We start from the raw sequence: 57,671 nt of genomic DNA on the forward strand, positions 1-57,671 counted from the left end.
AAAGAGACACTTCAATTGGCTGAAATCCTCATGAACAAGCCCCATGACCTTATACACAAAGCCACGGGGTGGATGATAAGGGAAGTTGGGAACAGGGATTTTGATGTCGCTTTGTCATTTATCAAGCAATTCCGGATAGAAATGCCTCGAACCATGCTAAGGTATGCCATTGAAAAATTTGATCCCCAAATCAAGAAAGAACTGATGGGCAAAAGTAAATAAACAGACTAATTTATACCGTCAAGTTCACTCAATTCCAACCACCTCAATTCCATAGCCTCAAGCCGTTCACTTATTCGTTTGATTTCATTGGACCAAGCCAACAGTTCTTCATGGTTTTCTGATCCCACTCCGATCTGACCTACCAACTTTGATTTCTCTGCCTCAAGGGCCTCAATTTCCTTACTGATGTTTTCGAATTCCTTTTTTTCTTTGAAGGTCGCCTTGTTTTTTGGAGCAACCGGAGTTGACTCAGTCAGAGGAACACTGTTTTTTGTGGGCTTATCGACCTGATCTGCCTTTTTTTGAACTTTCTGTTCCTTTTCCCAATCTCTAAATTCAGTATAATTTCCGGGAAAGTCTTTGATTTTTCCTTCTCCCTCAAACACGAAAATGTGCTCTACCAGCCTATCCATAAAATACCGGTCATGGGATACGATGATCAGGCATCCTGGAAAATTGTCCAAAAAAGCTTCCAGCGTGTTGAGGGTCATAAGGTCCAGATCATTCGTGGGCTCATCCAAAATAAGGAAATTTGGACTTTTAATCAGTACCATTAGCAACTGCAGCCGACGTCTTTCCCCTCCACTGAGTTTGGCTATGGGGGTATGCTGTTGTTTGGGAAGAAAGCCAAATTGGGTCAGGAACTGGGACACGGTGATGGTGACCCCTCCAGCAATGGTCACTACTTCGGCTACCTCTTTCACGATGTCTATCAGTCTCATTTCTTCATCAAATGCATCCTCTTCCTGACGGTAATATCCTATGGCAGTGGTTTGTCCGGTGACTACTTTTCCACTGTCTGGAGTGAGCGCCCCAGTGAGCATGTTCAGAAATGTGGTCTTTCCGGCTCCATTGGGACCCACAATACCGATCTTGTCACCCTTTTTGAAAGTATAACTGAAATCCTTGATCAGCACTTTGTCGTCAAAGGATTTATGCAGTTTCTCGATCTCTATGATTTTATTGCCGAGGCGCTGCGAGGTGACGGATAGGGAAATATCCCTTTCTTCCCGCTTTTGAAATGCCTTTTCTTTGGTTTCCTCAAAGGCATCCACCCGGTACTTGGCCTTGGTACTCCTTGCCTTGGGCTGCCTGCGGATCCAGTCGAGTTCTTTTTTATATAGGCTCTTGGCTTTTTCCTGTTCAGTGGCTTCTACTTCTCTCCGCTCTGCCTTCTTTTCCAAAAAGTAGCCGTAATTGCCCATGTATCTATAGATATTGCCTTGGTCCAGTTCCAAAATCTGATTGGTGACCTTTTCCAGAAAATACCTGTCGTGGGTAACCATAAATAAAGACAGGTTGGCTTTTGCAAGGTATTCCTCCAACCATTCAATGGTCTCTAGGTCTAGGTGATTGGTGGGCTCATCGAGCAACAATAGATCGGGCTTTTCCAAAATGGCCTTGGCAAGGGCCACTCGCTTGCGCTGTCCCCCGCTCAGACTGCCTACCGGGATTTCTGTATCATGCAATCCAAGTTTACCCAAAACTTCCTTTACCTGATATTCAAAGTCCCAGGCTTCCAACCTGTCCATCTTTTCAAAAATGGTTTGTAACTGGTCTGCATTGTCTTTTCCCTGTTCAGCTTCCAACATTGCCTTGTGGTATTGCTCGATTACTTTCAGCGTTTCATTGTTGCTGTCATCAAAAATGGTTTTGAAGATACTTAATTCTCCAGAAAAGACAGGGTTTTGGTGCACATAGGCGATTTTAACTTGTTGATTGAGCGCCACACTACCAGTATCAGGAACCTCAAGTTCCATGATGATTTTCATCAGAGTCGATTTGCCGGCACCGTTGATACCCACTAGGGCCACCTTTTGTCCTTGATCTATCCCAAATGAGATGTTTTGAAAAAGTTTGCGCTCTCCAAAAGATTTGCTGAGGTTTTCTACTGATAGGTAATTCATGGCGCAAAATTAGCCAAAAAAATAGGCCAAAGCAATTTGCCTTCGGTATTCTCCAAGGACCCAATATAAAGAACTGATTCCAGGTCAAGGAATAAATAGCAGAGGATGGGATTATTTTTTCCCTATCAAAGCTTGAATGGCTTTACCCAATTGTTTGAAGCCGTTTTTAAAATGTTTTTTGGACTTTTTTAGTTGGGGTTCTATATCCTTTTGTTTCTTCTTGAAGGATTTTTCAAATTGGGCTTTTCCTTTTTTGAATTCCTCTTCCAAGCCGGCGTTTTTAGCTCTCAGCTCTGCAATTTTCTTTTCGATTTCCTCTTTGGCCTCACCGGTTGCCTCTGCGCCTTTTTCGATAAGTTCCTCTATTTTTGTCCCGATTTCTTGAAGCATTTTTTCTACCTCATCAAAACTGTTCTTTTTTGTTGCCATGGATGTTTTTTTTAAATAATTCTATTGCTTCTGAAATGAACCTTAAGTACAGCATAAAGTTGAACAAAATCTGCCTTAAAACAAAAAAAGCCCCAAAAGGGGCTTAAAGTTAAACAAAGAATCGCTATTCAAACATGGAATCATCCAAATCCACATTAATTTTTACTTCGGTAACTTTCCCAATCATGGTTGCTGGAACCATGGGGTTATTGATGGTCATGGTCATAGGCATCAATATACCCTCGACCTCCTGATAATCACTGTAGGTAACCTCCCCTAAGACTTCGCCATAGGTTTTGATTTTCAGTCCGGACGCCACGCTATAATAATCATTGGTTTCCTGACCTCCATCTGTTTTGACTACGATTTTGTGGGCTTCCTCACCGTTCACCTGTTCTGTTCCTCCATAACTGGATGAATAACCTAAAGATTCATAATGCTGCTCAGGGAAAACATACGTCTGGGGCCTCAACAATTTAACTTGCTCGGCACTGAGGTTTTGTGGGTTACCCATGGCGATAACCTTTCCATTGTCACCATTTAAAATGGTTTGGGAAATGGTGTTGCCATCCATGGTGGTTTCTTGAATCATCCTTCCATTTTCACTGTCGCTTATGGTTCGGATTTCAAGTTGCATGCCCTGGATCTCGGTGGTCATGAGCAAGCTTACATTTTTCACAGCGTCTACTTTGGATTTTCCGCCAATAGACTCTATGTATTTTTCTATCACCGCATCTACCTCTGGATCTCCGGCTAGGGTTACTTCATCCTGTGGATGATTTGATACCATCGCATCTACTCCTGAAAAGATCAGAAAGGCAGAAAACAAGCATATTAAATGTAATTTCATAAATTTTTGGTTTAAGGTAAACAAATTAGGTACAACCTGGCAAACAATACCAAAATAAGACCTTGGAATAAAGATAATTTTTTTTATTCAAAATCCGCTTCGGTCAAAGATACATTTACATCCAAAGAATTAACTTTAGCTTGTAGTGGCATGGGAATCATAGGAGAGACTACCGTCATTTCAATAGGATATTTTACCCCTGAAAAGGTATCATACTTGTTGTAAAAGGTATCTCCTGATTGGGCATTTTCGTTTTTCACTTTCAATCCGCTCTCTACACTGTAGTAATTGACTGTTTTCCCCCCAACAGGATTTGTGACGATCACTTTGTAGGCATCCTCGCCTTCCACATCCCTGATGCCATCCAGTTCCATCTCATAGGCCAAATCCTTGTAGTGAAGTTCAGGTATCAGAAACATATTCATTTTTGCTGCCTGGAACTGTTCTTCAGGAAGGGCCTGAGTTTGGCCCTGCATAGTCATTACCGCTTTTCCGTCCGCAATGGTCACATTGCTGAGGGTGTTGCCCATCATGCTGACTTTTTGGTTGAATTTTTCATTGTCCACATCAAAGGTGAAATCCTGGGTAAGCACCTGCCCTTGGATGTCAGCAGTCAAATTCACCTTAGCCGTTTTGATTGCTTTTGCGGCATCCCAGCCACCTATGGCATTGATGTAATTTTCAATGACTTGTTCCGCTGAAAGATCCGCATCTACCTCTGCCAATTCCCTGGCCGGATCGCCTTGGTTATCATAAAATGCAACAGGACCAAACGAATCCAGTTTACCTTTCAGCCCAGAGCCATCCCCTACCACTGTGATGTGCATGTTTTCAGGTTTGAGGTACTTTTTAGCTACAGCATTGATGTCTTCGACCGACAGATCACTTAATCTTTGAAGATAAGTGGCGTAAAAATCTTTAGGGAGTTGATACCTTTCTGTATTGATGGCAAAATTCGCAATAGTGGAAGGGTTTTCCAAAGATCGTCCAAAACTACCGCTTAAATTTGCCTTGGCCGCTTCTAATTCCTGCTCTGTCACGCCTTCTTTGACCATTTTGTCTATTTCATAAATAAATTCGTGAAGAGCCGAATCAGTAACTTCTGTTCTCACTGATGCATTGGCTGAAAAAGAGGTGACTAATTTATCTGAGCCTATTGATGAATAAGCGCCATACGTATACCCCTTGCCCTCTCTTAGATTCATAAACAATCTTGAAGAAGATCCTCCACCCAAAATATAGTTGAGCACGCGGGTGGACAGGTAGTCTTCATTGGCCAGGCTCATTTCCATGGGATAAGTCAGGTTGATGACAGACTGAACTGAAGATGCACGGTCTACCACAGCCACCTTGTTGCCTTCTGGAGGCGTAGGCATTTCATAAGATTTGGAAGGGACTTGCCCTTTTTCCCACTTAGTGAAATATTTTTTGACCAGTTTTTCCGCTTCCTTTTTATCAATATCACCCACGATGGCCAAATAAGCAATATTTGGCTTGAAATAGGTTTCATAATAATTCTTTATGTCCTCGACGGTCACATTATTGACAGTAGCTTCGGTTTCCAACTCACCATAAGGATGATTTCTCCCAAAGTTCAAGCTGGACACCAATCTATTGGAAATGGCGTCAGGATTGTCCTTACTAGCGGCTAAACCTGTAATGGTTTGCTTTTTCAGTTTATCCAATTCCGAATCAGGGAATATGGGATTGTATAACACATCTGTCATCAGCTCAAGAATTTTTTCCTGATGCTTTTTCAATGATGAACCATAAATAGAGGTCGATCCTGCATTTAAGGAAGCTCCTATGAAATCCACCTCTTCATCCAAAGCTTCCTTAGAACGATTTTTGGTCCCAGCAGTGAGCATTTCTCCCACAAAGCCTGTCATACCAGCCTTTTCCCCTTCAAGGATAGGGTCCCTTTCTAATACCAAGGAAAAAGCCACCCTGGGTAGTTTGTTGTTTTGTACCACAAAGACTTTGAGTCCATTGTCCAGAGTAAAGGTAGCGGCATCGCCCAATTTGATTTCAGGGGCAGGACCTGGCTCTGGCAGTTTTGACCTGTCTACCTGAGCTGTTGCCAAGGTCGAAAGGACCAGGCAGATCATAAGAATTGCTATATTTTTCATGTTAATCATGGTGCTCGCTTTTTAAATTAATTTTGTACTTGGGGTTTGGGGAGGTAGTAGAGTACCACTCTACCATCAAGGGTCATGTATTCATTGGCCACCCGCTTCAAATCCTCCTTTTTCACTTTTCGATACTGTTCCAATTCCTGATTGATGTAATTGGTATTGCCATAGAATACTTTTGCTTCTGCAAGGTTTTGTGCTATACCTGCCATTGACGCATTTTTGCTAACCAAATCATTTTCGATGATGTTTTGAAGTTTTTGAAATTCCGTATCTGATATGCCTTCTTCTTGCACTTTTCCAACTAAAACATCTATTTCTTTTTCAAGGTCCTCTGGATCCACACCCATATTGGTGATGCCATACATCAGAAAAATTCCTCCATCCTCCAAATCCAAAGGAATTGCAGCAACAGCTAACGCTTTTTGTTGGTTATCCACAAGTTCTTTGGTCATTAAGGAAGATTTTCCTCCTGTTAGGTAAGTGGATAACATGGACAGTGCATATGAATCGGGATGATTTTTGGGAGGAAGATTATAGGACTGGATGACGGCAGGGATCTGAATGTTGTCATATATGATGTCTCTGATCTCTGCGGTTTTTTTAGGTTCTTTGACATTGGGGCGGTAGATTTCTCCTTTACCCTTAGGTATTTCTTCAAAGTATTTTCTCACCCAGGCTTCAGTCTGTGCATAATCAAGGTCACCTGCAATGGTAAGGGTAGCATTGTTGGGCACATAAAAATCATTGTAGAACTGCATGAATTCCTCTAAAGTAGCGGCATTCAAGTGGTCCAAGGAGCCAATAGGTGCCCATTGATACGGATGTTCGGAGTAGGCTCTAAGAAGCGTTTCCTGCAAAATAGACCCATAGGGTTGGTTGTCAATTCGCTGCCTTTTTTCCTCTTTCACCACCTCTCTTTGGGTTTCCACGCCTACTTCGTCAATTTTGGCATGAAGCATTCGCTCACTTTCCATGTAAAGTGCCAATTCCAATTGATTGCTAGGCAGCAGCTCATAATAGTAGGTGATGTCATTAGAGGTGAAAGCATTCAATTCCCCACCCGCTGATTGGATGATTTCCATGTATTCACCTCTGCCGATGTTCTCACTTCCTTCAAAAAGCAGGTGTTCAAAAAAATGGGCAAAGCCTGTTCTTTCGGGATCCTCGTTTTTAGAACCTACATGGTACAATACGGAGGTAATGACGATGGGCGTGGTGTTGTCTTTGTGCATGATCACATGCAAGCCATTATCCAAAGTAAATTCCTTGAATTCTATCTTGTTCTGAGCCATTACTGTCAAAGTGACTAGGGCACTGAACAGTATCAAAAGCGTAATTTTTCTCATATGTTTGTGTTTATTCGGGTAAGAATTAGGTGCTTTACAATAATCGATCCACAGGTCATTTTGTTAATCAGAAAAAACATTTTGTAACTCCTTTCTACAGACTTGGCAAAAATCGCTTTGAAAAATATTATTTATAATCAAAAGAAACAAATTTAAATCTTAAAAATGTAGTCTGATTTACATTTTTTTTCCTTCAGATTCATAGGGTGTAACTCACCGAAACTACCTTGATCGTTTTTCTTTCAAATGTAGAAATTAAATGACAAAGTTTGAAAGCCTGTCTAGACCAATGCAGGTTATCGTTGATGAAAGAATTTTTTTGGCATGTTTTAGATGAAATTTTATGTCCACTTTTCACTCAAATGACTTACATCCCTCAAATGGTTTTTTTTATTAACCATTTAAGGAAATAAAAATTTGTGGCTTTAAAAATCTCTATTGGTGAAATGAAAATAGGTGACTGATTTTTTGGAAGCATCACAATTTGAGTGAATATTTGTTTGGGCTCAATAACTTGTTTCTTTGATAATTCCCCTTTTCTATGAAAAACTGCTTTATAATACTGGTTTTCTTATCTTCTATTTTTGCCTGCAAAGCTCCTGAAGTCCAGGAAGATTCTCGTCAAAAAAAAGAGATTCCAATTGAACAAGCCATACTCAACGACCCCCAAAGCTTCTATTTCATTGATTTCAATAGTTATCCACAATTGGATCCATCCCTGCCTATCGGTGTATTTGATTCAGGTACAGGTGGGCTCACTGTTTTGGATGCCATATTGAAATTTGATGAATACGACAATGCACTTGGAAAGAAAGGGCAAGACGGACTTGCTGACTTCAGTAACGAAAGCTTTATTTACCTTGCCGACCAAGCCAATATGCCTTATGGCAATTATGCGTCAGAGGAAAACAGTGAACTGCTGATCGAACACATCCTCAAAGACACGCAGTTTTTACTTTCAGACAAGTATTACGATTCCCGTGAGTCGCCCCTTCCCAATATCGGCAAACCTCGGGTAAAAACTTTAGTGATAGCCTGCAATACAGCAACCGCCTATGGCAAAGAGTTTATTGAAGATTTCTTGGCCAAGACCGGGATAGAGATGAAGGTAATTGGGGTGATTGATGCCGGGTCAAGGGGTGCCTTGGAAAATTTTGGCCTTGAGGAAGACGGGACTATAGGTGTGATGGCTACGGTTGGTACCATTACATCTAAAGGCTATGAAAACACCCTGATCAGATTAATTGAAGAAGGCGGTTATTCAGGTGACATCCAGATTTATAATCAGGGTGGGCATGGCATTGCAGAAGCGGTGGATGAGGAACCTGATTACTTGGCCAGAAATCTTTCTGCCCCTAGATCGGATTACAGAGGCCCAGGACTGAACCATCCTGAATTCAAAATAGACAAAACCCTACTGGACATCTACAATTTTGACATGGACCAAAACAAGATTTTATGTGATGTGGATAACTTAAACGAATGCAATATCCTTCAATTGAATGACCCTGAGAATTATGTCCGGTACCATTTGGTCTCTTTGATGGAACAAATGAGAAGCATTCCGAATGCCCAACCTTTAAAAGCCTTGATTCTAGGTTGTACACATTACCCCTATCTGATCAAAGAGGTGAAAGATATTTTGGCCGAGCTGTATGATTATCCAGAGGGAGACGGCTTTCGATACAGGCACCTGATGGCAAAAGAAATTGATATTGTGGACCCTTCTGTGAATACCGCGAGAGAATTGTATGTCTATATGAAAGAAAATCAACTGTTTAATTCCACAGGCAGCATGGAGGACTCTCAGTTCTACATTTCAGTACCCAATGTGGATAACTCAAAAGCTGAATTAGATGCCCATGGCAGATTCACCTATGCTTACAAATATGGAAGGAAGCCTGGAGAGATTCAGGAGTATGTCAAAATTGTCCCTTTTAGTGAACAAAATATTCCTCAGGAAACCCTTGCCCGGTTGGCCCAGATGACCCCTAGGACATTTGAATTGATGGGATTGAATTTAGAACCCGCCATACCATGATAATGTTGAAAACGCTAAAGGTCTTTAGGAAATTACGGTCTTTTCAACTATTGCAATTATTTGAAATATAGATTAAAGAAAAGCTTTAAGCACATAGATTTTTTTCAGAAAACAGAGAGTAATTTTACTTAAAATTACTCTTTAAGTATTACTTTAAGTTGAAGTTTTTTCTAGTTTTTTACATACCATGGGAGCTTACACCTTAATCATTATTTTATGCAGGGGTTCATAATTGTTTACTATTGAATTTATGGCTTCACTATTTTGTGGATAACTTCAGAAAATTCCTCTTCACGGATTTAATCTGGCCAATATTTCCTTGGCTTCATGCCAAATTAGTCGCGGTCCGAACTGGCTTACTATCTTAGAGCTGGCCATAGAGGCAAGCTTACCACTCGATGCATAGCTGTGTCCATTGGTGATCCCAAACATAAAAGCGCCGGCAAACATATCCCCTGCTCCATTGCTATCCACTGCGGTGGTCTCATAAGGCTCAATGTCGATAAAGGTATCGCCATCAAATATCATTGCACCATTTTTCCCTTGAGTGATGACAAAATGTTTGGCAGCTTTTTTCAATTCCTCCCTGGCCTCCATCAAATTATCCTTACCGGTATACAACATGGCTTCCTCCTCATTGGCGAAAAGAAAATCCACACTGTGACCTATTACATCATCGAATGCCCCTTTGAAATATTTTACCATGGCAGGGTCAGAAAAGGTTAAGGCAACCTTGACGCCGTTTTCTTCAGCGATCTTTTTGGCATGCATCATCGCCTCCTTGCTGTTGGTAGAAGTGACCAGATAACCCTCGATAAAAAGGTATTTTGAATCTTTGATGGCCCACTCATTGACATCCTTTGTGGAAAAGTGTTGAGATATCCCTAAAAACGTATTCATTGTCCTTTCTGCATCTGAGGTCACCATTACCAGACATTTTCCAGTAATCCCGGGTTCAAGCTTATTGGGATCTAAATTATGATCCACCCCGGAGTTTTTCAGATCTTCTACAAAAAATTGGCCCAAGTCATCATTGGCTACTTTACAGCAGTAATAGGAATTACCTCCGAATTGACTCACTGCGATCACTGTATTACCGGCAGAACCCCCACATTGCTTTTTGGTTTCCTTGGTGTTGACTACCTTCATCAAGGCATTTTGCCTTTTTTCATCCACCAAAGTCATCAAGCCCTTTTCCACACCGTTTTCTTCAAAAAACTGGTCGGTTACTTTAAATTCAATGTCTACCAAGGCATTGCCTATGCCTACTACGTCATATTTTTTCATGTTTTCTTTCTTTCAGTAATCTTCAAAGTAAGTTTATGTGCTATTCAAAAATAGGATGTCTTTCAAAAGGTTTTTCCCGATCAAAAAGGTACCTGTATGTATGATGTGTTTTATATATGGTCGCATTGAGTTGTTCGCAAACCCGCATCATTTTTGGATTAAAGTCCCCGACCCAATTCATCTCTATGGTTTTATAGGGGAAGGAGTCTTTACTTGCAAATACCTCATTGTACTTCATGATCATGGCACTTTCCACCCCCTTGCCCTGATGGTCCGGGACCACGCCAAAAACCAGCCCGAGCATTTTATTCGGTGGATTAAAGGTCTTGTTCCACAAGAATTTCAATTTGCCAACAAGATCCAATTTGCCGTTGACGTATTTAAAAATTTGATTGATCTCAGGAATGTTGATAAAAAATGAAACAGGTTCATCTTTAAAGAAACCAAAATAGATCAATCTAGGGTCTATGATGGGTTTCATTTTTCCGAACATAAGCTGGGCTTCTTTTAAAGTCAGGGACTTCCCCATGTGTCTCGCCCATGCTTTGTTGTATACTTCCATAAAGTACCTGGGAGCATGGTTTTTAAGCTCATCCCCGCGCACATGTCGAAAAGAATATTCTGGATTTGCCATGATTTTATCGGCTCTCTCGATCATCTTAGGATCAAAACCCAAGCGTTGGCAGGGTCGCATATAGGTGTATTGCTTAAAGTATAGCTTGAAACCATACGCCTCAAAGAATGATTGGTAATAAGGGTGATTGTATGGCATATTGTAATTTGGTGGCGAAAAACCCTGCACAAGCAGCCCCCACCATTTGTCTCTTTCCCCAAAATTGACTGGACCATCCATGGCTTCCATACCCAGGTTTAGGAGCCAAGTCCTAGCCGTATCAAACAGTTTAAAAGCTACTTCCTGGTTATCCACACATTCAAAAAACCCTAAGCCTCCGGTGGGCTGTTTTTCTTTCCATTTTGGATGGATAAAAGCCGCTATTCTTCCCAAAACATTACCCTGCTCATCTTGAAGCAACCACCTGATGGCCTTCCCTCCTTGTCGAAGCAGTTTGTTGGTTTCAGCGTGGAATATGCCTTCAATATCCTTGTCCAGCGGCCTGATCCAATTGGGCTCATTTTTGTAAAGTTTGACAGCCATTTCCAAAAATTCCTTCTCCAATTTGGGGCTGTTTACTTCCTGAATGATCATGTTTTTGATTTATTTTAAAAAGCTAAAATTAGCCAAATACCCGATAAGAAAAAAAGAAACCAAGCCATTAAAAGAAAACCAATAAAAAACCCAAAAGGAAAGCCGCCTCAAGATACAACCTGACTTTACGTGGAACCGATTCAGGGCTGAAAAAGAAAAAGGCGTGGGCCAAAAGAACCAACATAAGAATACTCAAATAAATGCGGTAATAGGCAGGCATGACCCAAATAGCTATGACCAGAAAAAAGAAAGTCAAAAGTATCAGAAAGGTAATCAACCTTATTGTGGATAACTCGCCCATTAAAGTAGAAAATGAGGGCATATGATCCGCCAAATCTGAGGATCGATCCAATTGCGATAAATAAAGCAGATTGATCCAAGCTACCCATACATAGGCAACAAAAATCCACCAAAATTCTTCAGGCAACTCAGCTATGGAAGAAGTCATCACAGGTACGAATGCAATCCCTGAAACATAAAACAAAGCAGTCAATGCTTCTTTAAAAAAAGCCAAGCTGCTGGCCACCCACTTGAAAAAAAATATGCTGATGACAATCAGTATTCCCAAAATAAAACCAGAATATGTTAATTTCGGGGTAGGTAAAGTGTAAAAAGCCAGAAAAATTCCTGACAGAGCAATCAAAACAAGGACAAAACCCAACTTTTTTAAATGTTCTTGGTGGAATTGGTGTCGCGGTGTTTTTGCGATGGTATTTAAATCATACACGTCCAATAAATGGTCCAAAGTATAAATGCTCCAAACTGCCATTGAAAGCAGCAGATAATAAATCCAAGAAAGCCTTTGATTCAACAAATGGGCAAAAAAATACATACCTGCACAGGCCCCTGCCACCACGTCGAAGGACAACCAATGAAATCTATCGTAACCTTTTTGGAATAGATCTGCCATTATAAGCAAATATAGGATTTCCTTTCAATTTGGTTTTCAAACTTCAAACTGACCAGAGTTATCCACATTATGCGCAACTTTAATTTACTTCTCGTTCATTTATTTCCCGCAAAGGCGCCAAGCCACAAAGGTTTTTTTAATTTATCTTTTCACTCCCTCAATAATTTAATTTATCGACAACCAATCAAGCATAAATTTCTTAGTGACTTTGCCCCTTTAGCGGGTAATTTTTTTCTCTTTCAAAAATGTGGAGCATAAGGCTTTTCTCCCATAACCTCGACAACCCCAAAACTAAAAAATAACCTTTTAACAACCAGAAGAACATGTCACTTTGCGACTTTCCAACTTTGCGTGCAATTTTTTTTAACCAAGGAAGCGAGGTTCCTACAGAAATCCCATACTTAAAATTCCGGTAAACATCAGAATCTTAGAGAGTAAGCTTAGTCTGGTGAAATGGATTTTTCGGTCAGCATGGTAAATTTTATACATGAAAAATGTGAATAACAAACTTAGTCCGCCGAAATAAATAAAAAGGTGGGTGTTGTTGATCCTAAAGGTAACTACCAATATGGAGGCCACAAAAACCCCTGCGATCAGAAAAATAACTTGTTTGGTTGCTCTAAATCCCAATACAATAGGAAGCGTCTTGCATCCATGCAAGCGATCTCCCTGCCTGTCCTCTATGTCTTTGATGATCTCTCTGATCAGGTTGAGAAAGAAAGCAAACAAGGCGTAAGTCAATACGATAAGTTCCGATTGCTGATAATAGAACCCCACAATCCAAATAGACATTCCTGTAAGCAAAGCAACGGTAATATTGCCGATAAAGGGAAGCCTTTTTAATTGATTGCTGTAAAGCCAAAGCAGAAAAGCAGCTATGATATTGACCACTGCTATTCTTGGCCCCACCAAATACCCAAGCATGATGCCGCTAAAATTGAAAACAGTATGGAGGATCATGACAATACGCCTTTTCATGGTACGCCCTACTACCACGGTATTGGGGCGGTTGATATAATCGATTTTGACATCGTAATAATCATTGATCATGTAGCCTGAGGCCGTAAGGATCACTGTGGCTAAAATCAAAAGATAGAGGTTGTAATCCTGTAGTACCGGCATCCCTTGCCTCGTGGTCTCCACCAAAAAGTAAGCGGTCATGAGCTGCGCAAATGCCACCATCAACAAGTTCATCGGCCTGATGATCTTGAAAAATGCCTTGGTGGAAAATTTTGGTGTGGATGCTACAACTTCCATGGTTTAAAATTACGACAAATTAATCGGGAGGTTGGTGCCTAAAATGAAATATTAAGGAGAAGGGCTTCAAAGTTTTGAAAATTTAACTTACAATTCGAAAAATCACTGTCCAACAAAATATCTTCAGGCAAGTTTTCCGAGCTAAATCCAGCCGAAAAAAAAATCCCCTTCTCAGGGAAAAGGGGATTTTTGATATAATTAACCAAACTTTACTCTAAAGATTCATTGATAAGACGCACCATCAGGTCATTCAGAAATTCTACCTCATAATCCCCTACCGTAGGCTCAAGGTGATCATTGCCTATGCCACTGTGGTTGGTGATGAAAACATAAGTCCCATTGGTAGCCATTGCAAAAAACCGCATCAAAAATTCAGTTTCCTTATCAATCCCACTTGCGGTTACCGGAATGACTTTTATTCCCTTGGATGCAGCTGATTTGATGCTGGCTTGTAGGCTTTTGATGACATCAGGCCGGTGGTGAGGCGGGGCGTCCAAAACCAGAAACAACAACCTTGATTTGGCTTGGCTTGACCACTGCAAATTCTGGATGGCTTTCTCCATAGCAGTATGGACTGCTTCAGGATAATCTCCTCCACCTTCAGCAGATTGATTTTGGATAAATCCCATGGTTTGGTTGATGTCTGCAGTGAAGGGAGATTCTCTTGTCACATAATCATCACCTACATCCCTGTAAAATACCGATCCGGTAAACAAGGGAATACTTGGGAATTCATTTTTTACCCGTTGGATCACATCGTTCAATTCTACCTTTAAGTATTCCAGTTCATCACCCATAGAACCGGTGGCATCCACTACAAAAGCAATTTCGGCCCTTTGGGTTTGTAAGGCATTTCCTGAATAAGTGATGGTATTGATTCCTTCAGCGTAAGCCTTAACTGGAGAAAAGGTCTTTGTTCCGTTCTGAATATCTAAAATCAGTGGTTCCTCTTGCAATCTTAGGTTTCCAATGGCATATACATTTGACCATAATTCTGCTCTGCCCTTGTTGTCCGTCTTGGCCATCCAGATCACTTCTGTACCCTGTTTCAATGCCACCGGTACGTCGATCACAGCTTGGCCGGCATTGTCCACTACTGAAACTGCCACTCGATGTTGCATGCCAAAACCCCAATAACCGCGGTACTTGCCGAATTCTTGTTGGTTCATCAGGTTTCCCCAAAAGGACCAATTCTCTAAATCATTCCACTCGCCCGCAGTGATCTGCCCCGCTGGAATGGTCACCTCTTGTCCCCCAGAACCTCCATCCACAACACCCACTTCACTGCTTCCGCCTAATCGATCCAAAAAGGCTCCATCTGGGCTTCCCATATCTTCCATATTCCCTTCACAAGCCCACAGAGCCAGTGAGACCAGAAGAAACCTGAGCCTTACTTTCATTTTGTAAAAATCTGCATCCATAATTGTTATTAGTTTAAATGTCAACCTACCCTTTTGAAAAGACGAATTAATTTGAAAACATGTCCTGAAAATTGAGAAAAAACCTATATTTATTTTATTCTGAAAAATTTTTACTGTGATTAGCTTTTTCGACCTTTTAAATTGACTAGAAATACCATGATGGATTTTAAAGCATTCCGAGCATCTCTTTCACATCACTATCCAGGTGAAGAACTACCACCACATCTAAGGGCCTTGTGGTTTGATGCTAAAGGAAACTGGGAAAATGCACATCACTGCGTGGACAGCTTGTCTGATCAAGCTGCCTCCCATGTGCATGCCTACCTACATCGAAAAGAGGGAGACATCTGGAATGCAGACTACTGGTACAGAAGGGCCGGTAAAAGCAGACCAACATATGACCTGGATGAAGAATGGGAAACTCTGGTCCGACACTACCTTCAAACCTAATTCTTATTAAGTCCGGTAAAATTAAGGGGCTTTAATTTTGGGAAGTTCTGGATAGCTATCCAAAAGGTTACCCTCCTCATCAAACATCATCATGCTTTTTTCGCTTCCTTGAATGCTTAACAAAGTAAAATTCCTGATCCCTACTGCCTTATTTAGGTACCAAGTCTGATCCACGGGATGAACTTCCCTCGTCCTTGTACCCCAAGCACCATCTCCAATATAGACTACTCCTGTATCATCTACCTGTTGATTTCGGATCGGATAGGTTCTTTTATAGGTATGGTCATGATTTTCAAAAGCCAGAGTCACACCAAAGCTTTCAAAAAGGGGAACCCAGTTTTCCCTGATCAAAGCATGTACTTCCCCATCAAAATCCCTAGCTGAAGGAAATGCAGGGACATGGTAGATCGGGATTAAATGTTGTGTGTCTTTTCTCTCTGTTAGGGCTTTTTTTAGCCAATCAGTCTGTTGCCCTTCAATGGGATTGGAATGCTGTGTATCCAAAATAAACAAACTCAAATAGTTACCGAAATCCAAAGTACTATAACCGGGTTGACCAGGAAAAGTGAATAAAGGATAAAAATAAGGGGCGATTTTAAGTCTGGATGCGTCTGATTGGGTGTAATCTTCATGCTTTGAGAAATATCCCCCCTTGACCTCATGGTTTCCGATGCAGACCACAACGGGGATAATTTTGCCTTCCGGAGTGATCAATTCCTTTAAAGCCTCAAACCAATCATACCACCGGTTCAAATTTTCCTCCAGTCCATTGGCATAAGCCAAATCACCTCCTATGATGGCAAAATGAGGATCATACTTGACCACCAACTGATTGGTTTTCTCCATAAAGGCCCTTTCGTGCATGCTATCGCCTCCAATGGCTATCCTAATGGCTTCCTCATGGGTATGTTCAGGCATGGTGATGAAATGAAAAACTTTTCCTTTGTCACTGAATTTGACCTCATAGGCCGTATTGGGAGTCAATCCGGTAAGCTCAACCCGCTGTACAAACCTGTCGCTCGAAAAAGGAAAAGGGAAGGTTTCGCCGGTTTGACCCTGCCATTCCTCAGACCCTTTAAGCCTGTAAAACAAATTTTGGGTTTGGCTTTCGGGAGTATGCCAATCCAAACACATGGTCGTTGTGGGGTCATCTTTCCAGCTCAGCATGATACCTGAAGGCACTTCTTCCTGTGCAATGACTGCATTGAAAGTACTGCCGACCAAAAGAAAGGAAATTATGAAAACTTTCAGCGTTCTCAATTCACTAATCATATTCATGCGTGTATGGATTTGTTAAATGACGAAACGTCTAATTTAATCAAAAATTAGAGCACCAAGAAACCTTCCTGTTAAGTTAAGCTTATGTTTCTTTTAACAAATGATAATTTCTTGCTTTCAATTCAATCAGAAACCTCATTTTTAAAACCCAATAGACGCAAAGCATTAGCTACCACGAGGAGTGTGGAACCTTCATGCATGACCACAGCAGGACCTATTCCAGCCACATCAAAGAGGGTCAGGGGCACCAAAACCGCCACCATTCCCAGACTTATCCACAAATTTTGTTTGATTGTAGTACGGGTTTTGCGACTTAGGGCCAAGGCAAAAGGCAACTTGTCCAACCTATTGCCCATCAAGGCAATGTCAGCTGTCTCCATAGCCACATCATTGCCGGCTGCACCCATTGCGATCCCTACAGCGCTGTGCGCCATCGCAGCTGCATCATTTACTCCGTCACCTACCATGGCCACCCTACCGTAAGTTTTTTGCAGTCGCTGAATATGCCTAACCTTATCCTCGGGCATCAAATGTCCATAAGCTTGGTCTAAACCCACCTGTCGGGCGATCTTATCCACCACTTTTTGGTGGTCTCCACTGAGCATGACCATGTGCTCAATACCAGATAGATGAAGAAGGTCTAAAGTATTTTTGGCCTCTATTCTTGGTGAATCACTTAAAGCCAAGATGCCTAAAAAATCCCCTTTGAGGGCAAGCAATAGACAAGTATTGCCATTTTCCTCGAGCAAGCTCATCTCTTGAAGGATGTCAGGAGAAGGCTTACCTTGATCCAAAGTCTCGAAAAAGTTGAGATTTCCTAAATAAACCAAATCTCCATCAATTGTCGCTTTAACCCCTAGGCCCACGAAATCCTCCAAATTATCGGCCTTAATCACATTTTGTTCTCCAAATTCCTCCACGCCAGCTTTGTATATGGCTTTTGCCAAAGGATGATTGCTCATGGCTTCTGCAGCCATAGCCATTTGAAGAATTTCAGAAGAATTACATTTGCCTAAAGGTATTATTTCATTTAAATGGGCCTTACCCTGGGTGAGGGTGCCAGTTTTATCAAATGCCATGGCTTTTACACTACCTAGAATTTCCAGCGGCCCCCCACCTTTGACCAAAATGCCAGTCCGGGCCGCCCGGGCCACTCCGCTCAGCACCGCACTAGGGGTAGAGATGGCGAGGGCACAGGGACTTGCTGCTACCAGAACAGCCATAGACCTGTAGAAACTCTCTTGAAAAGTCTCCGGTGAAAAAACAAATACAAAGTTGAGTCCAAACACCAGGACAAGCACCACTGGTACAAAAAACCGCTCGAAACGGTCCGTAAATCTCTGGGTCGGGGATTTTTGCTTTTGGGATTCCTGGACCAATGCCACCATCCTGGCCAAAGTAGAATCTTTACTGGTCTTAGTCACTTCAATTTCCAAAGTTTGGCTTCCATTGATCGTCCCTGAGAACACCCTGTTTTCCTCATTTATTTCTTCCCATCGATCAGTTCCCTTTTTCCGGGAAGAAGCAATTGCAAACTTATCCACAGGGATGGATTCACCGGTGATTGGTGCCTGATTTACCTGACTGCTACCTTGGATGACCAATCCGTCGGCCGGAATTCTGCTATTTGGTCTCACCAAAATCACATCTCCCTTCTGTAGGGATTCTATGGGCACTTCCCTATTGACATCACCTTCTTTAAGTGTGGCCGTTTTCGGAATCAATTCATTTAAAGAGGAAAGAGCGTTTCTTGCCTTGGCCAAGGCATAATGCTCCAGTGCATGTCCTAAACTAAACAAAAAAAGCAGTAGTGCTCCTTCTGCCCAAGCACCCAATAAAGCAGCGCCAACCGCCGCCAAAAGCATCAAGAAGTCAATGTGGAAATTTCCCTTAACCAATCCTTCATAAGCCTCTTGAGAAGTATAATATCCTCCGAAAAAATAAGCCCCCAGGTAAAAAACCAAACTCACTGAATTGGGTAATGCTGACCAAAAAGACAACAAAAAACCTATCAACAACAAGCTTCCTGAAGCAAGAGAGAAATACAATTCCGAATACTTACCGTGTGTTGAATGTCCCATTTTATACCTGCTTCTTTCCGCCTATGTGATTTTTATTTTGATTTGGGATAGACGGAGGTAAATTAGAAAAAATTCAACCGACTATGCGATCAATTCTGACCTTATTTATTGGTTTTTTCACCTTTTACGCCGTAGGACAAAACCTAAATCCCTCCCAAAGTGATCAGCGCATGTACGATATCATCGCTGCTGTTTCAGCTGACAACTTAGAAAATGACATCCGGATCCTTGCCGGATTTGGAACCCGGAATACTTTTTCTGACACGCTGTCCGATACCCGTGGGATTGGGGCTGCAAGAAGGTGGATCAAAGCCGAATTTGACCAAATCTCTGAGGAATGTGGCGGTTGTCTGGAAGTGTTCTACCAAAAAGACTACGTAACCAAGGCCGAAAATACACGAGTACCCAAAGACGCCTGGGTGGTGAATGTAGTGGCCATACAAAGAGGGACAGAAAACCCTGACCACTATATCATCATGTCAGGAGACATCGACTCCAGGGCGAGTGATACCATGGACTATGAAATAGACGCTCCAGGCGCCAATGACAATGCCTCAGGCATGGCCGGAGCGATAGAAGCTGCAAGGGTCCTTTCAAAATACAAATTCAAAAACAGCATCGTATATGCAGGCTTGTCAGGAGAAGAACAGGGACTTTTCGGTGGGGCTGGATTGGCCAAATATGCCAAGGAAAACGGCTGGAACATCCTTGGGGTATTGAACAATGACATGATCGGCAACATAGAAGGAGTGGACGGAGTGATAGACAACCGTACGTTTCGGATATTTTCCGAACCAGTCCCACCCACAGAAACGGAACGAGAGCGGAACATGAGGCGGTTTTACGGTGGGGAAGTGGATGGCACCTCGAGGCAACTGGCCCGGTATGTGCACCGACAAACCTTGACCTACATGCCTGAAATGAACCCGATGATGGTCTATCGGCTTGACCGCTTTGGAAGAGGTGGACATCATCGCCCTTTCAACGATCTGGGCTTTCCGGGTATCCGTATCATGGAGGCACATGAAAACTACAACCGACAACACCAGGACATCCGTGTGGAAAATGGCATTGAATACGGAGATGTAATAGAAGGTGTGAATTTCGAATACGCAAAAAAACTGACAGCTGTCAATGCCATCACCCTTGCAGGCTTGGCCTGGGCCCCACTGCCTCCTGAAAACGTGGGCATTGGAGGAGTTGTGCAGCCTTCCACCAAATTGGCCTGGGATAATCAGAATGATGAGCACCTTGCCGGATACAAAGTATACTGGAGGCAGACCATCTCCCCTACTTGGGACCATTCCCGGTATGTGGGAAAAATCAATGAGTTTACTCTGGAGGGAATCGTTATTGACAATTTTTATTTTGGGGTATCAGCTGTGGATAAGTTTGGCAATGAATCAGTGGTTGTTTTTCCACAACGGGTAATTAGAAACTAATGGGCGGTCATCTGGTATTTAAAAGATCCCCTCACAATATGGGCTTTTCTAACACAGCCCCTTTCAATTTCTAATTCTTTCTTTTAATATCATCCCGATAGGCAAATGATCACTGAATCCCTCTAGGTTTAGTCCCGCAGAAGGCCTTCCAAAGCGAATAGGGGTATGGTAGGCGCCTCTGACCATTCTGTCCAAAGCAAAAACAAATACCTTGTCCACATCGAATGCAGTGGCTGTGCTTTTGGACATCACATTGCGTGACACCATAAACTGATCGATGATCATCAAATTGCTGTTGAAAACGTAGGTACCATATGCGCCATCCAAAAAAGGAAACATCAGGTTGTATAAGTAATTGATGGAACGTGCATTTTGAATTTTAGTCCGATTGTTGGACGTCATAAGGTAATCGGTAATAGAACGATTGAATGGTTCATCATTGAAGTCACCCATAGCCACAATGGAAGCATTTCTTCCCTGCTCCTCAAAAATCCGATCGATCCAATAGCTTAAAGTTTCACCTACCATCATCCGGTAAGGTTCTGATTCATATTGTCCTGCGCTTCTTGCAGGCCAATGATTGCCGATCAAAATTAATTTATTTCCTCCCAACTTTGTGGTCAGGTTGATCTGAAACAAATCCCTTGTAGCATTCCGCTTCATAACCTCTAGGGTAAAAATCAGGCCATCATCATCATACCGATCAACATCATAGGCAATGGCAATGTCTATTCCACGGTTGTCTTTGGTATCATGGTGCATCACTTTGTACTGTCGGCTGATTCTTTTTCCTACCTCCTCCATAAGTAAGGTCAACACCTGTTTGTTTTCAATTTCACATACCCCCAGGATATCAGGACCATTTCCTTGGTCATATTCCGCTATTACAGAGGCCAGATTTTCAATTTTTCTTTCCAAAATCTCTTCGGTCCACCCGGCTAACTCTTGATTCAGCCTGCTTTGAAGCCAATCGGGTCTGCTAGGGGAATTTTGTATGTCAAACAGGTTTTCAAGATTCCACCATAAAATGTGATGCGTTTCATTGGCCATGGGAAGTCATTTAGATTTTGGTAAAAAGCGGTCACTTGAGGGTTAAACCTGGATCTTGCGCTTAATTATCAGCAAGTTACAGAATTTATGGAAGAGACCACAGGTCAGAAAAAATATAAAGCCACTAACAAACCTTGTGAGCCTTACTAATCGCTCTTTTTGATAGGCATCTGGGTGCCTGATGAATTTTTCAGGCCAATTGAAAGACCTAAGGGTAGACCTTCCACCAAAACCTGACCTAACCTCACAGAGGATACCAATCCTCCTGAAACAAAAAAAGCCGCTTCCAGATGAAAGCAGCTTTTTCCAAAAATTAACCTAATACCAAAACATTTTAATCCTTTTCAAATACCCGCACATAGTCTACCGCCATTTGTTGGGGGAAAACGGTGGTATTGTCCGGGTTACCCGGCCAGTTGCCCCCAACTGCCATGTTGATCAGCAGGAAGAAAGGCTTTCTGAATTCATCCATTGCTGATGGAGAGATATCCATTTCATAATACACCTCATCATCCAAAAGCCAGGAAATTCTATTTTCATCCCAAATGATGGAATAGACATGGAAATTATCAGCGAGCTTGGCCCCTCCCGAAAGGGTCTTGGAGCCCCCTTGGTAGGCATAGTTGCCATTGTTGTCCCAATGTAGCGTGCCATGGACGGTATCGTCTCTACCATTCGCCGAACCTCCGATCATTTCCATGATATCGATCTCTCCGCAGGCAGGCCAGCTGACCTGAGGGATATTCTCACCCAACATCCACAATGCAGGCCAGATGCCCTGACCTCTTGGCATGGCTGCCCGGATGTCTATCCTGCCAAACTGAAAGACCTGTTGGCCCTGGGTTTTCAGCCGGGAAGAGGTGTAATTCTTCCCACCTATATTTTCCCGCTTGGCGGTGATGATCAGATAACCATCTTTTAACTCCGTATTTTCCCTGCGGTAAAACTGCTGCTCATTGTTTCCCCAGCCACAAAGATTAGGACAGCCATCACCCAACTCAAAAACCCAATCACTGGAAAGGGTTTCAGCGTCAAATTCATCATTCCAGGCCAAGGTATATCCCTCATATTGCATGGGAGACTCGAAGCCGGAAACGGGTAATCCAATACCGAGCAATTGCTCGGTAATCTGTACCTTTTCTTCTTGCTTGATAAAATCTGATTCGGTGGCATGTGCCTGAACCGTGATGGTGTATTCTCCGGGAAGGGTGTAGCGATAGGATGCCTGGTTTCCCGTCACGAGCTCAGGAAATTGGTTGTATACTCCAAAACCCACCCGGAAGAAATTGACCTTTTCGGCTGAAAAACTCACATTCACCACGCCGTTTTCCCCCATGGCAACATTAACTTCCAAATTGGAGGGAAGTAAAACCTGCTGGTCAACTTCCTCCTGATTGCAGGAACTTGCTACAAGCATCACGGTCAGGAACAGTATGGATTGAACCATTTTAGTTAACATCATCATACCTAGTCGTTATCGGGAATGAGCACAAAGGACCAGAACACCGCCCCTGAATCTGTAATGTCCAAAGTGATGGTCAATTCCTCTACGCCTCCCTCGTTTACATATCCAATTACATCATAAGTAACCGATTTGTTGGCTTCAGGTGGTCCAGCAGTGTATTCGCCACCATTGAAGGCCTTCGGCAATACCATAAAGGCACCTGTTCCCGTTACGGTGATTTTCGCATTGGTGGTTTCGGTCCCTTCGGTAAAGGTAAACTGATGTGAACCTGCACCCCAGGCTTCCCCTACAGTTCCTACCAGGTTTGCAGCTGGCTGACAGCCTTCCGCTTCTACGCCCATATAGAATTCTCCAAATATATCTCCTTGCGGATCATAGGCATAGGTGCCGTCTTCGCTGAAAATGAACAGGTCATTGAACAGACAAGGCCTGTCTCCGGATATGTCATTCCCATTAGGGAAAAACTCATCACTTCCTGGCCTGGGCCCTACCCCAAAGGCACCGGCAGCAGGTTTCAGTTTCCAGGCTTTGGTGCCATTTCCAATCAGATTCTGAAGGGTAAACTCTCCCGTATCCACAGGATCGGGATCGGGATCTGGCGTTTCTTCGCCGGGCTCAAAACCTTCCGGAATCAGGCGGATGTACCAGGCCAAATCCGTATTGGCTTGATCCACGAACCTTAAAAATAACTCATTTTCTGTAATATTGATGATCTGGTAGGTCCTTCCTCCGGCAAAATAGCCTAAAAACCCACCTTGTGAAATCGTTAATTCAGGATATCCACCCTCCGGTTCGGCCATGCTCCACTTCAAGCCATCAGGGGCCACGTATGGGGCGGAAAGATCACCCACTCCGGGATCAAAAGCTCCCGGGAAATTACCTCCTTGGGCAGCATTTAAGTAAACCAGGCCATCTGTTTCCATATTGAAGTTGAAGCCAACCAAGAAGAAGGTATACCGGTCTGTGTACATGCCAGAACCTGCCTTTTCATTGGGCTGTGCCTGGTACCACTCCGGGAAATCACCTGCTGCTGAGGAAGGGTTTGGCCCAACCCCAAAGTGACCCGATCTTCCGGCGTCAATCTTCCAGGTCTTGCCTTCGGTAGCCTGTGCCCCGCCAGTAAGATTGTTGAAAAGTGGCCGGTCCAGTAATAAGGGATCGGTTTCTTCAATGACAATTTCCCTGCTTGCACTGACACTTCCTCCCCTGTTGAAGACGGTAAGGGTCACGGTGTAGGTACCCGCTGTAGGGTAAGTCCCGGTTACACTTTTCCCCGTCGCTGAACTTCCGTTGCCCAGATCCCAGTTCATCAGGAAAAAATCATTGTCAGCAGTAAACTGAAGGATGTTGTTGCTCTGCTCGGTAGGCTGAAAACTGAAGCCCGCCTGTTCTACTGTAGGAGGACTGTCTTCCAAAGCATATTCCTCCACACATGCTGCCAATACCAACAAAGGCAACATGTACATGATATAGTTTAAATATTTTTTCATTTGAGTTTATGTTTAATATCCTGGATTTTGATTCCATATTCCACCGGCTAGGTCAATTTCGACCTGTGGGATTGGAAACAATTCATGCTTTCCTGTCACGAAGCCACTGATGCGATCGGCAGCCTGACCGGTTCTTACCAAATCGAAGAACCTGTACCCTTCACCGGATAGCTCATACCGCCTTTCTTCCAAAATCGCCTGATACAAAGCCTCACCGGAACTGTTGATGGCCGGCATGTCTACCCTTGCCCTCACCTTGTTCAGTTCTGTTCTTGCCCTGTCATCATTTCCTGATCTCTGGAAGGCCTCTGCCGCCATCAAGAGTACATCTGCCCAACGGATCACCCTGTAATTGAGCGGGCTGGTCAAATCATCATCCGGGAGGCCTCTTTCATCCAGCCTTTTGATGTATTTGTTGTTAAAATATCCCGTATGGCCTCCACCACCAATCGCGTATGTGATATCCTCTGAATTAGGCTGGGCAGCAATAAATGCCTCCAAATCCAGAACGGTCGCTTCCCTTCTGATATCCCCTTCCTGAAAGGCATCAAATAAATCCTGGGTAGGGAGATTATAGCTGTTGCCATCTGCATAAAGGGGTCCATTGTATTGCCTGATGCCATGGAAACCCACAGCAGCATTGCCATTCAAACAGATCAGGCAACCATAATCACCCCCCTGTAAGCCGCTAAACTGTACCGTGAATACATCTTCGGCTACATTTTGGTTATTGGCAAAAAACAGGGTGCTGAAATCGTCAAACAGGGCATATCCGCCCGGATTGTTATCGATCAGGTTGCCCAGAACCGTACTGGCTTCCGCATATTTGTTTTGATACAGCAGGACTTTGCCCATCAAGGCCCTTGCAGCTCCTGTGGTCAGTCTGCCCACTTCACTTGGCGTAGCAGGCAGCACTTCGATGGCGGTTGCCAAGTCAGCCTCTATCTGTGCATAGATTTCTGCTTTAGGAGTTCTGGGGGTATTGGGAATTTCATTGATTGAAATCCTTCTGTCCACGATCAGGGGCATGTCTCCAAAATATTTCACCAGATTAAAATAGAAGTAAGCCCGCATGAATTTTGCCTCTGCCAGAATCCTGTCTTTGCCTGCAAAATCAATTTTATCCTGATTTTCAAAGATAAAATTGGCGCGGGCAATCCCGGTATAATTGACCCTCATGACGGCCCTTAGTTCCTCATTGACCCCACCGTGTGTCATGTTTTCAATTTCGTGAAGACCTCTTGTGTCATTGACACTTTCTCCTCCGGCAATGGAATTGTCCGAAGCAATCTCCCCAATCCAAATGGTGAGGTAAGCCGGCTGCATCATATCATAAACTCCTATGATTGCCCGGTCAAAATCTTCCTGTGTATTGAAGAAATTTTCTGCATCCTGGGTAAATTCAGGATCAATGTTCAATAAACTATCGCAAGCGGCAAATATCCACAAAGACATGAATAGAAACCATTTTGTCAAATTTTTCATGTTTTTTAGAATTTAATATTTAAACCAGCCATAAATGAGCGTGCCTGTGGATAGATTCCGTTGTCCACTCCTGCAAAAAGTGGATTGCCTGCTCCCACATCCGGATCAAATCCCTGATACCTGGTCAAAGTGACCAAGTTGTTGGCTGCCAAGTAAAACCTGAAATACTGCACCCCTATCCTTTGGGTGATGGCCGTAGGAATGGTATAGCCCAACTGTACATTTCTCAATCTGAGAAAAGATCCATCCTCTACATAAAAGTCAGAGAAAACGGTGTTTCTGGTAGCACCGGTGGTCAATCTGGGAACTTCATTGGAGGTACCCGGTCCTGTCCAGCGATCGATGTTGTAGGACAACTGATTGGCAAAAGGCTGCTGTCTTTCGTAGTTCCGGATGATATCCTGGCCCAAGGCTGCATAGATATTGGCGCCAAGATCGAATCCTTTGAAATCCATAGACATGTTGAATCCCATGACCACATCTGGAATAGGGGACCCAATCATGACCCTGTCAGAATCATCCCCGAAATTGATCACCCCATCACCGTTTTGATCCACAAACCGCAAATCGCCCGGCTGTGCACCTGGCTGGGAAACTGGACTGGAGGCAATTTCCTCCTGGGACTGGAAGATTCCGTCCGTCTGATATCCGATGAAATACCCAATCGGAAAGCCTTTTTCAAATCTGGTGGCCACATTACCCCCTACACTGAAGCCTGCACCCGGGATAAATTCAAACCCTTCCGGCACGGCAGTCACTTCATTTTTGATAAAGGTGACATTGTAATCAAACCTGAAATTGACTCCTGAGCTTTTGCTTGTTCCATAGCCCAATTCCAATTCGATCCCTCTGTTTCTTACGTCACCGGCATTGATGACCGGCGGGGAACCTCCAGGCCCATAGGACCCGAGAAGTGCTGAAACATCAGGTTGGAACAGCAAGTCCCTGGTGTTTTTGATAAAATAATTTGCGGTGAAATCCACACTGCGGAATAAGGAAAAATCCAAGCCAATGTTGGTCTGAAAAGTAGTTTCCCATTTCAGGTCAGGATTGCTGGTATTCCCGATGGCCGCCCCGTTGATGATCAAATCATTGAAAACATAAGTGGCTGAACCATTCAGCAGACCTCTGTAGCGAAACAGTCCGATCTGATCATTTCCTGAGACGCCAAAACTGGTTCTCAGTTTCAAAAAGTCAATGGCTTTGACATTGAAGAAGGATTCGTCAGAAATCAACCAAGCGCCAGAAATGGCCGGAAAATAACCGATCCGGTTGTTGGGGCCGAAGTTGGTCGATCCATCCCTTCTTAGGATGGCAGAGACAAAGTACCGCTGCCTGAAATCATATTCACCCCGGATAAAGGCCGAGGTCAGCCGCTGTCTGCTTTGGAATGAGCCTGTGTTGTTCAAAAATCCACCAGGGGCCTGATTGGCAGAAATATCCGCAAAATTCAGGTCATTGTTCGGAATATTGAATCCTGTCCCGTTCAATCCTTCACTTCTGTTGCCGACCAATGAAAGTCCAAACATCCCTTTGACCCGGTGATCCTGACCGAAATTTTGATCATAGTTCAGGAATGTTTCCAGATTGTAATCCAAAAAGGTATTCCTGGATTCAAACACATTGGCTCCTCTTTCGATTTCAATTCCGCCGATATCTACCAAGACGGGATCCAGATTTTCATTTCTGGCCGAATTGGCAAATTTACCCTGTCCATACCATACAAGCGGGTTGAAGGCTTTAAAATCCACCATGGCAAAATTATACCCTGCCCGGCCTGTCCAGGTAAATCTATCGTTGATCTGATATTCGATTTCCTCTTTGCCTACGATCTTATTGACCCAAGAGTCATTAAAGGTGTTTTCCATTTGGGCCAAAGGATTGATGATGTCATTCACATTGTCCAAATAGGAAAAGCGGTCTCCTACCCGAAGAGGCTCTGTGGGATACGCATTGATGGTATTGTACAGCACAGAACCGATGCCACCTTGGGGCAAACTGCTGCTCTGTTCTCTGGTAAACAGAAAAACGTTGGTGAACTTCAGCTTGGGAGCGATTTCCGTGATGAAGTTGATTCTGGCATTGTATCTTTCAAAATTGGCTTTGGGCCCTCCCACGATGCCCTGCTGGGCAAAGTAAGAACCCCCTATGGAATAAGTGGTTTTGTCTGAACCTCCGGTCACGGTCAGGTTGTATTCCTGAATGGGCGCATCCTGAAAAACAGCATCCTGCCAGTTGGTACCTTCACCCAATTCCACATTGTTGAAAGGCATAGGCTGACCACCCGCTGCAAAAGCTTCATTTTTCAGAATAGCGTATTCCCGGGCATTTAACAGGTCTAGCTTTCTGGCTGTCTGTTGTACGCCATAAAAAGCATCGAAATCCAGTCTGGGTTTGGAGCCCAGGTTGCCTTTTTTGGTCTCAATCAGGATCACTCCATTGGCTGCCCTGACGCCATATATACCAGCCGTACCATCTTTAAGCACATTGACTGATTCGATGTCGTTTGGGTTAAGGGCATTCAGTCCTGCCGCATCATAGATGACCCCATCTACCAGGATCAAAGGATCATTGTCCCCAAAAGTCCCTATTCCCCTGATCCGGATGTTGGAGGTACCCCCTGGGGCTCCGGAGTTGGTGGTAATATTCACCCCTGCCATCTGCCCCTGTAAGGCCTGATCCACTCTGGGCATATTCATCTTTTGGATGTTCTCTCCCCTTACCTGAGAGGTAGCCCCGGTCAGTTCCCTTTTGGTGGCTGTACCGTAACCGATGACCACTACTTCATTGAGGTTGGTCATGTCTTCCTGCAATACAACATTGACCTCAGCAGCATTTCCTATCCTGATGATTTGTGGCTGGAAGCCCAAAAAGGAAAATTGAAGGTCATCACCTGCACTGGCATTGATGGTAAAGTTGCCATCAAGGTCTGTGACAGTACCCACTGTGGATTTAAGCTTTAATACACTGACCCCAGGCAACGGACCCCCAGTTGCATCCACTACTTTGCCTGAAGTTACATTTGATTGTGCCCAAGTACCATAATGGAGTGCAAGGGCAAAGCACAGCAATAAAATTTTTTTCATTTTTTTTGGATTTATTACGGTACACAAAGTGAGATTTAATTCACAACAGACAAAAACCAGCAGTACATCAATACTACATCATCACCATTTTTCCAGTTTCACAAAAACTCAACAAAAAGCCCATAAATCGCCTTATACATAAAATTAGATGGGTTTTTAATTTTGATGGCATCTCATGTTTGTGAAGAACCTATTACATCAAACATAAAAATCCTATATTGCCTTTTGCAACAAGTGATCATCCATGAAAACAATCCCTATCAGCCTGCTGCTTTCCCTATTTATCCATACCGCTTTTTCACAATCGATGGGGTTGCCCTTTTCCAGGTATTATTCCAGTCAGGAATACCAAGGCGGGATCCAGAACTACGCTATCACGCAAAATGCATCAGGGATGCTGTATGTGGCCAACAATTATGGTTTAATGGAGTTTGACGGTACGACATGGAGAAGACATGCTTTGCCCAGCGGTGCCAAAGTGAGACATGTGCAGATAGATGCCAATGGGGCCATTTATGTCTCCGGGCAAGGTGATTTTGGCACCTTTCTTCCCAATTCCAAAGGACAGCTGACCTTTGAATCTCTCAAAAACAGCCTTCCTGAAGATATCCAAAATCTTGAGGAAGTCTGGAAGGTTTTCGTTACTGAAGAGAATATATTTTTCTGCACTTTTGAGCGGATATTCGTTTTTGACAGCAAGAGGAAATTTCAATACAGCCTGGAAAGTGAAAGCAGCTTCGAAAGCTTCCATCTTAGCCACAACATCCTGATGGTAAACGAAATCGGGGAAGGCATTAAAAAACTTCAGGACGGGGCTCTCGTACCGATAAGCAAAAGTGGATCATTTGGGGATTTTTTGGTGACAGGAATATTGCAATTGGGCCAAAACAAATATTTGGTCTTTACCCGCGACGATGGCATTTTCACCATGAGTGGGGAGCTGACTTTGCCATGGAACAGCATGGATGATTTGACCATCAATTCGGCCTTGCTGTTAAGGAACGGCAATATTGCCTTAGCCACACAGCAGGATGGCCTAAAGCTAATGGATGCAACCGGTAAAATACTGATGAAGCTGAACAAGGACAATGGTCTGAACAACAATTCCATCATTTCCCTTTTTGAAGACCTCAATGGAAACTTATGGATCGGGCACAACAATGGGATTACCATGGTGCAGCTCAGTCTTCCGTTTACCAAAATCAACCAGTTTTCAGGACTGACCGGTACAGGATATCATGCAGCTTTTGACCAGGGCAGGATTTTTTACGGCACCAACAATGGGGTATATGTTCAGGAAAAAGGAGATGACAGCCTATCGGAGATCTCCTTGATCAGCAATTCAACAGGCCAGGTCTATCAGATCAAATCCATTCAAAACCATCTCCTCATTGCACACAATGACGGAGCGTTTGTAATAGAAGGTAACGCAGCCCGGAGGATTGAAGGACCAAGTGGCGTTTGGAACTTTCAAACCCTCAGAGGCCGACAGGGTCTCTTGCTCGTAGGAACATACAATGGCCTTCATCTCTTTCAAATGGATGAAACCGATATTCAATATGTAAGGCAAATCAAAGGTTTCAATGAATCCAGCCGGATCATTGAGCAGGATGACAAAGGAAACATATGGGTAGCACATGGTTATAAAGGGCTGTACCGGATACAACTTGATGATCAATTGGAATCCGCCACCGTGACGTATTTTGGCCAAGCGTCCGGATTGCCCACCAGCATCCTCAACAATGTGTGGCGGATCAACAACCGGCTTGTGTTTACCACCCAAGCAGGGATTTTTAAATTCAATGAGCTTGAAAATAAGTTTGAAAGGGATGATTTTTTTAAGCCTTATTTTGATGGGGGATTTCAGGCACATTACCTCATAGAAGACCAAATGGGCAATATATATTTTATAGGAGAAACAGAATCCGGGGTGTTGGAGAAAAAGGTTGACGGGAGTTATACCAAGCATTTTCAGGTCTTCAACAAACTTTTGCCCATTCTCAATGATGACCTTCAGAATATTTCGACCATTCAGGGGAATGAGGTGCTTTTTGCCGCCAATGAGGGTTTTATCAGATTTAGCCTGAATGAAAATACATATCAGCCTTCCACTTTTCCCACCTTGATAAGGGCTGTTTATTTGACTGGGGCATCCGATTCTTTGATTTTTGGGGGAAATGTTTCATACCATCATTCCCAAAGTAAGGCCGCGGCTGGAGATCTGAAAATTCCTTACCATATGGCCAATATCCGGTTTGAAAGCAGCAATCCGGTCCCAAACAATGAGAAAGACCTGAGGTTTCAATATTGGCTGGAGGGTTTGGAACCTGGATATGGGGACTGGATTGACAAGCGGGAAAAGGCCTATACCAATCTTAGGGAAGGGAAATATACCTTTCATGCCAAAACAAAAAACCTCTACGGAGAAATCAGCCCGGTGGCATCCTATTCCTTTGAGATTTTACCGCCTTGGTACCGAAGCAAAGGAGCCTATTTGGTGTATGTGCTGCTCATTGGGATAGCCACCTTTATGGTCTACGGGGTCGTTGAAAAAAGATACCAAAAAAAGGCACAATTGATCAAAACTGCTTCCAAAAAAGTCATTCAGGAAAAGGAAACAGAGCTCAAACATACCCAGGCAGAGATTGAAAAGCTGAAGACCGAAAAATTAAAGCAGGAAATTCAGCTCAAGGACAAGGAACTTGCCACTGCCACCATGCATTTGATTACCAAAAACGGCTTTATTGACCACATGCGCAACAACCTCAATGCCATCACCAAAAAGAGCAAGAATCAAGAGGTCAAGAATGAAATCCAAAAAGTGATCAAAAACATTGAGAAAAACTTTGCCGGAGACCAAGACTGGGAACAGTTTGAAATCCATTTTGACCAGGTCCATGGGGATTTTATGAGCAGATTCAAAAAGAAATACAACAGTTTAAGCCCGCAGGAAATCAAACTGAGTGCTTATCTGAGAATGAACCTCTCGACCAAAGAAATCGCTTATCTGATGAACATCTCCATCCGAGGGGTGGAAATAGCGCGCTATCGGCTGCGAAAAAAACTCAACCTGGAAAGAGCTGAAAATTTGCAGGAATACATCTTGAAATTTTAGGGACCATTTCCCAGGCAAAACTACATCCTGCCTTTATCGGATGCTTTGGGCCTGGATCAAAGAAAATTTGTGGTGGAATCACCTTTGCAGGCACCTGTAGATTAGGTCTCTCCATCCCACACCCTGCTGTGTTCCGCATGGGAATTCAGGTAGGCGCCGGTCTGGTAAAAGGCATCATAATAATCCGTATCCAGGTGCACAGCCTGCACATATCCTGGCATGACCAGGGTGGTAAAAGTGCCTGGAAACTTCCCGTGTTTATCAAAAATATACTGCGCTACCTCAGTGAGACAATCCACAAATTCTTCGCTGTAGGGGCTCATCTGCCTTTTGATTGCCTTACTTTCTTTCCACGGCCCAGGGGTATCTTGGTGATAAGCACCCTTGGATCCGAATTTCCGTGAGACAAATTCCTCCACGGCAGCCCTCATATCAGGATAATAGGGCGGGCACAAACCTTCATAAATCCCGTCCAGACCCACAGGATTGGGCATGATCCAGCGATCATCCCGGACAAAGCGGAACCCCATCCCCTGAATGCCCTTGTCTGCAAAAGCCCCAAGGATACTCCATCGGTTGAGACCACTGAAATACAGGCCACCGAGTCCCATGGCCTGCTGGGTCAATACCATGTTGTGCCCCATAAAGGCCAGTTCCATGCAGCAGCCTTCATAGGCCATTTGATGCAGGATCGAAAGAGGAACACGTTTTTCTTTGCTCAGAAGGCCACTTTTGATAAAAGGCTCAAGGTTGCCGACAGGCTTGCCGGCATCATCATCCATCAGGACATTGCCGTTGCTGATGGCCATGGCCATCAGGGACAGGACTGATTCACTGGCATCTCCTATGGGCATCAGTAAGGTGGACCCGGGTGCATTGGCCATCCAGAGGTTGGGTTCCAGCATATGGGGTGGCTCAGCAGGCAAGTCCAGTCTGTGGTCAGACAATTGGGTGGTGTTTTCTTTGCAGACAGCAATGATCCGTTCTGCCGCATCGCTCAGGTCATCCCCCAATTCACTGATTGCATTGGGTTGTATGTCCCGGGTATTGGTGATGTAGGTGCCCTTGTCATCGGTATACAACAAGGCAGGGGTACCGAATCCCCCTGCGGTGGGGGCTGTCCTACCTGTAAATCTTTGGGTGTAATGGGCGTGCTCTTTTGGGCGGTCAGGTCCGAAAGGAACACCAAAATTCCAACCTGTCACACCTGTACCCACAGCAATCAAGATGGATTGCTCCAATTCAGACAAGGGCAAAGGTTCCAATTTGGACCGGTAAGCCAAAGGTCCTGAGGGAATTTGCATGCCCCTTCCAAACCTGCGTGATCTTCTGCCAAAGATGGCTTTCATCAAGGGAAATTGGCTCAACTGGTGTAAGGCATTTGCTTCATGAGGCAACTTTTGTGACATGGTTTTGAGGTCTTTCATGATGATAATTTTTTTGGGTTAATGTTAAGTCTTCTCCTTTCCAAAAAGGTCAAGGGACAGATAGCGCAATCCGGAATCACAAAGGAGCGTCACCACTTTCTTGCCTTTTCCCAGCCGTTTGGCAATGCGCTTAGCTGCAGCCACATTGGCCCCGGAACTCGGTCCGGCCAGCCAGCCTTCATAGCGGGCAAGGTCACGGGTGGTCTGAAAGGCTTCTTCATCAGAAACCGCCTCGATCTCATCAATCAGATCAAGCCGGGCAGTTTCCGGAACAAATCCAATCCCAATTCCCTCAATGCGGTGACTACCTGTAGGTCCCCCGGAGAGGTTTTTGGAAGCGGCCGGTTCTACGGCTACCACCCAAGGTTGAGGACCAGTTTCACTGGCTTTCAGCACGGTAGCCACTCCTGTAATGCATCCTCCTGTTCCCACACCCATTACAAACGCATCCACATGTCCAAATTGCTTAAGTTCATGTCCCAATGCATGATATCCCAAAGCATTGTTAGAATTTCCAAACTGATTGGTCCAATAGGTATCCGGCTCCTCATTCAGCTCCTTGATTCTTTCCAGAGAACGGGCCACTAATTCTGGGGATATTCCATGACCATGACTGGGTAAGGTGTCCAAGTGAGCACCTAGGGCCTTCATGGTTAACCTCTTTTCCATAGAAATCGCATCAGTAGTCACAAAATGAGTTTTGTATCCTTTTTGGCTACACACCATGGCAAGGGAGCTTCCGGTACTACCCCCAGTCATTTCTATGACCCGCATGCCCGGTTTCAGTTTTCCGGCTTTTTCGGCTGACTCAATCATCCCCAAGGCCATCCGGTCTTTCATGCTTCCTGTGGGATTGGCTCCTTCCCATTTGACCCAAACCTCTGCATGGTTGGGATCAGTAAGGTGACGGAGTTTTAGTATAGGGGTATATCCTATCGCCGGATTATCATAGTGTAGGAGTTTATTGAGATTTGATAAAGTCTGCTTAGGCTGAGGGAAAGATGTGGGGGCAGTCAGCATACCCAAAGTTCCTGCCCCTAAAAACTGCAAAAACCCTCTTCTTGAATGGATATTTTTCTGCAAATCTTTAGGCTGCATGATTGAGTTTATTGTTTAACTGCTCAAGGTTCAATTGATCAATTCACCATCAAGAATGAGCCTCAATGGACTTTGCTGTATCCAAAAAGTGACGAAAAGCTTTGACTTTTCCATCATTTCCAAACTCCCATAGATGCACTTCTTCATCCTGAATCCTTTTGCCAGTGGATTTTACGGTAAGGTCAAATCTAAGCACAGCAGCGATGGCCTCCTTTCCTTCAAGGAGGTACGTTAAGTTGAAGTCTTGCATCTCAAAGTCCTCCTCAATATCCTCGAAGAACGATGGAACCGCTTCCTTACCCTTTCGAAACCTCATATAGGGTATGTCTTTATCTTGGCCCGTATTCCCGGTGGGATGGTGTTCCCAAAAGACATCAGTTGACATAAATTCACAGATTTTCGATACATTTCCTTGTTCAAAAGCCTGATAGATCTGCTTTACTGTTTCTAATTGACTCATTTGAATTTTATTTTATGCCGGCTTAATATTCTGATTCACATGGAAGAAATTATCCGGGTCATATTTGGCTTTAATTTGCTGAAGTCGTCGGTAATTATCCCCATAGTTGGCTTTGATACGTTCCTCTCCTTCTTCCATCATAAAATTGATGTAAGTGCTTCCATCCTGTGAGTAGGGATGTATCTCCTGCCAAAATCCCCGGGCCCATGATCTGATTTTTTCAAGGTTATTCTGATCGGGGTCAACCCCAGCGATTACCATTGACCAGAGGGTATCCCGCTTTTCCCACGCTGTTTCGTTGCTCGCTACATCATGGACCTTTCCATCTATGGGATACAGGTGCATGGTTGATTTAGAAGTCGGTACTCGTGAAAAACGCTTGTGAATTTCAACTGCCTCATCCGGTAAACTTTGGAGAAAAGCCCCTTTCCAGTACCATTGGTCTCCCGAAGGGTAAAGGCCATCAAACATACTTTGAATGGCTGGATAGGGCATTTCCGGAGTAAATTCCATCAGAGGTTTTGCTACATCCCGGGCCTGTTGCAGGTATTGTTCAAACTCTCCTTCGGGTCCTGTATAGCACCACAACAGGCCACAGACTTTTTCTCCATGAATTTCCTCTGGAAAAGGTGTTGCCGCAGGAACCTCTGCTGTTAGAAAAAAGGCATACACATCCCTAGGAAGATTGGGGAGCCAATCCCGATACCATTTCAAGGTCTTTTCAAGTTGGTCTATGGGCCAAAAAAGTGGACCTCCAATGATGTTTTTTACCGGATGAAGCTTGAACTCAAAGGCGGTAACCACCCCAAAATTACCTCCACCACCTCTTAGAGCCCAAAAAAGGTCCTCATTTTCCTTTTCATTACAGTAGACCCATCGGCCATCTGCCAGTACCAAATCAGCTCCAAGGAGGTTGTCAATGGTAAGGCCATATTTTCGGGTCAGATAACCATGTCCACCTCCGAGGGTCAGTCCTCCTACTCCGGTGGTAGAGATCACTCCGCTTACAGCCGCCAATCCGAAGGCATGAGTGGCATGGTCCACATCTCCCCAAGTACACCCAGCCTGTACCCTGACGGTATGACCTTCCGGATCCACCCTGATGCCTTTCATCAAAGAAAGATCAATGACCAGCCCCTCATCCACCAGGGCAAGTCCGGGGCCATTGTGGCCTCCGCTTCGGATGGCTGTATCTAGCCTATGTTTTTGAGCAAAATTCAGGCAGTGCTGGACATCGGCTACATCTACACATTTAACTATGATGGCAGGAAATTTATTGATCATTCCATTATAGATGGAACGGCCTTCATCATATTCCTGATCGCCTGGTAGGATCATAGGGCCTCTGAGGATTTGACGAAATTCCTCCAGAATAGACTCATCTGGAAGTATCTCCAAAAGGTCATCTAAAGATTCAGTTGATTTGTTGTTGCTTTTCATGATTTTTAGGGTTTAGGAAGGTATTCCTTTCCTTGAAAAAGGATAGAAACGAAATGAATGATGATTGTAAAAAGACATTTTTGATCAAGGGGCTTAGACCTCGATCAATGATGGCAAAAACTAGGCACCAACTTGCTCAGGAAGCCCGATGGCATGTTCTGATAGCACGGTAAAATAATATTGGGTACTCGCAGTACCTAGCTTTTGGTCCAGGTATTCACTCAACTGATCAATGGAAGCTGCCTCATAGAGACACACTGCTTCCTTCATGTTGACAGAGGGATAGAAATGGTGTACATGCAAATGATCAGGCAGGGGGAATACTTCCTCTGCACATTTTTGAAATTTTTTGGGATCGTGGATTTCGTGTTTTATAGCAATAAACATGGCTTTAGAATTTTGAATTAATACTAAAGGCAAGGTAAAGCATTGATTATTTCTTCGCTTTGCTATAAAGTCCAAAGAATTTGCAAATCAGCCTTTTAGGCATTTTTGTACTCCAAGGGGGTACAGTTATAGGCCGTCTTAAATTCCCGGCTAAAATGAGAGGGGTTTTGAAAACCACTTTCGAAAATCACCTCTGTTACAGACATATCTGTATTTTTCAGCAGGTACTTACTGAATTCCAATCGCTTCGATTTCAGCCACTTGCCTGGACTCGTACCATAGATTTCATAAAAATCCCTTTTGAAAACGGATAGACTTCTTGCTGTAAGTCTGGCATACTCCTCCAAAGTCATCGGAAAGTAAAAGTTCCTTTCCATGAGTTCCTGCAGGCAAGGTTTGCTGTTCTGACATAATTGGGCAAAGTAGGCAGTGAGTTGCCGATTGTAAGGTTGGGAAGCCGTAATGAGCATCAGTTCCTTGAATTTCAGTTCCAAAAGTTTAAGGTTTGTGGAAGTATGCCCGGAAAGGTAGGTCAAAAAGGTCTTAAAATAGGCCTCGAGTGTAGCATCAGATTTAAGCGAAAAAATAGATTTCCTTGAAAATGAATGGCTTTCCTGATTCAAATTGACCCGGTTATGGAGCAAAACAGACCGGATAAATTCATCGGGAGTAAACAGCACCACGGCACAAAAATCCTTGTCAAAATATTGGTTGACCGAATGGGCTCCCTTTCGTACAAAAATGCAATCTCCCTCATTTACTTCAACCATCTCATGATGGGTAAGCCACTCTTTTTTTCCCTTGATGACATAGACAAAATAGTTTTCGTGTGTCCAGATTGAATGTCGGATCTTGTCTAATGGGCATTGATATTCCGCCAAAAGCAATTCATTCACCTGAACTCTGATGGTGGGAGGATGATGGCAGATAAAATCATAAAAGCTGTCCATGACCGCTGGGTTTAGGGTGGTACTTTTACGCCGTGGTTCTTGCATGAACCTTGTTTATTATAACAATTTTGACCAGAAAGTCAAGGGGAAGCGGGGGGAAGTTATCCACAAAAAAGCAAAAATTATCCTTGAAAGGATGGCGATTTAAAGTATGAACCTAAGTCCAAATAAAAAAACCAGAGTTCACTTCATCGGTGACAGGGTAATTTTAATCCCATTACTGTCAACTGAATTTGGGCGATGTGCCACCTTCCTAAGTTTGCAATGTATAAGGTATTGAAGCCAGGTCCTCCAAAGGCCATGTTGGTTGGATTGGAAAGTGTATGACCCTCCCAATCATCGATGAACAACCTCACTTCCTGGTTTTTTTTGATCTGGTAAATTCTATTTGGTGCATAACAAGACACGAGCAGATTTCCTTCTGAGTCAATCACAACACCATCAGGGCAGGTTTCTGGTAGCGTTGCATAAACTTCCCTTTCACCAGCTGTACCATCATTATTAATCCCTACTCTTTCTACACCAGGTAACCAGGTACAAACTACAAAAAGACAATCTTGATCCTTAGATATGGCCATGCCATTTGCAAAGTTAAACGGACCAGGGTGCCAGACCTGAGTGATTCCATTAGGGTCTATTTTGAAAATTTTTCCGTTTACTTTCCTGAATTCTCCACTTTCGGTAACATAGAGGTTCCCTTCATTATCGAAAACAGGGTAATTTGGAATGTTTATTTTTTCAATTGGTGTTCCTTCTGAAAACTTGACCAAACTGTAATTATCCAAATCAAGCTTCCATATACATTTGTTTTTTAAATCACACAAAGCCAGCCAGCTGAGATCAGGTGAGAAAGCTATACCAAGTATAAATCCACCTGTAGAACCTATTTCTTCTTTTGTTTTGCCATCGGGAGAGATGCGATACACCTGTCCGGCTTCTCCTCCTGCCCAAACAGATCCATCGGGATGAACCGCTACGCATTCGGGATGGTCCAAGCCTTCAATCAATATGGATACTTCATTCAAGTCAGCTATCATGATTATGTATTTTTAAAAGTTGCCCATCTTTTTTCCGGCAATATGCTAAACCAATCCTTTCTTTTAGGATCCCTGTCATAGGGATAGGAGCCGTATTCTTTATATTGTTCTGCATATTTTTCCACTTTATCCCTATCCAGTTCCACTCCCAATCCAGGGGAATTCGGTACAGCAATGCAGCCATTTTTATAAACCAATTTACCTCCCTTGATGATGTCATCTGTAAGGTGATGGTAATGTGCATCTGCTGAAAATGCCAAGTTCGGTGTGGATGCCCCAAGGTGAAGCATGGTGGCAAGTTGGATGCCCAATTCTCCGGAACTATGTACAGCAACCCCAATTTGGAATTTTTCACAAATCACCCCGGCTTTCCAAGCTTGCCTCAGCCCTCCCCAAAAGGTGGTGTCCAAAAGAACCACATCTACCGTGTTATTTCTGATACAAGTCGTCAGCTGTTCGAAGTTGACGACTATGGTATTGGTGGCAGTGGGAATATTGATTTTGTCCTTTACCCTTTTCATGCCTTCCATCCCCCAAGTGGGATCTTCAAAATAATCATTGGGAAGGTCTTCAATCGCCTTTGCAATTCTTATTGATTCCTCCACACTCCAAACCGCATTGGGATCAATTCTAAAGGTGTGACCCTTGAATTCTTGGGCCAGTGCCCGGAAAACCTCCACTTCATGATCAGGATGGAAAACCCCAGCTTTCAGTTTATGACTGGTAAAACCGTGCTTTTCGGTCAGTGCTTTAGCATGCGCAACTATTTCTTCAGCAGACTCCTCTCCCCCTCTACCTGTCGTGTCATTCTGGTATCTGAAAAAAAGGTATGAGGCAAAAGGGATTTCCTCTCGTAAGGAACCTCCCAGTAGATCACAAGCCCTAATCCCCAGTTTTTTACCAATAATATCAATACAGGCAAATTCAATGGCTGCATGTAGTTGGGTTCTATTGTTGTAAAGAGATGCCGTTGGATTGCAAATCTTCCAATATAGTTGCTCAAGATTCATGGGGTCATGTCCTATGAGATGATTTTTTAACCCATGGAATGCAGCCTCTGCGGATTGGCCGCCACCTCCCATTTCTCCCAGACCCACGATTCCTTCATCCGTTTCAATTTCAATGATGGTGCGTATAAATCTTCCCCAATGGGCTCCATTTGCATGTCTAATTGGCGCCTCAAGGGGAACTGAAACAGTAGTTGTTTTAATGTCTGAAATTTTCATAACAATTATCTTTTACTGCCACCAATGGTAATGCCCAACCCCCCATCAATCCTGATTGCTTCTCCAGTGATAAAAGTGCATTTATCCTCGCAAAGAAAACCTATCAATTCTGAAATTTCCTCTGGATTGCCAATTCGTCCGATGGGATGCATATCATAACACTCCTGAAGAACTTCATCTGGATTCTCAGAGAGCGCAATAGAATCCCTGAGCATCGGTGTATCGATGGTTCCGGGGCAAACCGCAATACATCGGATTTCGGGGGCAAAATCTACTGCGATACTTCTGGTAAGTCCCAAAACCGCAGTTTTTGCAGTGGTATAGGCCACTACATTCTTTTGACTCACAAAAGACTGAACACTTGCCACATTGATAACAACCCCTTTCCCAGCCTTTTGCATCAAGGGGATGGCCTTCTGGGCACATAAAAACATGCTTCTTAGGTTGACATTGAAAACGAGGTCCCAATCTTCCAAGGTGGTAGAAGTGACCGTGCCGTACTTTTGGATTCCTGCATTGTTGACCAAAAAATCCAATTTCCCGAATTTCTCTTCGATATGGTTAAATGCCCCACTGACGCTTCTTTCATCTGAAACATCACACTTAATGAAGTGGGATCCTTTTATTGGATTTTCATCTTCCCATATATCCAACATGACCACTTGCGCACCTTGTTCCAAAAACAACCTTGAACAAGCGGCCCCAATGCCTTTGGAAGCGCCTGTCACTACAACAATTTTATCTTTGAATTTCATGTAAATACTTTAAAGCCTAGTGGAATAATGATGTGATTGTCCTTGTGCTTTTCTTTGATGAAAATGATCTCATGGTCCAATCCAATATGGTCTACCCCTTGAAACTCGGAATCAATTTGTATGAGAAAAGAGAGGTACTTTTTGACCTTTTTTTCTCCGGAATCTATGTAGTCAAAGGTATGGTGATCAAATACTTTGGGAAATTCCATCAATATGGTTTTGAAAGGTTGATGGATACCTGCTGTTCCAAATTCCATACCCCTATATTCAAGCTTTGAACCTTCATAGTGTAACCAATGGTGGATCCATGGATAATCACTCCTTTTCCAAATATATGCAATCATAGTTTTGAGAGAAGGAGAAAAAGCAGTAATCCAGCCCAACTCATCTGTTTTTCTCACTATAATTGTATAAACAGCGTTTCTCGGGATTTTTGGGTTTCTAAGGTTTTCATCTCCATCATTTCCCAATTTGACATAAGGCCAGGTAAAAGAATCCGAATCAGGAGTGCCAGGGAAATCCTGGTCAAATCCTATGTCTCCATTGCAATCTATTAGGGTGTCTACAGCCAAGAATGGTTTAGCCAATGTAGGATGTTGAACCATATTAAAAACCCGACCTAGAGGATTTTGATTGGTAACGCATTCACTGACTTCTATAAGCGCTATTTTTGGATCTAACCTTATCTTCCTTTCTAATTTCAAACCTTCTTTTGGTGCTATTGCTTCCATCATTAGACACTTTTGGTTTGACCTGCCGTCTATTTTCCAAGCTACGTTGGCAATTTGACCATGATTGGGTATCCCTGCTTTGATTTCACCCGATGAAGGCAACCCCCATCTTCCCAAACAGAGAAAATGTCCTCTGTATGGGGCCCCACCTTTGTTGTTTTCGGGCATTTGATCCTTGGAAAATTCGAAACAAAGTGGATTCACTCCATTATCCTTGAGATGGAAATCGATGATTGCTCCTCCTTTTTGATGAATGGTGAGACTGGATTGCTCGTTTTCAAGTATATGGTGCTCTTTCACAGTTTTCATTGGTATTTGAAGCTCACAAACCTAGGTCTAAGGTGGTGTGGGTGCTTGTGGATATCTGTCAAGAAGTCAAAAGAATTCACATTGTAACTGATCAGTAATTCGCCAGGCTTGGACAAGTGTGGATGGGCCTTGGCATTGTAGGTGTAAAAATCAATGTCCTCATAAATTTCCGGCGTTTCATAAATAATTTTGTGAGGCTGAAAAGGACCGGTAGGAGTCCTGCCCACCTGAATGGCTACATTTGGGGAATTGGTATCCAATTGGTAAACAGCCATTACCCGTCCATCCTCCATGAAACTAACGCTCATTTCATTGGAGACCCTATTGGTCAAAGCAGATGCGTCATCCATATCGTCTGACCAAGTTGCTCCATCCCAAAATCTCCACTTGTCGAATGACTCAAATTCCCGGTCCTGAACCCTGGCTACGATAAGTTCTTTCATTGGACCTCTTACTCCATAGATGTAAATGTATCCATCTGGATCAGGTGCCCCTGCCCCGGAAGTATTGGCCATTACACTGATCCCGAATACAACTTTCCCCTTCCCTTTGCTGTCTTTTTTGAAAAAGGGAGTATCCATTTGTTTTTGGTTTTCAAAAGGTGGCTTGCTCCCTTTTGGCAAGGATATCAATGAAACTCCTACATCATCAAATGGATAGACTCCTCCGGGCACATTTTTGATTTTGTAAGCAAAAATGTAAATGGTACTGTCCATGGCATGATTGAAAAATCCGTCTCCCAACCAATAGTATTCATCCTCAGTGGTTCCTGGCGTATTGGGTTCAAACATCGATAAAGCCTCCCCATTGTTTCCGGTTCTCCAAGAAAAAGTGATCTTGGAAGGATCAGGTACAGCCCCTTCCATATATCCTACTGAATTGTGTACCATTTCCCAATCAGTTTGGAGGGAATCCCCTTCAATATTTCCGATAATAGAATCACTGAACCAAAACATGGTCTGCGTTTGGTCTGCTTCTCCATGGCGCTCCACCCCGTTCAAAGGAACTACGTATACGCCATCTGCACCAATCCATCCTGACTTTTGGAATAGCATTTCCTCCCATTGGGGAACTGATTTTGCTTTGATGGTTCCATTCCAGCGATCTGCTGACTGATTTACCTCTGTGTAAACTTCGGATTTTTGGTGATTGGATTGACAACCTGAAAAAACTAGAACCAAAAATAGGCTGATCAAAACTCCAACACCTGATTTATTTTTTAAAAGCATAGTTCTTGAATTTAAGGTTTCAGTTTTCTTTATCATCTGTCCGGAAAGGAGTTGCAGGCAATCCTTCCCTATTCTGAAAATTAGTTATGGGGTAATTAGTAAAGGCGTACCTTACCATTGAAGGATTTTTTACTTTTTCTGACCAAAGGATTACTTTATCCCCAGAAATCTCCGCAAGAGCGGGGTAAAAAACTTCATCATCTCCGGCTATAAAAAAATGTTTGGGAGGCTCTCCATCGTTGGTGGACAGTCCTGAACCGACACTTTGGGGTTCAAAAGTAACTTCTATCCGGTTTTTTACAATCAGGAAACTATCAAATTTTGGACCCAAATATTGTGTTTCATTTTTCCCATAGGTAAGGTTTAACGCAATTCTTGAAAGACGGAGCCCCACATCTTTTTTGTTCCTTGGGTGAATATTGTTTACCTCACCAATGTCCATGGTAACTGCCATGCCCACATTTGGAGTTACTTTTAATACCTTTTCCTGGGATTCTCTGAATTTGGCATAATAATCGGCATCGGGATCACTTTCCTCCCAATTGTATGGTGTCATCTGTACAAAATAAAATGGCAGATTACCTTGATCAAAATCTTTCCGCCAATTCTCTATGAGTACCTTGTTCAGCCTGGTATAATATTGGGCTTCATTTTTATTGGATTCCCCTTGGTACCATAAAAATCCCCTAATAGAAAGCTTTTTCAAGGGATGGATCATGGCATTGTAAAGGAGAGATGGTCGGGTGAGGATTTCAAAGAGCTGTTCCAATGTCTCGATGCCTTCCAAGCTTTCCTCTGATTCAGGGCTTTGATCATAAGGCTCTAGGTAATTGATATTCAAAACTTCATCTTCAGCCAAGGCTTCCTTACTCATCCAAGCTTGAATCGCTGAACCACCGTAGGAAGAAATGACCAACCCAACAGGTATCTTGAGTTTTTCCTGAAGATTTCGGGCAAAATAGTAGGCCACCCCGCTCAAATCTCCAGCTGTGGTTGGAGACACTTGGTTCCAAGTCCCTTTGGTTTCATTCAAAGGATCCTTGGTGAAATTTTTTTCGATTTTGATGAACCGGATATTTGGATATTCAGCGGCGGCAATTTCATTTTCATAATCCACCACACCTTCCAACCATGGCGGGATGGCTTTCATTTCCATATCCATATTGGACTGCCCGCTACATACCCACACTTCACCGATAAGAATATTCTCCAAAACCACTTCACCTTCTTCATGACTGATTGTAAGGGTTTGCAACTTAAAATCGCCTATCCCGACTTTGGGAACAGGTAAAGATATCTGCCAATCTCCATTTAGATCACTTTCGCTTTCTGAGGATCCGTCACTCCAACTTACAAATACTGAAACTTGGCTCCCAGGTTTGGATTTTCCCCAGAGTTTGAAATCCTTTCCTTGTTGGATGACCATATTGCTTTGGAGAATGCTGGCCAACTGAAACGTCGACTCAACTGGCTCAGCAAAAGCAGTGCTACTCACTAGAGTAACATTGGTCATTAAGAAACCAAGGATGAAGAAACCCAAAATGCGATTTTTTATCATGATAAATGAATTTTAAGTCCTTAGCTTTTAATCCAATAGTTTTACCCTGATGAATCTCGGTCTATACAGGTTGGGATGAACCAATATTTCATTGAAGAAATCAAATGAATTGATGTTGTAGCTGATGAGCAATTCTCCTGGCTTGGAAAGGTTGGAATGTACTTTGGCATTGTAGCTGATGAATTGCTCTCCCACATTCACGTCTTCGACGGCGTCCCAAAGTTGGATCATAGGTCCATAAGGGCCTTCAGGGGAAAGGGCCAACCTTAATCCTACTGTGGTCCCGATTCCATCAGTTTGGAATACCATGGCATACCTGCCATCTTTTAGTGCAGTGACGCTCATTTCGTTGGAAGCTCTGTCCGCGATAGCGGCGGCACTGTCCATTTCAGGTTGCCATTCATCACCATCCCAAAACCTCCATTCGCTAAAATCCTCAAAGTCCTGGGGAAGTACCCTTGCTACCAATACCTCTTTCTTTATTCCCTTGATCCCATACACATAGACATAGCCATCGGGGTGTGGTGCTCCTGCTTTGGTTGTATTCACCATGATACCAGCCCCAAAAGAACCTGTGCTTTCCGGATTTCCTTCAAAATAAAAAGGCGTATCCAATTGCCTTTGATTTGCAAACGGGGGATTGCTTCCGGAAGGAATCACAATCAAGGTATTGCCTACTTCCTTAAAAGCAAATGTTTCAGCTTCTGTATTGGTGATTCTGTAGCCAAAAATGTAGATGTCATTATTTTTTTCATGATTGATAAAGCCATCCCCTAGCCAGAAATAATCCCCTGGGTTAGTTTGTGGTGTTTGGGGTATAAAAATAGATTTTGGCTCCCCTTTTTCGTTTTCATCCCAATAAAATTTCAAATCAGTCTCCGAGGGTGCAATACCATCTAAAATAGCCACTGAGTTATTGATCATTTTATAATCAGTTCCCAATTGGCCATCTTCTATTTCTCCGATCAAGGTATCACTGAATAAAATCAGCGTCTGTCCATTCTCTCCAGAACCAGCTGAATCTACCCCGTTCATTGGAATCACAAAAATCCCATCCCCGCCAAACCAACCCGAAGATCTGTGAAACAAATCCGACCATTCGGGAGCCTCTTCAGCAGTAAAATTCAATTCTGAAATAGAGTTGTTTTTCTTGTCTTCAATTTGGACCGGATCTTTTTGACATGCCTGAAGCAGGGAGATGCTGATTAGAATAGGGATAAAGTCTCTTTTTTTCATCTAAAGATAATTTTATGAAAGGTTAATGATTTTAGTCTTGTTTGAATGATTAATCATTTTTTTTTGCCCCAACCAATGTTTTTCAATCTCTTCAAGGGTTTTTCCCTTGGTTTCGGGGATAAACCTCCATGTGAACAACCATAACAACATGGCATTGAACATGAAGAGCCAAAAGGTAAAAGCGCCACCTATGGAATTTAGCAACATCGGTGTCAATTGGGTTATCAAAACCACACCCAACCAAAGGACAACCGTACAAAATGACATGGCAACTCCTCGGGATTTAGTAGGAAATATTTCAGAAATAATTACCCAAGGAATAGGTCCAAGAGAGGAAGAAAAGCAGGCCATAAACCCTAAAATAAATATTAGTAGCCAAGGTCCTTGGGTGATGTCAAAGTAAAAGCAAAGACCAACACCCAATAGACAAACAGCCATCCCTCCTACACCCCAAAGCAAGAGTTTTTTTCTACCGGATTTATCGATCAACCATAAGGCCACAAAAGTAAATACCATATTGACCAAGCCAATGGCCATGGTCTGTTGAAATGCCGATTCTGTGGCAAAACCTACGCTTTTAAAAATTTCTGGTGCAAAATAAATGATGGCATTGATCCCTGTAATCTGGGAAAACAAAGCAAGGAACACTCCTACCCATAACGCCAGTCTAAGGCCCGGTTTAAACAGTTCTCCAATGGTCCCCTTTTCCAAGGAAAGTACCGATTTAATTTCCTTCACCAAATCAAGCGCCTTTGGCCTTCCATTGACCCTTTCCAAGATGTCCAAAGCCTCAGCTTCCCTTTTTTTATAAATCAGCCACCTGGGACTTTCGGGAACCAAAAACAAAAGAACCAAGAATATAAGCGCTGGAATCATTTCAGATCCCAACATATACCTCCACCCATATTCAATATTCCATGCCTCTGAATTAAGGGTAGCAATCCTCATGTTGATAAAATAAACCAAATTGATGCCTAACACTATAGCCAATTGATACAGGCTGACCAAGGTCCCTCTGATTCGGGCAGGTGCAATTTCTGAGATGTACAAAGGGGAGAGCATAGATGCAGCTCCTACCCCCAACCCGCCAACAAACCTTGCCATCACAAATAAGGTCAAGGAATTTGGCAGGGCGGACCCAATTGCAGAAACAGCAAAAAGAATGGCTGTGAGCAAAAGTATTTTTTTTCGGCCAAACCTGTCGCTCAGATATCCTGCTACCATTGCTCCAACCACACAACCCCAAATGGCACTGCTAGCTGCCCAACCTACCATAGCAGGGGATAGGCCAAACTTTAGTTCCAGATAACCGATGGCTCCGGCTATTACCGCTGTGTCATAACCAAAAAGCAAACCTCCAAGAGCAGCAACTATAGTAACTTTGAGCACAAAACCTGTATTCACAGTACTTATTTCGCTTGCGATTTTATTTTCTATCTGGTTCATCCTTGGTTTCCATTAGGTTCTAACATAGGCTTTGATGGTGGCGCAAGTAGATCCCAAAGCATTTCCATAAGGTCTGATGGTATAGGTTCCCACTGAAGCCGGAATGATAAATGTTTCTGCATAATGCACCACGAATGGTTCGAAATCTCCATTGGGACTTTCCACTATTGCCTCTTCACCCTGTACAAGGTTCAGCACATTGACTGTACCATTGGTGTCATGATTAACAATATTTTTGAACCAATGCCTTCGGGTTTCAATGAACTCAAGTTCATTCAGTCCCGTCCTTTCTTCTGACCAGCCCGGACCCGATGCCAAAGGCTCCACCAGATTCAAAGCATTTTTCTCCACCCAGGTTGCGGTTCGGTCCCATTGAATGACCTTTTCACCGTGCTCTATATTGATGGGTCTTGGCTTTCCATCGAGACCCAGTCTTCCCCAATCCCAAAGTTTGAAGGTGAAAATGTAAGGAGTTGCGCTTATTTCCAGAACCATGCTCCCAATGCCCGAACAATGCACCGTACCCGCAGGAATAGAAACATGATCATGCTTCTTTACCGGCCATTTTTTGACATGCCTATCTGCGTGAAACACCCCTGTATTTTGCGCTTCTTTTAATTCTTGGATCATTTTGTCGGGACAGACATCATCTTTCAATCCCAAGTAAACAAAAGCATCCTCCGCCACATCAAGCATGTAATAGCTTTCGTCCTGCGTGTAATTCATGCCAAAAGTCTGTTGGATATATTCCGTCAACGGGTGAACCTGCAAACTTAAATTGCCCCCATCCATGGTATCCAAGAAATCAAATCGAATGGGAAACTCATCGCCAAATCGGGCATATACTTTTTGCCCCAGCAAAGCCTTGGGTTGATTAAAGACAAGATTGATTGCCGGAATTTCAATTTTAATTTCACCAAACCCCAATAAAAGGCTGTTTTCCTCCGGCACGCAATCAAAACCCCAAGCATAATTGATTTCAGATCTATCCAAGTCATAAACCTCTTTCATCCACTGTCCTCCCCATGGTCCCGGATCAAAAAAGGGAACTACCCGAAAAGGTTGCCGCGTTACCTTTTCCAAAGCTTTGAGAAGGGCTTTTCCTTTAACTAACTTGGGTTTCAGCCGAATTGTAGAATCCAGCAAGAAGTCCCATTGATTTATCAGAGTTTTTTTATGTCGGTCCAAAACTCTCCAGTCCACAAAAAATCCATGTTTGTATAAGTGGGAAAAATCCTCGCATTTATTCCTAAGCCCAAGGCTATTTACTTCTTTCCTCCGCATCCTCATCTGAATTTCCCAACGCGGCATGTCCGCATAGACAAGCACATCATGATGTGGGGCCAGCAAACTTGCTCCGGGACCATAAATGATAATGGTGCCCTCATTGGTTCCTTTTATTGAATCCTGGAATTGGGAAATTTTAGCTTTATCAAAATAATCTTCAAGACATAAGTCAGTCATGTACCCAAATACCCTGTCTTCGGTTACATCTGGAGACACCATTTTATGAATGTTATTTTCCGGCAAAAAAGCACAGGTAGATTCAATCCAAAAAGTGTGAGAAATGCCTATTTGAAATTTATTTCTCAATTCATTGTCATCTACTCCTTGGTAACATTCGATCACTAAGATTTTAAGCCTTTTATCCAATAAATCAAGCTTGCCGCCAATGGTTTTTAAGACCTCTTCCCAGCCTTCACAGCAAGAATGGTTGTTTTCCTCGATTTGAATAAAAGGGTATTTATCGTAATTTGATTTTTTCAAAGCTTTATGTATTTTTTTCAAGTAGATAGTTCAGTCCAAATAATGCGGCATAATCAAATTGGGAAGCCTTTACAAGTTTTACGTGGTTAGAGGCTGGTTTCCAGGCATGTTTTTGGACTATTTTTTCTATGTAAGGGATGATTTTCAGATAGTTTTGCATGACACCTCCCCCGAATATGATTATGTCGGGATCGAAGGCATGAATCATGTTGACCACACTCAGACCCCATGCTTTCAGGCAGTTTTCCTTCACTTCTAAGGCAAGGGGATCCTTGAGCTCTGCTGCTTCAAAAAGGGACTTAAAATCCAAAATATCCATTTTTGAAAGTAAGCTGGTTTCAAACTGGCTATTTTGTTTCAAGATAGAAGGTAAGCTCCAGGTGGAGGCTTCCGCTTCTAAACAGCCTAAACTCCCACAATTGCAAAGGGGACCATGAAGGTTTATGGTCATATGGCCTCCAAGGTTTCCGGCCATAAAATTTGCCCCATTCAATAACTGTCCATTCATTAGTACTGCGCTGCCTATTCCGGTTCCGAAGGTTAGCAAAACAACATTTTCGTAATTAATTCCCGCACCATGTTTCCATTCTCCCAGTAGGGCTGCTTTGGCATCATTTTCTAAGGCCAATGGTACTCCCCATTTCTCCTTTGCCCAGTGATTGAAATCAAAATTTTGGGCATTTTTGTATTTCACATAATCTGAAATAACAAGTTTCTTTTTACTGTCCACAATTCCGGGAAAAGACAAACCAATCCCTCCAATATCTTTTTTTGAAATGGCCAATTCGAGCAGAAGTTGCTTGGCTGATCGGGAAATCAAGTCGAGACAATTTTCGATTGATTTACCAGGGATAGCATCAATTAGGGTGGACTTTAGAATGGAGCCATCCTTGATCAAACCAATCTTGATCCTAGTTCCTCCCAGATCTGCGACAATGTTCATTATTCTTTCTTTTTTCTTGAACAAAAGATTTCGGTATCCAAAATAAACCTTGTGTAACCTAATCGATGCAAAAAGCATGACCCTCCAATGGATAAAGTTTAAACTTACCCTAATGGAAATTCACAAAACATGGATGTTAATAAGGCACCATTTCAAGATTAAATTGAAATGGTGCCAATTGTTTTTGGGTTAAACCAGAAATTATCTGGGTGATGCTACATAGGTATATTCAAAAGTTTCCTCAGCACTAGCTCCAAAATCTGTCAGATCAATCGTGTGTTCCATCTTGATCCTTTCTGTTGTTAATTCATTGATCTTAAAGGTTTCCACTTTGGTGGTTTCAGGGTCAAATAATCCAACACTTTCTCTGTTGAAATATAAATCATCCCCCTCTTCTGTCAAATACCAAATGGTATAGACATCAAAGCCATCGAATACACAGTCTCCAGTTCCGGTATCTTCCCCAAAATCCACCACAATGGTTCCATCTTCATTCAGCAACATGGAGTTGTCTTTTTGGCAATCTCTGATTCCTTCTTCATTCTCGTTCACATGGAAAACAGAAGTGAGATTCCATCTTCTTCGCGTAAGGTTATCTATAGGAGATAGTGTCACCACTAAAACCATATCCGACTCGGATGTTACTCCGTTTGCATTGGTGGCTCTAAAATTAAAGCCAACCAACTGATCTACATCATCTGTGTCTGGAGTGTATTTGAATTCATAAGTTGTACTAGTTCCGGAAAGACCTACAGAAAGGGTTCCACCGGTGCCAAAGTCCGAATCGGCTGTATTGTTGATGGTTTTCCTTATCGCAAGGCCCTGTAAAGGTACCGCAGACTGCATGTTTACGGTTACAGTAATTTCTTCTCCCGATTCCGTCGCTTTACTGTACAATCCAGGACTGGTATTTGAGAGGTCGTCCCCTGACAGAGATACAGTCACAGATTGGTCTGGTTCCGGATCATCGCTGCCGCATGATATCAATACTAGAAAGGCTAAAGCCAACACCAGCAAATTGAGTAATCTGTTAGTTGTTTTCATAATTTTTGGGTTTTACGTGTTAAATAATTTAATTTTAATATCCTGGATTCTGAGAAAGATTTGGGTTAACATTTCTTTCCCTTTGTGGAATCGGGAAAAGATTGTAAATAGGGTTGACACTGATTCCTTTGGCCAAATTTACTTTTTCCTCCAATTTGCCCAATCTTACCAGGTCAAACCACCTGTGTCCTTCCGCCACAAATTCTTTCCGTCTTTCGGATATGATCGCCGAAATAAATGCTTCTTGGGTATTGATTTCCACATTCGGAAGGTTGGCCCTGGTTCTGACTTTGTTCAAATACTCATTTGCGGTGGCAAATTGCCCCAAGGCAGCTTGAGCTTCAGCATAGATCAATAAAACCTCCGCATACCGAATGACTTGAAAATCATTGAATGATCCACCTGCGGTGGGATCTGCGGGTTCATCCCAATATTTCCGAATGTGAATTTTGCTTAAGTTGACTTGATTTCCATTGTCATCGAGGAAGTTAGCCATAAAGGTTACTGATTTACGGCTATCTTCATTAGAAAAGTCATTATAAAGGTGATCTGTAGCCACCTGCCAACCGTGGGTATTGTTGACTTTCGCTCTGGACCGGGTCAATTCCAAGGGCAATAACCGAACATTGAACTGGCCTACCTCCCAAAAAGAAATCGCACCACCTGCATCCCCGAAGCCTACGGAAAAGACCGCTTCCTTACCCCCTCTGCTGGAGAGTTTAAAAACATCTTCAAAGGAATCCCACAAGCCGTATTTTCCGGAGTTAATCACCTCCAAAGCTTTTTCCGATGCTTTTTCGTAGTCTTCCAAAGTAAGGTAAACTTTGGAAAGCAAAGCTTTGGCGGCACCACGTGTCGCCCTGCCTCTTAGTATGTCACCCACTTCAGGTAAATCCTCTGCCGCTGTTAAATCTGCAATAATCTGAGCGTAAACTTCACTGGCAGGATCTGATGCGGGATACAAGGGACTTTCTTCGGTAGTCAATAGCGGAATATCGCCATACATTCTTACCAGATTGAAATAAAGCAACCCCCTCAAAAATTTGGCTTCATTAACTAGCCTGTTTTTCTGGTTTGAATCCATTTCTATCAATGGAATTCTTTCTATGGCAATGTTGGCTAAAAAGATGGATTTGTAATGGACCTCCCAAATTTCAAGCATGTTGGTGTTTTCAGCATTGTACCCAAAATTGGCCAATTCGTCATTCCAAAAAGTACCCAGCTGATTGTTATTCATTTCGTCAGAGGCAAGACCAATGGTATACCAAAATGTACTATGGTAAATCCCTGCTGTATTTCCTGCGGAGTAGGAGCCCAAATAGCCATAAATGGCATTGATGGCAAATTCAGCATCTTGTGCGCTGATATAGAAATTGCTTTGGGCTACCCTGTCTTTTGGGTTTTCAACCAGAAAATCGTCACAAGAGGTCATTGAAGCCACTGTCGCCCAGAATATGACGAGTTGAACTATTTTATTGGAGATTATTTTATGCGTGGTTTTCATCGTCATGTCAGAAGTATTAAAACCCAATATTTAAACCCATGATAAACATTTTAGCTTGAGGATAAATCCCATCATCCACCCCCACAAGATTGGTGGTACTTCCGTAGGCATTGGCTTCCGGATCGTATCCACTGTAACTGGTAAATGTCAGGAGGTTGGTGGCACTCGCATATATTTTCAGGTTTGAAATCTTCAATCGACTTAGGAGATCCGGAGATAAATTGTACCCCAAAGTCACATTTCTAAGCCGGATGTATGAGGCATCTTCGATTAGTCTTGAGGAGAAGAAATTGTCCGTGGAAGTGGCCAAAGCTCTCGCGTATTCGTTGCTTGGATTTTGTGGTGTCCACCTGTTCAAGCCTGCCTCTGCCAATACATTCTGCTGCCCGTTTACATTTCCCAGATTAAGCCGGTTCATGTTGACCATTTGATTACCTTGGGAACCTTGGAAAAAGAAGGTCAAAGAGAAATTGCTGTACCTCAGTTCATTGTTGATCCCCCAAGTGAAATCAGGTTGAGCAGTACCAATTACCGTTCGGTCAAAATCATTGATGATGCCATCAGGAACGCCATTGGGCCCACTGATATCACGGTATTTTCTATCTCCGGCTCCAGGGGATTGACCCACAGGAACAGGGCTGTTCGCAGCTTCGTCGGCAGATTGAAAGATCCCGTCAAAAACATATCCGAAAAAGGTTCCTATTGGATATCCTTTGCGAAGGATATTGCCTCCTGCGCCCAGGAAAATATCTTCATCACTGGCAAGATTGGTTACTTTGTTTCTGTTGATGGAAAAATTAAAGGCCGTATTCCACTTGAGTTTTGAATCGATATTCACAGAATTTATAGCCAACTCAAATCCTTTGTTCTGAACATTGCCGATGTTCAATAAAGTGGTTCCAAAACCGGAGGTAAAAGGGATCGGCGTTCTTAACAACAAGTCTCTTGTATTTTTAAGATAAATTTCTGTTGTGGCACTAATTCTGCCTTCCAAAAAAGACATGTCAATTCCTAAGTTGGACTGTTCAGTTGTTTCCCATTTCAGATCCCTGTTGGGGTAGGAAAGGGGTTCTCTAGCCCTAAAATCAACCACCACATTGGAATTATTGAATACACCTTCGCCAAAGGGACCAACTAAAGCCAGAGATTGGTAAGGCGGAATTGCTTGGTTACCAGTCCAGCCATAACTTACCCTCATTTTAAGGTCTGTAAACACAGATTGGTTTTGCATAAATGGTTCCTCAGAAACTATCCAAGCAAATGCACCGGAGGGAAAATATCCAAATTTATTTCCTTCCGCAAATTTGGAAGATCCGTCAATTCTACCAGAAAGGGTGAATAGATATCTATTGGAGAATGAATAATTAATTCTGGTCAAATAAGAAAGCATGCTCCATTCCAGCTCACTGTTCAATGGATTTTGAGGATTATCAGCTGCTCCTAAGTTGTGCCATCCAGTTCTGGAATCAGGAAATCCAAAGGCAAACGCACTGAGGGTTTCGTTTCTAAAACTCTGAAGTTCAAACCCTCCCAAGATATTGAAAGAGCTCCGATCATTGATTTTTTTGTCATAATTGATCGTATTGGTATTGATCCAGGTTAAGGCCTGTAGGGTGGACACCCCTGCTTCTCCTAGTGAGGCCTCGGTTCTTTTCAGTCCATCCGGCCCAAAAGTATTGGACTTGGTAAAAAGACCATCAATCCCTATACTCGTACGGAAAGAGAGTCCTTCTAAAATTTTATAGTCAGCAGAAAGATTTCCTAAAAACCTCGAAGTATTTGTAATGGATTCGTATAACAAAGCCTCTGCTACTGGATTAGCTATCCCAGCTTTGAGAAGATGTTCGAAAGTATAACCAAGTGGCTGATTGGGATCTCGGACAGGCGCAATCGGATTGAATTGCAAGGCATTGGAAATCACACCAGGAATGATTGTTCCAGGTCCGGTCAGGACACCATTTGAGGTAAGCTTGCTGTAAGATAAGTTGGTTCCAATGGTTAATCTGTCAGAAACATCGGTATCCAAATTTACCCTGAAAGAAAATCTTTCAAAATCAGAACCTATGACGATACCATCTTGGTTGAAATAGCCCCCACTGATGGCGTACCTGGTATTGGCGTTACCTCCTGAAATGGATAGCTGATAATTAGAGATTGGGGCGGTCCTAAATAATTCACTTTGCCAATTGGTTCCCTCACCGAATCGATCCGGATTCAAATATATAGGAGCCCTGCCGGCATTGATGTTTGCATCATTGACCAATGTTGCAAATTGGGAGGCATTCAACAGTTCCAGTTGATTGGCTACCTCTTGTACCCCATAGTAGCTTTCTAGGTTGACCACACTTCTTCCAGCTTTGCCTTTTTTGGTAGTAATCAAAATTACCCCATTGGCTCCTCTAGAACCATAAATGGAGGTTGCCGAAGCATCTTTTAAAATTTCTATGGATTCTATCTCATTGGGATTGATGGTAGAAAGCGCACCTACCCTAGGTCCTCTACCTCCGATTGACAGTTCATCTCCTTCATTGTTGATCAACATGCCATCAATCACATACAAAGGCTCACTGCTCGCATTGATCGAACTGGTTCCTCTGATTCTTATATTGGTCTCTCCGCCCGGTGCGCCAGTGGTGGTAACCACTTGAACGCCAGCTGCCCTTCCCTGTAAGGCCTGATCGAATGAAGCAACAGGAATGGCTTTGATATCTTCGGAGCGTACTGAGGACACGGATCCAGTCAAATCAGACTTTTTAACTGAACCATAGCCTATCACGATTACTTCGTCAAGTTGAGACTGATCAGGAGAAAGATCTATATTCAATACATTTCTATTACCGACTGCAATTTCCTGAGCAATATATCCAACAAATGAAAAAACTAAAGTCACGTTGCCCTCAGTTTCCAAGCTGAAGTTCCCGTCCATGTCGGTGATTGTCCCTTTTCCAGGGGTGTTTTTGACAATGATATTGACCCCAGGCAAGGATTCACCTGAACTGGCATCCCTCACTTTTCCATTTATCTGGACCTGTGCCATTAAAACCTGGAAAATCCCGCCGAACAGCAGCGCAAACAACAATGATTTCTTCATAAAATCAGACCTCTGCAAATTTTGGGTTTGTTAACTGGTATTTGGAATGTTCAGAAAGCAATACGCCTGACGATTGGTAAATCCTAGTAAACTAAGCGAGAAGTTAGTATGTACTTACATTTGAACAAACGAAAGTTTCAAAAAAAATTATAATTCGCAAAAATAAACTTGATATATTTTTTCAAACAAGAGACACCAACAATTCGCTAAAATTCAAGAAAGAACAAAAATTAATACAGATACTACTAGTATCTGCCTAAAAAATTTCTGCTATTTAAAATATTTGCTGAATTATTATAGAAAAAATAAATTTAAATATTAAAAATGCGATAGAATTTAATTTTCTTTAATAGCGATATATATACAATTTAGGGGAATTTTACTGCCTAATATTTATGAATAGATGAGAATGACTAGTCATTTTTAAAAAGTTTCTTTTATATTTGTTTGAACATAAAGACATAGATTATTTTGTTATGACCTTAGAGATAGATCATAAAAGCCCCATCCCTTTGCATGTCCAAGTGGAGGGACTGTTGAGAGATTTGATCAAAGAACCAGAATATCAAGATGGCAAACTTTTACCAAAAGAGGTAGACTTGGCCAAAAAACTTGGAATTTCCAGGAACACCATTCGGCAAGCTACCAATAAACTGGTCCATGAAAATCTATTAGATAGAAAAAAGGGTGTAGGCACCAAAGTGATTAAACAAAGTGTTTCTACCAAACTTGACAATTGGCTCAGTTTTTCTAAAGAGATGCATCAAAAAGGCATGGACTTTAACAATTACCGAATTGATGTCAATTGGGTAGATGCAGATGAAGAAATCTCCAATGCCTTGCAAATCAAGGAAAAAACTGAGGTTTTGAGGCTTGAACGTTTAAAAGGATTTGACAAGGGACCAATCGTTTATTTTATTTCCTATTTCCACCCTAGAGTTGGGCTTACAGGAAGTGAGGATTTCAGGGGGCATCTCTACGATATTTTGGAAAAGGATTACCATACCGTTCCTGCAGTTTCAAAGGAAGAAATAACTGCCATGCTTGCCAACAATAAGCTATGCAAATTACTGGGTCTCCTCCCAGGGGAACCGGTTCTATTTAGAAAAAGATTGGTCTGTGATCCAGGAGATCGGCCTATAGAATACAATTTAGGCTATTACAGAGCAGACCAGTTCAAATATACCATTGATATTAAACGGTAGGTTGGCAATTATGTGTGAGAATTACTCGGCTATCGGCTGACCTTACCTCTCCACCAACATTTCAATCGAAACCGCAAAATATTGGGCATTTTTATCAAAACGGGCTATTTGAGCACTTTCAGGAACATACAGTCCCATTTGCAGGATTTTCTTACGGTCATTTTGGTAGGCCAAGGCAAAAACCTCCGAAGGCCGAAGCAAGTCAAAAACCAAAAAAACCTCTTCAATATTTTCGTCCAATAATACCTCCTCCTTGAATTCCACCACATTCCAGCCGGTTTTTGAAACTTTGATTTTTATGGGACCCGGTGCAAAATCGTTAAGGCCCTCAGTGGAATATAAACGCGATGGCTTAAATGAATCACCTTTTCTTTGACCAATTATTCTCAAAGTAATTTCCTCCTCTACAAAGCCATCCATATCCGACACATAAAAATGTAATTTGGTAAGGATTTTTTTTCTTCGTTTGGGCAGTTTGACCCAAGTAACATATTTCGAATCTATAAAGGTACCTTCATCAACAGTTTTCATTAGACGCTTTCGGTCTTCCACAGGACTTGCGGTATCGCCCAGGGTCAGGGACTTCAGTGCTTTCTCCGAAAGGGTAAATTGAGGCAGTTCCATTTCCTTTACCTTGAGGACAATAGTCTTGTTTGCCCTTAAACTAGACAGGGAAAAAGTGGTATCATTGAGACCAAAACCTGATATCCTGATATGTTCTTCCTTTTCAAATAATTTTTGGTTGACAGAAAAGTACCCATTTTCATCGGTGGAGGTGAAATGATCCTGGGAAAGAAAATAAACCTTGGCAAAAGCCAAAGGTTCCTGTTCCAAGGAAACCAGCCTGATCTTGGTATCTTGTGCATACAAGTTC

General features: G+C 42.9%; 43 protein-coding genes (1 of these 43 running past the window's edge). 6 read left to right on the forward strand and 37 right to left on the reverse strand.

Going from position 1 to position 57,671, the window contains the following annotated elements:
* A partial coding sequence (locus H1A14_RS18940) for a DNA alkylation repair protein (protein ID WP_194777873.1) occupies nt 1-222 on the forward strand: 222 nt, incomplete at its 5' end.
* A 5-nt stretch (nt 223-227) separates the two neighbouring features.
* Here the strand turns inward: H1A14_RS18940 and H1A14_RS18945 are convergent.
* The 5 genes from H1A14_RS18945 to H1A14_RS18965 all read right to left on the reverse strand — a co-directional run bounded on the left by H1A14_RS18945 (nt 228) and on the right by H1A14_RS18965 (nt 6,889).
* Entirely contained in the window at nt 228-2,129 is a 1,902-nt protein-coding gene (locus H1A14_RS18945) for an ABC-F family ATP-binding cassette domain-containing protein (protein WP_194777874.1), read from the reverse strand.
* A gap of 111 nt (nt 2,130-2,240) precedes the next feature.
* Nucleotides 2,241-2,558, reverse strand: coding sequence for a hypothetical protein (locus tag H1A14_RS18950; RefSeq protein WP_194777875.1), 318 nt, complete (start codon nt 2,556-2,558; stop codon nt 2,241-2,243).
* A 124-nt stretch (nt 2,559-2,682) separates the two neighbouring features.
* A complete protein-coding gene (locus H1A14_RS18955) occupies nt 2,683-3,408 on the reverse strand; it encodes a LolA-like protein (protein ID WP_194777876.1) in 726 nt (241 codons plus the stop codon).
* 83 nt (nt 3,409-3,491) lie between these two features.
* Nucleotides 3,492-5,537 carry a M16 family metallopeptidase gene (locus H1A14_RS18960; protein WP_194777877.1) on the reverse strand — a complete coding sequence of 682 codons (2,046 nt, stop codon included), beginning with the start codon at nt 5,535-5,537 and terminating at the stop codon, nt 3,492-3,494.
* 26 nt (nt 5,538-5,563) lie between these two features.
* Complete coding sequence (locus H1A14_RS18965) at nt 5,564-6,889, reverse strand: M16 family metallopeptidase (RefSeq protein ID WP_194777878.1); 1,326 nt, start codon at nt 6,887-6,889, stop codon at nt 5,564-5,566.
* A 541-nt stretch (nt 6,890-7,430) separates the two neighbouring features.
* Between H1A14_RS18965 and H1A14_RS18970 the strand changes: the two genes are divergently transcribed.
* Nucleotides 7,431-8,930, forward strand: coding sequence for a glutamate racemase (locus H1A14_RS18970; RefSeq protein WP_194777879.1), 1,500 nt, complete (start codon nt 7,431-7,433; stop codon nt 8,928-8,930).
* Between the two features lie 291 nt (nt 8,931-9,221).
* Here H1A14_RS18970 and H1A14_RS18975 read toward each other — a convergent pair whose 3' ends face one another.
* The 5 genes from H1A14_RS18975 to H1A14_RS18995 form a co-directional block, all read right to left on the reverse strand.
* Nucleotides 9,222-10,217 carry an adenosine kinase gene (locus H1A14_RS18975; RefSeq protein ID WP_194777880.1) on the reverse strand — a complete coding sequence of 332 codons (996 nt, stop codon included), beginning with the start codon at nt 10,215-10,217 and terminating at the stop codon, nt 9,222-9,224.
* A 40-nt stretch (nt 10,218-10,257) separates the two neighbouring features.
* Entirely contained in the window at nt 10,258-11,424 is a 1,167-nt protein-coding gene (locus H1A14_RS18980; RefSeq protein WP_194777881.1) for a hypothetical protein, read from the reverse strand.
* 67 nt (nt 11,425-11,491) lie between these two features.
* Nucleotides 11,492-12,334 carry a hypothetical protein gene (locus H1A14_RS18985; protein WP_194777882.1) on the reverse strand — a complete coding sequence of 281 codons (843 nt, stop codon included), beginning with the start codon at nt 12,332-12,334 and terminating at the stop codon, nt 11,492-11,494.
* A gap of 384 nt (nt 12,335-12,718) precedes the next feature.
* Entirely contained in the window at nt 12,719-13,591 is an 873-nt protein-coding gene (locus H1A14_RS18990) for a geranylgeranylglycerol-phosphate geranylgeranyltransferase (protein WP_194777883.1), read from the reverse strand.
* A 209-nt stretch (nt 13,592-13,800) separates the two neighbouring features.
* On the reverse strand, nt 13,801-15,012 hold the full coding sequence (locus H1A14_RS18995) for a vWA domain-containing protein (protein ID WP_194777884.1): 1,212 nt from the start codon (nt 15,010-15,012) through the stop codon (nt 13,801-13,803).
* 156 nt (nt 15,013-15,168) lie between these two features.
* Here H1A14_RS18995 and H1A14_RS19000 point away from each other — a divergent pair, with 156 nt between their 5' ends.
* A complete protein-coding gene (locus tag H1A14_RS19000; RefSeq protein ID WP_317174909.1) occupies nt 15,169-15,462 on the forward strand; it encodes a hypothetical protein in 294 nt (97 codons plus the stop codon).
* Nucleotides 15,463-15,483: 21 nt separating this feature from the next.
* Here the strand turns inward: H1A14_RS19000 and H1A14_RS19005 are convergent, their stop codons facing one another.
* Nucleotides 15,484-16,740, reverse strand: coding sequence for a purple acid phosphatase family protein (locus tag H1A14_RS19005; protein ID WP_228527877.1), 1,257 nt, complete (start codon nt 16,738-16,740; stop codon nt 15,484-15,486).
* Nucleotides 16,741-16,862: 122 nt separating this feature from the next.
* The gene (locus H1A14_RS19010; protein ID WP_194777885.1) at nt 16,863-18,821 is read right to left on the reverse strand and encodes a heavy metal translocating P-type ATPase; all 1,959 of its coding nucleotides are present in this window, start codon (nt 18,819-18,821) and stop codon (nt 16,863-16,865) included.
* Between the two features lie 83 nt (nt 18,822-18,904).
* Here H1A14_RS19010 and H1A14_RS19015 point away from each other — a divergent pair, with 83 nt between their 5' ends.
* A complete protein-coding gene (locus H1A14_RS19015; protein ID WP_194777886.1) occupies nt 18,905-20,263 on the forward strand; it encodes a M28 family peptidase in 1,359 nt (452 codons plus the stop codon).
* Nucleotides 20,264-20,326: 63 nt separating this feature from the next.
* Here H1A14_RS19015 and H1A14_RS19020 read toward each other — a convergent pair whose 3' ends face one another.
* The 5 genes from H1A14_RS19020 to H1A14_RS19040 all read right to left on the reverse strand — a co-directional run bounded on the left by H1A14_RS19020 (nt 20,327) and on the right by H1A14_RS19040 (nt 28,839).
* Nucleotides 20,327-21,313 carry an endonuclease/exonuclease/phosphatase family protein gene (locus H1A14_RS19020; protein ID WP_194777887.1) on the reverse strand — a complete coding sequence of 329 codons (987 nt, stop codon included), beginning with the start codon at nt 21,311-21,313 and terminating at the stop codon, nt 20,327-20,329.
* A gap of 334 nt (nt 21,314-21,647) precedes the next feature.
* On the reverse strand, nt 21,648-22,778 hold the full coding sequence (locus H1A14_RS19025; RefSeq protein ID WP_194777888.1) for a glycoside hydrolase family 16 protein: 1,131 nt from the start codon (nt 22,776-22,778) through the stop codon (nt 21,648-21,650).
* 2 nt (nt 22,779-22,780) lie between these two features.
* Nucleotides 22,781-24,268: a PKD domain-containing protein gene (locus H1A14_RS19030; protein WP_194777889.1), complete on the reverse strand. Its 1,488-nt coding sequence runs from the start codon at nt 24,266-24,268 to the stop codon at nt 22,781-22,783.
* 12 nt (nt 24,269-24,280) lie between these two features.
* Complete coding sequence (locus tag H1A14_RS19035; protein WP_194777890.1) at nt 24,281-25,753, reverse strand: RagB/SusD family nutrient uptake outer membrane protein; 1,473 nt, start codon at nt 25,751-25,753, stop codon at nt 24,281-24,283.
* Nucleotides 25,754-25,758: 5 nt separating this feature from the next.
* Nucleotides 25,759-28,839: a SusC/RagA family TonB-linked outer membrane protein gene (locus H1A14_RS19040; RefSeq protein WP_194777891.1), complete on the reverse strand. Its 3,081-nt coding sequence runs from the start codon at nt 28,837-28,839 to the stop codon at nt 25,759-25,761.
* A 244-nt stretch (nt 28,840-29,083) separates the two neighbouring features.
* Between H1A14_RS19040 and H1A14_RS19045 the strand changes: the two genes are divergently transcribed.
* Nucleotides 29,084-31,954 carry a ligand-binding sensor domain-containing protein gene (locus H1A14_RS19045; protein WP_228527878.1) on the forward strand — a complete coding sequence of 957 codons (2,871 nt, stop codon included), beginning with the start codon at nt 29,084-29,086 and terminating at the stop codon, nt 31,952-31,954.
* A gap of 101 nt (nt 31,955-32,055) precedes the next feature.
* On the opposite strand, the gene H1A14_RS19050 is transcribed toward H1A14_RS19045, so the two are convergent.
* From H1A14_RS19050 to H1A14_RS19140, 19 genes are all read right to left on the reverse strand, one after another.
* Nucleotides 32,056-33,381, reverse strand: a complete 1,326-nt coding sequence (locus tag H1A14_RS19050; RefSeq protein WP_194777892.1) for a hypothetical protein — start codon at nt 33,379-33,381, stop codon at nt 32,056-32,058.
* Nucleotides 33,382-33,405: 24 nt separating this feature from the next.
* Nucleotides 33,406-34,479, reverse strand: a complete 1,074-nt coding sequence (locus H1A14_RS19055) for a PLP-dependent cysteine synthase family protein (RefSeq protein ID WP_194777893.1) — start codon at nt 34,477-34,479, stop codon at nt 33,406-33,408.
* Between the two features lie 49 nt (nt 34,480-34,528).
* Nucleotides 34,529-34,939 carry a nuclear transport factor 2 family protein gene (locus tag H1A14_RS19060; RefSeq protein WP_194777894.1) on the reverse strand — a complete coding sequence of 137 codons (411 nt, stop codon included), beginning with the start codon at nt 34,937-34,939 and terminating at the stop codon, nt 34,529-34,531.
* Nucleotides 34,940-34,951: 12 nt separating this feature from the next.
* A complete protein-coding gene (locus H1A14_RS19065) occupies nt 34,952-36,379 on the reverse strand; it encodes an FAD-binding oxidoreductase (RefSeq protein WP_194777895.1) in 1,428 nt (475 codons plus the stop codon).
* Between the two features lie 120 nt (nt 36,380-36,499).
* Nucleotides 36,500-36,766: a hypothetical protein gene (locus H1A14_RS19070; protein WP_194777896.1), complete on the reverse strand. Its 267-nt coding sequence runs from the start codon at nt 36,764-36,766 to the stop codon at nt 36,500-36,502.
* Nucleotides 36,767-36,861: 95 nt separating this feature from the next.
* A complete protein-coding gene (locus H1A14_RS19075) occupies nt 36,862-37,716 on the reverse strand; it encodes a helix-turn-helix domain-containing protein (RefSeq protein WP_194777897.1) in 855 nt (284 codons plus the stop codon).
* Between the two features lie 188 nt (nt 37,717-37,904).
* Nucleotides 37,905-38,753 carry an SMP-30/gluconolactonase/LRE family protein gene (locus H1A14_RS19080; protein ID WP_194777898.1) on the reverse strand — a complete coding sequence of 283 codons (849 nt, stop codon included), beginning with the start codon at nt 38,751-38,753 and terminating at the stop codon, nt 37,905-37,907.
* 2 nt (nt 38,754-38,755) lie between these two features.
* Nucleotides 38,756-39,979, reverse strand: a complete 1,224-nt coding sequence (locus tag H1A14_RS19085; protein WP_194777899.1) for an enolase C-terminal domain-like protein — start codon at nt 39,977-39,979, stop codon at nt 38,756-38,758.
* A gap of 5 nt (nt 39,980-39,984) precedes the next feature.
* A complete protein-coding gene (locus H1A14_RS19090; RefSeq protein WP_194777900.1) occupies nt 39,985-40,734 on the reverse strand; it encodes an SDR family oxidoreductase in 750 nt (249 codons plus the stop codon).
* Entirely contained in the window at nt 40,731-41,774 is a 1,044-nt protein-coding gene (locus tag H1A14_RS19095) for a hypothetical protein (protein ID WP_194777901.1), read from the reverse strand. The genes H1A14_RS19090 and H1A14_RS19095 overlap by 4 nt, the downstream gene beginning before the upstream one ends.
* Nucleotides 41,771-43,003, reverse strand: a complete 1,233-nt coding sequence (locus H1A14_RS19100) for a DUF4185 domain-containing protein (RefSeq protein ID WP_194777902.1) — start codon at nt 43,001-43,003, stop codon at nt 41,771-41,773. Before H1A14_RS19100 ends, H1A14_RS19095 begins: the two co-directional genes overlap by 4 nt.
* A 19-nt stretch (nt 43,004-43,022) precedes the next feature.
* On the reverse strand, nt 43,023-44,561 hold the full coding sequence (locus tag H1A14_RS19105; protein WP_194777903.1) for a sialate O-acetylesterase: 1,539 nt from the start codon (nt 44,559-44,561) through the stop codon (nt 43,023-43,025).
* Nucleotides 44,562-44,588: 27 nt separating this feature from the next.
* A complete protein-coding gene (locus H1A14_RS19110; protein WP_194777904.1) occupies nt 44,589-45,797 on the reverse strand; it encodes a DUF4185 domain-containing protein in 1,209 nt (402 codons plus the stop codon).
* Nucleotides 45,798-45,809: 12 nt separating this feature from the next.
* Nucleotides 45,810-47,243 carry a sugar porter family MFS transporter gene (locus H1A14_RS19115; RefSeq protein WP_194777905.1) on the reverse strand — a complete coding sequence of 478 codons (1,434 nt, stop codon included), beginning with the start codon at nt 47,241-47,243 and terminating at the stop codon, nt 45,810-45,812.
* 12 nt (nt 47,244-47,255) lie between these two features.
* A complete protein-coding gene (locus H1A14_RS19120; protein WP_228527879.1) occupies nt 47,256-49,010 on the reverse strand; it encodes a class I mannose-6-phosphate isomerase in 1,755 nt (584 codons plus the stop codon).
* A 4-nt stretch (nt 49,011-49,014) separates the two neighbouring features.
* Nucleotides 49,015-49,953: an ROK family protein gene (locus H1A14_RS19125; RefSeq protein ID WP_194777906.1), complete on the reverse strand. Its 939-nt coding sequence runs from the start codon at nt 49,951-49,953 to the stop codon at nt 49,015-49,017.
* A gap of 201 nt (nt 49,954-50,154) precedes the next feature.
* The gene (locus H1A14_RS19130) at nt 50,155-50,997 is read right to left on the reverse strand and encodes a hypothetical protein (protein ID WP_194777907.1); all 843 of its coding nucleotides are present in this window, start codon (nt 50,995-50,997) and stop codon (nt 50,155-50,157) included.
* 34 nt (nt 50,998-51,031) lie between these two features.
* Nucleotides 51,032-52,507, reverse strand: a complete 1,476-nt coding sequence (locus H1A14_RS19135) for a RagB/SusD family nutrient uptake outer membrane protein (RefSeq protein WP_228527880.1) — start codon at nt 52,505-52,507, stop codon at nt 51,032-51,034.
* Nucleotides 52,508-52,517: 10 nt separating this feature from the next.
* Nucleotides 52,518-55,592, reverse strand: coding sequence for a SusC/RagA family TonB-linked outer membrane protein (locus tag H1A14_RS19140; protein WP_194777908.1), 3,075 nt, complete (start codon nt 55,590-55,592; stop codon nt 52,518-52,520).
* 476 nt (nt 55,593-56,068) lie between these two features.
* Between H1A14_RS19140 and H1A14_RS19145 the strand changes: the two genes are divergently transcribed.
* Nucleotides 56,069-56,797: a GntR family transcriptional regulator gene (locus tag H1A14_RS19145; RefSeq protein ID WP_194777909.1), complete on the forward strand. Its 729-nt coding sequence runs from the start codon at nt 56,069-56,071 to the stop codon at nt 56,795-56,797.
* A gap of 42 nt (nt 56,798-56,839) precedes the next feature.
* On the opposite strand, the gene H1A14_RS19150 is transcribed toward H1A14_RS19145, so the two are convergent.
* Nucleotides 56,840-57,671: the 3' portion of a hypothetical protein gene (locus tag H1A14_RS19150; RefSeq protein ID WP_194777910.1), read on the reverse strand. 41 nt of this gene lie beyond the right edge of the window; only the last 832 of its 873 coding nucleotides appear in the window; the start codon falls outside the window, past its right edge; it ends in the stop codon at nt 56,840-56,842.

The sequence above is a fragment of the Pararhodonellum marinum genome, assembly GCF_015354735.1.
Taxonomy (GTDB): domain Bacteria; phylum Bacteroidota; class Bacteroidia; order Cytophagales; family Cyclobacteriaceae; genus Pararhodonellum; species Pararhodonellum marinum.

Bases quoted from the DNA above. Each gene is read 5' to 3' on its own strand.
- H1A14_RS18945 (WP_194777874.1), bottom strand. From the start codon at position 2,129: ATGAATTACCTATCAGTAGAAAACCTCAGCAAATCTTTTGGAGAGCGC.
- H1A14_RS18950 (WP_194777875.1), bottom strand. From the start codon at position 2,558: ATGGCAACAAAAAAGAACAGTTTTGATGAGGTAGAAAAAATGCTTCAA.
- H1A14_RS18955 (WP_194777876.1), bottom strand. From the start codon at position 3,408: ATGAAATTACATTTAATATGCTTGTTTTCTGCCTTTCTGATCTTTTCA.
- H1A14_RS18960 (WP_194777877.1), bottom strand. From the start codon at position 5,537: ATGAAAAATATAGCAATTCTTATGATCTGCCTGGTCCTTTCGACCTTG.
- H1A14_RS18965 (WP_194777878.1), bottom strand. From the start codon at position 6,889: ATGAGAAAAATTACGCTTTTGATACTGTTCAGTGCCCTAGTCACTTTG.
- H1A14_RS18970 (WP_194777879.1), top strand. From the start codon at position 7,431: ATGAAAAACTGCTTTATAATACTGGTTTTCTTATCTTCTATTTTTGCC.
- H1A14_RS18975 (WP_194777880.1), bottom strand. From the start codon at position 10,217: ATGAAAAAATATGACGTAGTAGGCATAGGCAATGCCTTGGTAGACATT.
- H1A14_RS18980 (WP_194777881.1), bottom strand. From the start codon at position 11,424: ATGATCATTCAGGAAGTAAACAGCCCCAAATTGGAGAAGGAATTTTTG.
- H1A14_RS18985 (WP_194777882.1), bottom strand. From the start codon at position 12,334: ATGGCAGATCTATTCCAAAAAGGTTACGATAGATTTCATTGGTTGTCC.
- H1A14_RS18990 (WP_194777883.1), bottom strand. From the start codon at position 13,591: ATGGAAGTTGTAGCATCCACACCAAAATTTTCCACCAAGGCATTTTTC.
- H1A14_RS18995 (WP_194777884.1), bottom strand. From the start codon at position 15,012: ATGGATGCAGATTTTTACAAAATGAAAGTAAGGCTCAGGTTTCTTCTG.
- H1A14_RS19000 (WP_317174909.1), top strand. From the start codon at position 15,169: ATGATGGATTTTAAAGCATTCCGAGCATCTCTTTCACATCACTATCCA.
- H1A14_RS19005 (WP_228527877.1), bottom strand. From the start codon at position 16,740: ATGAATATGATTAGTGAATTGAGAACGCTGAAAGTTTTCATAATTTCC.
- H1A14_RS19010 (WP_194777885.1), bottom strand. From the start codon at position 18,821: ATGGGACATTCAACACACGGTAAGTATTCGGAATTGTATTTCTCTCTT.
- H1A14_RS19015 (WP_194777886.1), top strand. From the start codon at position 18,905: ATGCGATCAATTCTGACCTTATTTATTGGTTTTTTCACCTTTTACGCC.
- H1A14_RS19020 (WP_194777887.1), bottom strand. From the start codon at position 21,313: ATGGCCAATGAAACGCATCACATTTTATGGTGGAATCTTGAAAACCTG.
- H1A14_RS19025 (WP_194777888.1), bottom strand. From the start codon at position 22,778: ATGATGATGTTAACTAAAATGGTTCAATCCATACTGTTCCTGACCGTG.
- H1A14_RS19030 (WP_194777889.1), bottom strand. From the start codon at position 24,268: ATGAAAAAATATTTAAACTATATCATGTACATGTTGCCTTTGTTGGTA.
- H1A14_RS19035 (WP_194777890.1), bottom strand. From the start codon at position 25,753: ATGAAAAATTTGACAAAATGGTTTCTATTCATGTCTTTGTGGATATTT.
- H1A14_RS19040 (WP_194777891.1), bottom strand. From the start codon at position 28,839: ATGAAAAAAATTTTATTGCTGTGCTTTGCCCTTGCACTCCATTATGGT.
- H1A14_RS19045 (WP_228527878.1), top strand. From the start codon at position 29,084: ATGAAAACAATCCCTATCAGCCTGCTGCTTTCCCTATTTATCCATACC.
- H1A14_RS19050 (WP_194777892.1), bottom strand. From the start codon at position 33,381: ATGAAAGACCTCAAAACCATGTCACAAAAGTTGCCTCATGAAGCAAAT.
- H1A14_RS19055 (WP_194777893.1), bottom strand. From the start codon at position 34,479: ATGCAGCCTAAAGATTTGCAGAAAAATATCCATTCAAGAAGAGGGTTT.
- H1A14_RS19060 (WP_194777894.1), bottom strand. From the start codon at position 34,939: ATGAGTCAATTAGAAACAGTAAAGCAGATCTATCAGGCTTTTGAACAA.
- H1A14_RS19065 (WP_194777895.1), bottom strand. From the start codon at position 36,379: ATGAAAAGCAACAACAAATCAACTGAATCTTTAGATGACCTTTTGGAG.
- H1A14_RS19070 (WP_194777896.1), bottom strand. From the start codon at position 36,766: ATGTTTATTGCTATAAAACACGAAATCCACGATCCCAAAAAATTTCAA.
- H1A14_RS19075 (WP_194777897.1), bottom strand. From the start codon at position 37,716: ATGGACAGCTTTTATGATTTTATCTGCCATCATCCTCCCACCATCAGA.
- H1A14_RS19080 (WP_194777898.1), bottom strand. From the start codon at position 38,753: ATGATAGCTGACTTGAATGAAGTATCCATATTGATTGAAGGCTTGGAC.
- H1A14_RS19085 (WP_194777899.1), bottom strand. From the start codon at position 39,979: ATGAAAATTTCAGACATTAAAACAACTACTGTTTCAGTTCCCCTTGAG.
- H1A14_RS19090 (WP_194777900.1), bottom strand. From the start codon at position 40,734: ATGAAATTCAAAGATAAAATTGTTGTAGTGACAGGCGCTTCCAAAGGC.
- H1A14_RS19095 (WP_194777901.1), bottom strand. From the start codon at position 41,774: ATGAAAACTGTGAAAGAGCACCATATACTTGAAAACGAGCAATCCAGT.
- H1A14_RS19100 (WP_194777902.1), bottom strand. From the start codon at position 43,003: ATGCTTTTAAAAAATAAATCAGGTGTTGGAGTTTTGATCAGCCTATTT.
- H1A14_RS19105 (WP_194777903.1), bottom strand. From the start codon at position 44,561: ATGATAAAAAATCGCATTTTGGGTTTCTTCATCCTTGGTTTCTTAATG.
- H1A14_RS19110 (WP_194777904.1), bottom strand. From the start codon at position 45,797: ATGAAAAAAAGAGACTTTATCCCTATTCTAATCAGCATCTCCCTGCTT.
- H1A14_RS19115 (WP_194777905.1), bottom strand. From the start codon at position 47,243: ATGAACCAGATAGAAAATAAAATCGCAAGCGAAATAAGTACTGTGAAT.
- H1A14_RS19125 (WP_194777906.1), bottom strand. From the start codon at position 49,953: ATGAACATTGTCGCAGATCTGGGAGGAACTAGGATCAAGATTGGTTTG.
- H1A14_RS19130 (WP_194777907.1), bottom strand. From the start codon at position 50,997: ATGAAAACAACTAACAGATTACTCAATTTGCTGGTGTTGGCTTTAGCC.
- H1A14_RS19135 (WP_228527880.1), bottom strand. From the start codon at position 52,507: ATGACGATGAAAACCACGCATAAAATAATCTCCAATAAAATAGTTCAA.
- H1A14_RS19140 (WP_194777908.1), bottom strand. From the start codon at position 55,592: ATGAAGAAATCATTGTTGTTTGCGCTGCTGTTCGGCGGGATTTTCCAG.
- H1A14_RS19145 (WP_194777909.1), top strand. From the start codon at position 56,069: ATGACCTTAGAGATAGATCATAAAAGCCCCATCCCTTTGCATGTCCAA.